The sequence below is a fragment of the Brevundimonas sp. genome (assembly GCF_035935935.1).
GTDB lineage: Bacteria > Pseudomonadota > Alphaproteobacteria > Caulobacterales > Caulobacteraceae > Brevundimonas.
Genome location: NZ_DASYWO010000004.1, coordinates 54,654 through 109,210 on the forward strand (window position 1 = coordinate 54,654; position 54,557 = coordinate 109,210).

The 54,557-nt window shown below is 72.0% G+C and carries 56 protein-coding genes and 1 riboswitch (2 of these 57 cut by a window edge); of the genes, 28 read left to right on the forward strand and 28 right to left on the reverse strand.

Annotation, left to right across the window (positions count from 1 at the left end; all coding sequences use genetic code 11):
* The 4 genes from VGR32_RS03560 to glnD form a co-directional block, all read right to left on the reverse strand.
* Positions 1–64: the 5' portion of a GNAT family N-acetyltransferase gene (locus VGR32_RS03560; RefSeq protein ID WP_327448116.1), read on the reverse strand. The gene continues 647 nt to the left of window position 1, outside the view; 64 of the gene's 711 nt are visible here — the first part of the coding sequence; its start codon is at positions 62–64; the stop codon falls past the left edge of the window.
* Positions 65–133: 69 nt separating this feature from the next.
* Entirely contained in the window at positions 134–1,180 is a 1,047-nt protein-coding gene (gene trpS, locus VGR32_RS03565) for a tryptophan--tRNA ligase (RefSeq protein ID WP_327448118.1), read from the reverse strand.
* A 38-nt stretch (positions 1,181–1,218) separates the two neighbouring features.
* Positions 1,219–2,796 carry a murein biosynthesis integral membrane protein MurJ gene (gene murJ, locus VGR32_RS03570; RefSeq protein WP_327448579.1) on the reverse strand — a complete coding sequence of 526 codons (1,578 nt, stop codon included), beginning with the start codon at positions 2,794–2,796 and terminating at the stop codon, positions 1,219–1,221.
* Between the two features lie 125 nt (positions 2,797–2,921).
* A complete protein-coding gene (gene glnD, locus VGR32_RS03575; RefSeq protein WP_327448120.1) occupies positions 2,922–5,633 on the reverse strand; it encodes a [protein-PII] uridylyltransferase in 2,712 nt (903 codons plus the stop codon).
* Between the two features lie 57 nt (positions 5,634–5,690).
* Between glnD and VGR32_RS03580 the strand changes: the two genes are divergently transcribed.
* Complete coding sequence (locus tag VGR32_RS03580) at positions 5,691–6,356, forward strand: CAP domain-containing protein (RefSeq protein ID WP_327448122.1); 666 nt, start codon at positions 5,691–5,693, stop codon at positions 6,354–6,356.
* Here VGR32_RS03580 and mutS read toward each other — a convergent pair.
* Positions 6,353–9,037, reverse strand: a complete 2,685-nt coding sequence (gene mutS, locus VGR32_RS03585; RefSeq protein ID WP_327448124.1) for a DNA mismatch repair protein MutS — start codon at positions 9,035–9,037, stop codon at positions 6,353–6,355. The genes VGR32_RS03580 and mutS overlap by 4 nt on opposite strands.
* 100 nt (positions 9,038–9,137) lie before the next feature.
* Positions 9,138–9,277: riboswitch (cobalamin riboswitch) on the forward strand.
* A 163-nt stretch (positions 9,278–9,440) separates the two neighbouring features.
* On the opposite strand from mutS, the gene VGR32_RS03590 reads away from it, so the two are divergent.
* Positions 9,441–11,246, forward strand: a complete 1,806-nt coding sequence (locus VGR32_RS03590; protein WP_327448126.1) for a TonB-dependent receptor plug domain-containing protein — start codon at positions 9,441–9,443, stop codon at positions 11,244–11,246.
* On the opposite strand, the gene VGR32_RS03595 is transcribed toward VGR32_RS03590, so the two are convergent.
* Genes VGR32_RS03595 through VGR32_RS03605 form a run of 3 tightly spaced genes read right to left on the reverse strand, consistent with a single transcriptional unit; the run spans position 11,230 to position 13,480 of the window.
* Positions 11,230–12,129 carry an aldo/keto reductase gene (locus tag VGR32_RS03595; RefSeq protein ID WP_327448128.1) on the reverse strand — a complete coding sequence of 300 codons (900 nt, stop codon included), beginning with the start codon at positions 12,127–12,129 and terminating at the stop codon, positions 11,230–11,232. The genes VGR32_RS03590 and VGR32_RS03595 overlap by 17 nt on opposite strands.
* 56 nt (positions 12,130–12,185) lie before the next feature.
* Entirely contained in the window at positions 12,186–12,833 is a 648-nt protein-coding gene (gene maiA, locus VGR32_RS03600) for a maleylacetoacetate isomerase (protein WP_327448130.1), read from the reverse strand.
* Positions 12,830–13,480, reverse strand: coding sequence for a fumarylacetoacetate hydrolase family protein (locus tag VGR32_RS03605; RefSeq protein WP_327448132.1), 651 nt, complete (start codon positions 13,478–13,480; stop codon positions 12,830–12,832). Before VGR32_RS03605 ends, maiA begins: the two co-directional genes overlap by 4 nt.
* Before the next feature lie 125 nt (positions 13,481–13,605).
* Here VGR32_RS03605 and VGR32_RS03610 point away from each other — a divergent pair, with 125 nt between their 5' ends.
* A complete protein-coding gene (locus tag VGR32_RS03610) occupies positions 13,606–13,983 on the forward strand; it encodes a DUF883 family protein (RefSeq protein WP_327448134.1) in 378 nt (125 codons plus the stop codon).
* Positions 13,983–14,381 (forward strand): hypothetical protein, encoded by a 399-nt coding sequence (locus VGR32_RS03615; protein WP_327448136.1) that lies wholly within the window; start codon positions 13,983–13,985, stop codon positions 14,379–14,381. The genes VGR32_RS03610 and VGR32_RS03615 overlap by 1 nt, the downstream gene beginning before the upstream one ends.
* Before the next feature lie 6 nt (positions 14,382–14,387).
* On the opposite strand, the gene hisN is transcribed toward VGR32_RS03615, so the two are convergent.
* A complete protein-coding gene (gene hisN / locus VGR32_RS03620) occupies positions 14,388–15,173 on the reverse strand; it encodes a histidinol-phosphatase (RefSeq protein WP_327448138.1) in 786 nt (261 codons plus the stop codon).
* Positions 15,174–15,218: 45 nt separating this feature from the next.
* Positions 15,219–15,602: a helix-turn-helix transcriptional regulator gene (locus tag VGR32_RS03625; protein ID WP_327462107.1), complete on the reverse strand. Its 384-nt coding sequence runs from the start codon at positions 15,600–15,602 to the stop codon at positions 15,219–15,221.
* Between the two features lie 202 nt (positions 15,603–15,804).
* Between VGR32_RS03625 and VGR32_RS03630 the strand changes: the two genes are divergently transcribed.
* Positions 15,805–16,047 carry a GlsB/YeaQ/YmgE family stress response membrane protein gene (locus VGR32_RS03630; protein WP_327448140.1) on the forward strand — a complete coding sequence of 81 codons (243 nt, stop codon included), beginning with the start codon at positions 15,805–15,807 and terminating at the stop codon, positions 16,045–16,047.
* A 112-nt stretch (positions 16,048–16,159) separates the two neighbouring features.
* Here the strand turns inward: VGR32_RS03630 and VGR32_RS03635 are convergent, their stop codons facing one another.
* Together VGR32_RS03635 and typA are read right to left on the reverse strand one after the other, a co-directional pair.
* Positions 16,160–16,687 carry a hypothetical protein gene (locus VGR32_RS03635; protein WP_327448143.1) on the reverse strand — a complete coding sequence of 176 codons (528 nt, stop codon included), beginning with the start codon at positions 16,685–16,687 and terminating at the stop codon, positions 16,160–16,162.
* Positions 16,688–16,777: 90 nt separating this feature from the next.
* Positions 16,778–18,610, reverse strand: coding sequence for a translational GTPase TypA (gene typA, locus VGR32_RS03640; RefSeq protein WP_327448145.1), 1,833 nt, complete (start codon positions 18,608–18,610; stop codon positions 16,778–16,780).
* Positions 18,611–18,751: 141 nt separating this feature from the next.
* Between typA and VGR32_RS03645 the strand changes: the two genes are divergently transcribed.
* Complete coding sequence (locus VGR32_RS03645) at positions 18,752–19,333, forward strand: nucleotidyltransferase family protein (protein WP_327448147.1); 582 nt, start codon at positions 18,752–18,754, stop codon at positions 19,331–19,333.
* Entirely contained in the window at positions 19,333–20,142 is an 810-nt protein-coding gene (locus tag VGR32_RS03650; protein ID WP_327448583.1) for a PhzF family phenazine biosynthesis protein, read from the forward strand. The genes VGR32_RS03645 and VGR32_RS03650 overlap by 1 nt, the downstream gene beginning before the upstream one ends.
* Positions 20,143–20,221: 79 nt before the next feature.
* Here VGR32_RS03650 and VGR32_RS03655 read toward each other — a convergent pair whose 3' ends face one another.
* Positions 20,222–20,629 carry a hypothetical protein gene (locus tag VGR32_RS03655; protein WP_327448149.1) on the reverse strand — a complete coding sequence of 136 codons (408 nt, stop codon included), beginning with the start codon at positions 20,627–20,629 and terminating at the stop codon, positions 20,222–20,224.
* Positions 20,630–20,868: 239 nt separating this feature from the next.
* Between VGR32_RS03655 and VGR32_RS03660 the strand changes: the two genes are divergently transcribed.
* The 16 genes from VGR32_RS03660 to VGR32_RS03735 all read left to right on the forward strand — a co-directional run bounded on the left by VGR32_RS03660 (position 20,869) and on the right by VGR32_RS03735 (position 37,319).
* Positions 20,869–21,138, forward strand: coding sequence for a hypothetical protein (locus tag VGR32_RS03660; RefSeq protein ID WP_327448151.1), 270 nt, complete (start codon positions 20,869–20,871; stop codon positions 21,136–21,138).
* Positions 21,138–21,818: a response regulator transcription factor gene (locus tag VGR32_RS03665; protein ID WP_327448153.1), complete on the forward strand. Its 681-nt coding sequence runs from the start codon at positions 21,138–21,140 to the stop codon at positions 21,816–21,818. The genes VGR32_RS03660 and VGR32_RS03665 overlap by 1 nt, the downstream gene beginning before the upstream one ends.
* Positions 21,815–23,230 (forward strand): sensor histidine kinase, encoded by a 1,416-nt coding sequence (locus VGR32_RS03670; protein ID WP_327448155.1) that lies wholly within the window; start codon positions 21,815–21,817, stop codon positions 23,228–23,230. The genes VGR32_RS03665 and VGR32_RS03670 overlap by 4 nt, the downstream gene beginning before the upstream one ends.
* A gap of 74 nt (positions 23,231–23,304) precedes the next feature.
* Entirely contained in the window at positions 23,305–24,651 is a 1,347-nt protein-coding gene (locus VGR32_RS03675; RefSeq protein ID WP_327448157.1) for a hypothetical protein, read from the forward strand.
* Between the two features lie 61 nt (positions 24,652–24,712).
* On the forward strand, positions 24,713–25,534 hold the full coding sequence (gene ccmI, locus VGR32_RS03680; protein ID WP_327448159.1) for a c-type cytochrome biogenesis protein CcmI: 822 nt from the start codon (positions 24,713–24,715) through the stop codon (positions 25,532–25,534).
* The gene (gene ccmE / locus VGR32_RS03685; RefSeq protein WP_327448161.1) at positions 25,531–26,001 is read left to right on the forward strand and encodes a cytochrome c maturation protein CcmE; all 471 of its coding nucleotides are present in this window, start codon (positions 25,531–25,533) and stop codon (positions 25,999–26,001) included. The genes ccmI and ccmE overlap by 4 nt, the downstream gene beginning before the upstream one ends.
* The gene (locus tag VGR32_RS03690; protein WP_327448163.1) at positions 25,998–27,977 is read left to right on the forward strand and encodes a heme lyase CcmF/NrfE family subunit; all 1,980 of its coding nucleotides are present in this window, start codon (positions 25,998–26,000) and stop codon (positions 27,975–27,977) included. The genes ccmE and VGR32_RS03690 overlap by 4 nt, the downstream gene beginning before the upstream one ends.
* Positions 27,974–28,465 (forward strand): cytochrome c-type biogenesis protein, encoded by a 492-nt coding sequence (locus tag VGR32_RS03695; protein WP_327448165.1) that lies wholly within the window; start codon positions 27,974–27,976, stop codon positions 28,463–28,465. The genes VGR32_RS03690 and VGR32_RS03695 overlap by 4 nt, the downstream gene beginning before the upstream one ends.
* Positions 28,466–28,523: 58 nt before the next feature.
* Complete coding sequence (locus VGR32_RS03700) at positions 28,524–30,071, forward strand: trypsin-like peptidase domain-containing protein (RefSeq protein WP_327448167.1); 1,548 nt, start codon at positions 28,524–28,526, stop codon at positions 30,069–30,071.
* Between the two features lie 57 nt (positions 30,072–30,128).
* A complete protein-coding gene (locus VGR32_RS03705; protein ID WP_327448169.1) occupies positions 30,129–30,800 on the forward strand; it encodes a response regulator transcription factor in 672 nt (223 codons plus the stop codon).
* A gap of 9 nt (positions 30,801–30,809) precedes the next feature.
* A complete protein-coding gene (locus VGR32_RS03710) occupies positions 30,810–32,225 on the forward strand; it encodes a HAMP domain-containing sensor histidine kinase (RefSeq protein WP_327448171.1) in 1,416 nt (471 codons plus the stop codon).
* Positions 32,222–35,101 (forward strand): bifunctional [glutamine synthetase] adenylyltransferase/[glutamine synthetase]-adenylyl-L-tyrosine phosphorylase, encoded by a 2,880-nt coding sequence (locus tag VGR32_RS03715; RefSeq protein ID WP_327448173.1) that lies wholly within the window; start codon positions 32,222–32,224, stop codon positions 35,099–35,101. Before VGR32_RS03710 ends, VGR32_RS03715 begins: the two co-directional genes overlap by 4 nt.
* A 58-nt stretch (positions 35,102–35,159) precedes the next feature.
* A complete protein-coding gene (locus tag VGR32_RS03720) occupies positions 35,160–35,735 on the forward strand; it encodes an EF-hand domain-containing protein (protein WP_327448175.1) in 576 nt (191 codons plus the stop codon).
* A gap of 5 nt (positions 35,736–35,740) precedes the next feature.
* Positions 35,741–36,364, forward strand: coding sequence for an RNA polymerase sigma factor (locus tag VGR32_RS03725; protein ID WP_327448177.1), 624 nt, complete (start codon positions 35,741–35,743; stop codon positions 36,362–36,364).
* A 2-nt stretch (positions 36,365–36,366) separates the two neighbouring features.
* Positions 36,367–36,819 (forward strand): hypothetical protein, encoded by a 453-nt coding sequence (locus tag VGR32_RS03730; RefSeq protein ID WP_327448179.1) that lies wholly within the window; start codon positions 36,367–36,369, stop codon positions 36,817–36,819.
* 2 nt (positions 36,820–36,821) lie between these two features.
* Positions 36,822–37,319 (forward strand): periplasmic heavy metal sensor, encoded by a 498-nt coding sequence (locus tag VGR32_RS03735; protein WP_327448585.1) that lies wholly within the window; start codon positions 36,822–36,824, stop codon positions 37,317–37,319.
* Here VGR32_RS03735 and VGR32_RS03740 read toward each other — a convergent pair.
* Genes VGR32_RS03740 through VGR32_RS03750 form a run of 3 tightly spaced genes read right to left on the reverse strand, consistent with a single transcriptional unit; the run spans position 37,316 to position 39,099 of the window.
* Positions 37,316–37,825 carry a demethoxyubiquinone hydroxylase family protein gene (locus VGR32_RS03740; RefSeq protein ID WP_327448587.1) on the reverse strand — a complete coding sequence of 170 codons (510 nt, stop codon included), beginning with the start codon at positions 37,823–37,825 and terminating at the stop codon, positions 37,316–37,318. The genes VGR32_RS03735 and VGR32_RS03740 overlap by 4 nt on opposite strands.
* Positions 37,826–37,877: 52 nt before the next feature.
* The gene (locus VGR32_RS03745) at positions 37,878–38,414 is read right to left on the reverse strand and encodes a disulfide bond formation protein B (RefSeq protein WP_327448181.1); all 537 of its coding nucleotides are present in this window, start codon (positions 38,412–38,414) and stop codon (positions 37,878–37,880) included.
* 40 nt (positions 38,415–38,454) lie between these two features.
* The gene (locus VGR32_RS03750) at positions 38,455–39,099 is read right to left on the reverse strand and encodes an exopolysaccharide biosynthesis protein (RefSeq protein WP_327448183.1); all 645 of its coding nucleotides are present in this window, start codon (positions 39,097–39,099) and stop codon (positions 38,455–38,457) included.
* Between the two features lie 159 nt (positions 39,100–39,258).
* On the opposite strand from VGR32_RS03750, the gene hppD reads away from it, so the two are divergent.
* The 3 genes from hppD to VGR32_RS03765 all read left to right on the forward strand — a co-directional run bounded on the left by hppD (position 39,259) and on the right by VGR32_RS03765 (position 42,672).
* The gene (hppD, locus tag VGR32_RS03755; protein WP_327448185.1) at positions 39,259–40,359 is read left to right on the forward strand and encodes a 4-hydroxyphenylpyruvate dioxygenase; all 1,101 of its coding nucleotides are present in this window, start codon (positions 39,259–39,261) and stop codon (positions 40,357–40,359) included.
* 76 nt (positions 40,360–40,435) lie between these two features.
* Complete coding sequence (locus tag VGR32_RS03760) at positions 40,436–41,491, forward strand: isoaspartyl peptidase/L-asparaginase (RefSeq protein ID WP_327448187.1); 1,056 nt, start codon at positions 40,436–40,438, stop codon at positions 41,489–41,491.
* Positions 41,492–41,607: 116 nt separating this feature from the next.
* Entirely contained in the window at positions 41,608–42,672 is a 1,065-nt protein-coding gene (locus VGR32_RS03765) for a DegT/DnrJ/EryC1/StrS family aminotransferase (protein WP_327448189.1), read from the forward strand.
* Here the strand turns inward: VGR32_RS03765 and VGR32_RS03770 are convergent.
* Both VGR32_RS03770 and VGR32_RS03775 read right to left on the reverse strand, forming a co-directional pair.
* Positions 42,650–42,844: a hypothetical protein gene (locus VGR32_RS03770; protein WP_327448191.1), complete on the reverse strand. Its 195-nt coding sequence runs from the start codon at positions 42,842–42,844 to the stop codon at positions 42,650–42,652. The two genes, VGR32_RS03765 and VGR32_RS03770, sit on opposite strands and share 23 nt — an antisense overlap.
* A complete protein-coding gene (locus VGR32_RS03775) occupies positions 42,841–43,419 on the reverse strand; it encodes a DUF4142 domain-containing protein (RefSeq protein WP_327448193.1) in 579 nt (192 codons plus the stop codon). Before VGR32_RS03775 ends, VGR32_RS03770 begins: the two co-directional genes overlap by 4 nt.
* Positions 43,420–43,532: 113 nt before the next feature.
* On the opposite strand from VGR32_RS03775, the gene VGR32_RS03780 reads away from it, so the two are divergent.
* Together VGR32_RS03780 and VGR32_RS03785 are read left to right on the forward strand one after the other, a co-directional pair.
* Positions 43,533–43,799: a hypothetical protein gene (locus VGR32_RS03780; RefSeq protein WP_327448195.1), complete on the forward strand. Its 267-nt coding sequence runs from the start codon at positions 43,533–43,535 to the stop codon at positions 43,797–43,799.
* A 39-nt stretch (positions 43,800–43,838) separates the two neighbouring features.
* A complete protein-coding gene (locus VGR32_RS03785; protein ID WP_327448197.1) occupies positions 43,839–45,500 on the forward strand; it encodes an amidohydrolase in 1,662 nt (553 codons plus the stop codon).
* Here the strand turns inward: VGR32_RS03785 and gspM are convergent.
* The 10 genes in view from gspM to gspD are tightly spaced (at most 8 nt apart) and all read right to left on the reverse strand, a layout consistent with a single transcriptional unit that may run on beyond the window.
* Positions 45,482–45,958 carry a type II secretion system protein GspM gene (gene gspM, locus VGR32_RS03790; RefSeq protein WP_327448199.1) on the reverse strand — a complete coding sequence of 159 codons (477 nt, stop codon included), beginning with the start codon at positions 45,956–45,958 and terminating at the stop codon, positions 45,482–45,484. The genes VGR32_RS03785 and gspM overlap by 19 nt on opposite strands.
* Positions 45,955–47,049: a type II secretion system protein GspL gene (gspL, locus tag VGR32_RS03795; RefSeq protein WP_327448201.1), complete on the reverse strand. Its 1,095-nt coding sequence runs from the start codon at positions 47,047–47,049 to the stop codon at positions 45,955–45,957. The genes gspM and gspL overlap by 4 nt, the downstream gene beginning before the upstream one ends.
* Positions 47,046–48,026 carry a type II secretion system minor pseudopilin GspK gene (gene gspK / locus VGR32_RS03800; protein ID WP_327448203.1) on the reverse strand — a complete coding sequence of 327 codons (981 nt, stop codon included), beginning with the start codon at positions 48,024–48,026 and terminating at the stop codon, positions 47,046–47,048. Before gspK ends, gspL begins: the two co-directional genes overlap by 4 nt.
* Positions 48,023–48,589: a type II secretion system minor pseudopilin GspJ gene (gene gspJ, locus VGR32_RS03805; RefSeq protein WP_327448205.1), complete on the reverse strand. Its 567-nt coding sequence runs from the start codon at positions 48,587–48,589 to the stop codon at positions 48,023–48,025. Before gspJ ends, gspK begins: the two co-directional genes overlap by 4 nt.
* Positions 48,586–48,948 carry a type II secretion system minor pseudopilin GspI gene (gspI, locus tag VGR32_RS03810; protein ID WP_327448207.1) on the reverse strand — a complete coding sequence of 121 codons (363 nt, stop codon included), beginning with the start codon at positions 48,946–48,948 and terminating at the stop codon, positions 48,586–48,588. Before gspI ends, gspJ begins: the two co-directional genes overlap by 4 nt.
* Positions 48,945–49,412 carry a GspH/FimT family pseudopilin gene (locus VGR32_RS03815; RefSeq protein ID WP_327448209.1) on the reverse strand — a complete coding sequence of 156 codons (468 nt, stop codon included), beginning with the start codon at positions 49,410–49,412 and terminating at the stop codon, positions 48,945–48,947. The genes gspI and VGR32_RS03815 overlap by 4 nt, the downstream gene beginning before the upstream one ends.
* Positions 49,384–49,896, reverse strand: coding sequence for a type II secretion system major pseudopilin GspG (gene gspG / locus VGR32_RS03820; RefSeq protein WP_327448210.1), 513 nt, complete (start codon positions 49,894–49,896; stop codon positions 49,384–49,386). The genes VGR32_RS03815 and gspG overlap by 29 nt, the downstream gene beginning before the upstream one ends.
* 8 nt (positions 49,897–49,904) lie before the next feature.
* On the reverse strand, positions 49,905–51,119 hold the full coding sequence (gene gspF / locus VGR32_RS03825; protein ID WP_327448212.1) for a type II secretion system inner membrane protein GspF: 1,215 nt from the start codon (positions 51,117–51,119) through the stop codon (positions 49,905–49,907).
* The gene (gspE, locus tag VGR32_RS03830) at positions 51,119–52,612 is read right to left on the reverse strand and encodes a type II secretion system ATPase GspE (RefSeq protein ID WP_327448214.1); all 1,494 of its coding nucleotides are present in this window, start codon (positions 52,610–52,612) and stop codon (positions 51,119–51,121) included. Before gspE ends, gspF begins: the two co-directional genes overlap by 1 nt.
* Positions 52,609–54,557: the 3' portion of a type II secretion system secretin GspD gene (gene gspD / locus VGR32_RS03835; RefSeq protein ID WP_327448216.1), read on the reverse strand. It continues 121 nt past the right edge of the window; only the last 1,949 of its 2,070 coding nucleotides appear in the window; the start codon falls outside the window, past its right edge; it ends in the stop codon at positions 52,609–52,611. The genes gspE and gspD overlap by 4 nt, the downstream gene beginning before the upstream one ends.

Sequence of the window (54,557 nt, forward strand, 5' to 3'; positions counted from 1 at the left end):
CGGCAAGATGCGCCTGACGCGTCGTCAGCGCGCTCCAGATCGGGCGGTCAAGCGGGTGAGGCATGGCGGGGGTATAGCGGCGCCCGCCCGCGGCGTCAGCGTCGCCACGGAAGGCGACGTCCGAACAGCGCCGTCAGGATCCCCAGAAGCCCACGACGGCCTTGACCTCGGCCACCGTGGCGTCGGCCACCGCCGCGGCTCGTTCCGCGCCGTCCTTCAGCACCCGGTCGATCTCGGTCGGATCCGCCATCAGGCGCCGCATCTCGGCGGTGACGGGGGCGAGGCTTTCCACCGCCAGATCGGCCAGCTTCGGCTTGAATGCGCCGAAGCCCTGACCCGCGAACTCGGCGATCACGTCCTCGCGCGACCGATCCGACAGCGCCGCGTAGATCGTCAGCAGGTTCCGAACCTCGGGGCGGTCGTCGAGGCTCTCGCCGGGCTCGGGCATGACGCCCATGTCGGTCTTGGACTTGCGGATCTTGCCGGCGATGGCGTCCGCGTCGTCCGTCAGGTTGATGCGGCTGGCGTCGGACGGATCGGACTTGGACATCTTCGCCGTGCCGTCCCGCAGGCTCATGACCCGCGGGGCCGGGCCCTGAGTCAGCGGCTCGGGCAGGGGAAAGAAGCCCGGCACCTCGAAGTCGCCGTTGAATTTGGCGGCGATGTCGCGCGTCAACTCCAGATGCTGCTTCTGGTCCTCGCCGGTCGGCACCTCGGTGGCCCGGTACAGCAGGATGTCCGCCGCCTGCAGCACCGGATAGGTGTAGAGGCCGACCGACGAGCGCTCCTTGTGCTTGCCGGACTTCTCCTTGAACTGGGTCATGCGGTCCAGCCAGCCGAGGCGGGCGACGCAGTTGAAGATCCAGGCAAGTTCGGAATGGGCGCGGACCGCCGACTGCGGGAAGATCACCGACCGCGCCGGATCCAGCCCGCTGGCCAGATAGGCCGCCGCGATCTCGCGCGTCTGGGCGGTCAGCAGCTTCGGGTCCTGCCACACCGTGATGGCGTGCAGGTCGGCCACGAACAGGAAGCAGGGCGCGCCCTGGTCCTGAAGCTGGGTGAACCGTTTGAGCGCGCCCAGATAGTTGCCCAGATGCAGGGCGCCGGAGGCCTGGATGCCCGACAGGATGCGGCGGGGGCCGGCGTAGGCGGAAACGGGAGCGGACGCGGTCTCGGACATGGCTGCGGCTTTGCCTCAGCCTCGCAGGCGCCGCAACCCTATCGCCCGCGACGGACCAGCTTGCGGACCTCGGCGACCGTCACGGCGCGTGTGGCGAACGCCAGGGCGACGTAGGCCACGCCCCCGGCTGCCGTGGTCAGGACCAAGGCCAGTTCCTTGCCGCCGTGACCATGCGTCAGACCGCCGAAGACCGCGTCGACGAAGCCCTCGATGGCGGGTCGGCCCAGCTGGGCCAGCCACACCGCGCCGGCCAGACCGACCGCCGCGAGCGCGATGCGCGCCACGCGGCTGACCACCGCCGGCCCGGGCCGCCAATGGCCGGTGCGCCACAGGGCGACGCCGAGCAGCAGGGCGTTGCTCCACGCCGCGCCCGACACGGCCGCGGCTATGCCCGGCACGCCCATGCCGCTATAGAACAGGGCGAAGGCGAGGGCGGCGTTCACGGCGACCGAGACCAGGGCGAAGGTCATGGGCGTGCGGGTGTCGCCGCGCGCGAAGAAGCCCGGCGACAGGATGCGGATCAGCACGAAGGCCGGCACGCCCCAGCCGAACTGGAACAGGGCGGCCGCGGTCGCGCGGGCGTCGACCTGCAGAAACTCGCCGCGTGTGAACAGACCGTCGATCAGGAAGTAGGGCATGGCCATCAGCGCCGCCGCCGCGGGCAGGGTCAGCGCCATGGAAAGGACGACCGCCTCGTCCATCGCCGACTGCTCCTGCGCGCGATCCTTCGTGGCCACGGCCGCGGACAGCCGCGGCAGCAGGGCTATGCCGATCGCCACGCCGACCAGCCCCAGCGGCAGTTGGTACAGACGGTCGGCGGTGGCCAGCCACGTCCGCCCGCCGTCCACGAAGCTGGCCAGGTTGCCGGAGATGAAGACGTTGATCTGGGTCGCCGAATTGCCGATGGCGGCGGGGATGGCCGTGATGATGATCGCCTTCACCGGCGGCGTCAGGCGCGGCAGGGCCAGACGCACGTCGGCCCCCGCCTTCCTCGCGCCCCACCAGCACAGGCCCGCCTGGCTGACGCCGGCGACCAGAACGGCCCAGCTGGCGGCGTAGGCGGCGCCGATCTGTCCGCCCTGCGCCGGAATGACGGCGACCAGCATGATCAGGTTCAGCAGGATCGGATAGGCGCCCGAGACGATGAACCGTCCCCGCGCGTTCAGAACGCCGCTGAGAAGCGCCGCGATGGCCATGCACGGCAGGTACGGCATGGTGATCTGGGTCAGGATCACGGCCAGCTTGAAACGCGCGGGATCGTCGAGGAAGCCGACGTTCACGACGGTCATGATCCACGGCATGGCCAGCTGGGCGATCACGGTCAGCAGCACCGTGGCGAAGGCCACGGCGGCCAGCGCCTGGGTGGCGACACGGTCGGCCTCGGCCTCGCCCTCGGTCTTGAGCGTCCGGGTGTAGGCCGGCACGAAGGCGGCCGCGAAGGCGCCTTCGGCGAAGATGCGGCGGAACAGGTTCGGAAAGCTCAGCGCGGTGTTGTAGGCGTCCGCCGCCGGACCGGCCGAGGCGCCCAGCGCCGCGGTGATCACCACGTCGCGGGCGAAGCCGACCAGGCGGCTGACCAGCGTCAGGCCGGAGAAGATGGCCGAGGACCGCAGCATGCCGCCGCCCTTTTTCGGGGGCTGGGGGTCGGGCGTGGTAGGAGCCTCGGCGGCGGTGGGGCCGGACGGAGGAACGGGCGTGAAGGTCAAGATCCGGGCGTCCCGTCGAAGAGGTTCACTTCCGCTTATCCCGCTTTGCCCGACCGCGAAACGGCGCCGGCCGACAGGTCGGACACGTCGCGGATCGAGGCGCGGACCGGCGTGATCCGTCGACCTTCCGCGAGCGACGCGGGCGCCGCCTCCAGGACGGCGTGCAGGGCGTCCCGCAGCGCGTCCAGACGTCTGCCGGGCCGGGGCTTCGCGCCGTCGCGGTCGGTCAGGTAGAAGGCGTCGACCACGCGTTCCCCGAAGCCCGCGACGTGCGCCGAGCGCACCTGCCAGCCGCCGTCCGCAAGCGCGCCGGCCAGCGCGGCCAGAAGCCCGGGACGGTCGGGGCCCGACACCTCGACCACGGCCGCGTCCTCGACCGTGTCGAGATCGACGGCCACCACCGGCCGCACCTCGAAGGCCGCCCGGCGGGCGTTGGGCGCGGCGGGTGGAAGGGGCGCCATGGCGGTCGAGGCGGGTCCGGCCGCCTCGGTCAGTCTGGCCAGCAGGCGGGAAAGGCGGCGCGGCTCGTCCAGTCCATAGGGTCGCGCGGCGCCGTCCTGAACCTCGAAGACATCCAGCGTCACGCCGTTCCCGGCCGAGCCGATGCGGGCGCCGACGACGTCCGCGCCCTCGGCCGCCAGCACGGCCGCGAGGTCGGCGAACAGGCGCGGGCGATCGGGGGCCGCGACCGCGACGCGGGTGGTCGCGCGCCCGCCGTGCCGGTCGGCCTCACGGTCGACCACGGCATCTGCGGCCGCGCCCGAGGCGCGCGCGCGGTCCAGCAGGTCCTCGAAGCCCTCGGCCGGATCGACCGCACCGGAATCCTCGCCACGAAACAGGGCGTCCACCCGAAGGAAGAGATCGCGCATCAGCCCCCCCTTCCAGCTGTTGAACACGCCCGGGCCGACCGCGCGGACGTCGGCGGCCGTCAGGACAAGAAGCATGCGCAGCCGCTCCGGGTCCCCGACCGTCTCGGCGAAGGCGCGGACGGTGGCGGGATCCGACACGTCGCGCTTCTGGGCCGTATCCGACAGGGCCAGATGGTTGGCGACCAGCCAGCAAACCAGTTCGATGCGCCGCGCCTCCACGCCCAGCCGCTGGCAGGCCCGCCGCGCGGCGATCGCGCCGTCCTCCAGCTGGCCCCGGTCGCCGCCCTTGCCCACGTCGTGCAGCAGCATGCCCAGCATCAGCGCTTCGGGATCGGCGATGCGGTGCACGATCTCGCTGGCCAGCGGGTGCTCGTCCTTCAGCTTGCCGCGCTGGATGTCGTTTATGATGCCCACGGCCTGCAGCGTGTGCTCGTCGACCGTGTAGGCGTGGTACATGTTGAACTGCGTCTGCCCCACGATCCGTCCCCACTCGGGCAGGAACCGCCCCAGAAGCCCCACCGCGTTCATGACGCTGAGCACGCGATACGGCCGCTGTCCCCGCGCCAGCACGTCGAGGAAGGCTCGCGCCGCCTCGGGGTTCCGGCGCAGCTGGGGCGTGACCAGGTTCAGCGATCGCGACACGGCGGCGAAGGCGTCGGGATGCAGGTCCAGATCCTCTGCGTCCATGACGCGGAACAGATCAAGCAGCTTCACCGGATCCGCCGCGAACACCTGGGGGCCGGTGACCGACAGACGGCCTCCGACGATCAGAAAGCCGTCGGCCGAAAGCTTCTTCGGACGCGGCGCGAACAGGCGCGACAGGGTCATGGTCGCCTTCTGACCGCGCGCTTCCAGTTGCGCGGAAAAGGCGCGCGTCAGGGACCCCACGTCGCCCGCGACGATGAAATAGCGGCGCATGAAACGCTCCACGGCCGGCTCGTCGCCGCGGCCGCGCCAGCCCATGCGCCGCGCGACCTCCGGCTGCAGGTCGAAGGTCAGGGACTCGACCGCCCGGCCCGCGATCAGATGCATGTGGTGGCGCACCCGCCAGAGGAAGTCGAAGGCTTCGGCGAACAGCCGCCGCTCCCGCGCCGTCAGGATGTCGGCCAGCGTCGCCTCCCCGTCCGGGCTGTCCGGAGACAGGCCACGGGCGATCCAGAACAGGGCGTTGAGGTCGCGCAGACCGCCCTTGCCGTCCTTCACGTTGGGCTCGACCCGGTTGCGGACCGCGCCCGCCTTCGCGTGACGCGCGTCGCGCTCGGCCAGCTTGGCGGCGATGAAGGGGCGGGGATCCGCCTTGCGCACCTGCATCCGGAAGCGGTCTATCAACTGATCGGCCAAGCCGGCGTCTCCGGCCAGCGGGCGCGCCTCCAGCAGCGCCGTCCGCACGGTCATGTCCGATTTCGCCAGCTTCAGACATTCGTCGAGCGACCTGGCCGCCGAACCGACCTTGAGGCCCAGGTCCCACAGCACATAGAGCACGAACTCTGTGACCTGCTCCGCGCGCGGCGTGGTCTTCCATGGCCGCAGAAACAGCAGGTCGAGGTCCGAGTGCGGGGCCAGCACGCCCCGGCCATAACCGCCGACCGCCAGCAGCGACAGGCGTTCCGCCTGGGTGGGATTGGCCGCGGGGTAAAGGCGGAGGGCGGCGAAATCCCACAGCGCGACCACGGCGTCGTCCGCGGCCTGGGAAAAGAGGCGGGCGACCTCGACCCCATTGCCGCCGGCCTCCAGCCTTCGGGTGGCCCGATCCCGGCCGACGTCCAGCAACGCCCGCACCAGCGGCGCGACGGCGACGCGGGGATCGACCGCCCCGGCCGCGGCGGCCCAGGCGTCGGGACGGGTCGCGTCGTTCGGGCCGCGGCGGCGATCGCTCATGACGACGATATAGACCGCCCGCTGGCGTGCCGCACCAGAGGCTGGCAGGGTCGGCGCATGACCCTCACCCGCCGTCTGGCCCTGACGCCGCTGGCCGCCCTGCTCATCGGCTCGGCCTGCGCCCCCGCGGCGGTTACGTCCCGAGCGGACGTGCCTTCAGTCGCTGACCCTTGGGACGCGGTGGGGCTGATCGCCGAGCTGAACGACGCGCGTCGCGATCCCCGCGCCTACGCCCGGCGGGTCCGCGATTTTCGCGCGCTCTTCACGGGCGACCGTTTTCAGAGGCCGGGCGAAATCCCTGTCGTGACGCAAGAGGGCGTCGCGGCCGTCGACGAGGCGATCCGTTTCCTTGAATCGCAGCCGTCCCTGCCGCCTTTGGCCCGCTCGGCCGCGCTGGATCGCGCCGCGGCCGATCACGCAGCCGACCAAGGGCGCACGGGTCAGGTGGGCCATGCCGGCGCCGACGGCTCGGCCCCGCATCAGCGGATGCGACGGCACGGCAGCTGGCGCGCCACCGGCGAAACCATCGCCTATGGCCCAGTGCCGGCGCATGCCGTCATGCAGCTGATCGTCGACGACGGCGTGCCCGATCGCGGGCACCGCGACATCATCTTCAGCCCCGCCTACGAGATGGTCGGCGCGGCGTGCGGGCCGCACCCGCGGTGGCGCACCGTCTGCGTGGTGACGTTCGCGACGCCGATGGCCCCGCCGCCCGCCGGCTAGGTTTTAAGGGCCTTCAGCCGGTAGAGCGCCTCCAGCGCCTCTCGGGGCGACAGGTCGTCCGGCTCGACCTCGGCCAGCGCGCGCTCCAGCGCCGTCGGGCCGGGGGGCGCGACCTGCGGCTCGGCCACCGCCGCGAACAGAGGCAGCTCGGCCAGCCGGCCTGCCGACTGCCCGCGGCCTTCCAGCGTCTCCAGCACGGACTGGGCGCGGGCGACGACCTGCGGCGGCACCCCGGCCAGTCGCGCGACCTGAACGCCGTAGCTGCGGTCCGCGGCGCCGGCGGCGGCCTCGTGCAGGAACACCAGTTCGCCCTCCCACTCGCGCACGCGCATCGACAGGTTGGCCAGCCCCGACAGCCGGCCTTCCAGCGCCGCGAGCTCGTGATAATGGGTTGCGAACAGGGTCCGGCTCCGGGCCCTGTCGTGCAGGGCCTCGGTCACGGCCCAGGCGATCGCCAGACCGTCGTAGGTCGCCGTTCCGCGGCCGATCTCGTCCAGCACCACGAAGCTGCGGGGGCCCGCCTGGCTGAGGATGGCGGCCGTCTCGACCATTTCGGTCATGAAGGTCGACCGTCCGCGCGCCAGATCGTCGCCCGATCCGACGCGGCTGAACAGCCGATCGACGGTCCCCAGCCGCATCGCGCGCGCCGGCACGCACGAGCCGGCTTGGGCGAGGACGACCAGAAGCGCGTTCTGGCGCAGGAAGGTCGACTTGCCGGCCATGTTCGGGCCGGTGACGAGGGCCAGTCGCGGCCCGACCGCGGCCTCACCGTCCAGCAGACAGTCGTTCGGCGTGTAGGGATCGCCGGCGCGCCGCACCGCCGCCTCGACCACCGGATGCCGACCGGCCTCGACGCAGAAGCAGGCGGTGTCGTCCACGACCGGACGCACCGCGCCCACCTCCTCCGCCCACTCGGCCAGCGCGGCCACGACGTCCAGCGCGGCCAGCGCCTGGGCCACCGCCTGCAGGGCGCCGGCGGCGGCGGCGCAGGCGGCGCGCCAACCCTCGAACGTCTCGATTTCGATGGCCAGCGCCCGGTGACCGGCCTGGGCGATTCGGGCGTCCAGATCCGACAGCTCCACCGTCGTGAAGCGGACCTGACTGGCGAGGGTCTGCCGATGGATGAAAGGACTGTCGGGACCCTTCCGCAGCAGGGGCTCGGCCTTCTGCGCCGTGGTCTCCAGGAAGTAGCCCAGCACGGCGTTGTGTCGGACCTTGAAGGGGATGCCGGCCTCTGCCGACGCGCGCGCCTCGAGATCGGCGATCACGCGCCGGGCGTCGTCGCGCAGGGCGCGGGCCTGGTCCAGTTCGGGCCGGAACCCCGGGATGACCAGCCCCCCGTCGCGCGCCAGATGCGGCGGCTCGGGAGCGAGGCCCGCGTCCAGTTCGGCCAGCAGGGCCCCGAGCTCCGGCGACGGCGAAAGATCCGCGAGCGCCGCCTCGAGTTCGCGGGGCCGGGGCCGCAGACCGTCGCCCCCGGTCAGGAAGCATGCCGACAGGCTCTCGGCGCAGTGCAGGCCGCTGCGGATCGCCGCCAGATCGCGCGGTCCGCCCCGCCCCAGCGTCAGGCGCGAAAGCGCCCGGGCCACGTCGGCGGAGCCCCTCAGCCCTTCGCGCAGGGTCCGTCGCAGGCCTCGCCGCTCCATCAGCCAGTCGACCGCGTCGAGCCGGTGGTTGATCTCCAGAGGGTCGGACAGCGGCCGCGCGATGCGGTCGGCCAGCGCACGGGCCCCGCCCGGCGTCACGGTGCGGTCCATGCAGCCCAGCAGCGATCCCTCGCGGTCGCCGGCCTGGGTGCGGTCGATCTCCAGACTGCGGCGGGTGGCGGCGTCGATGGCCAGCCGGCCCGTCTCTCCCAGCCGCCGCGGCGCCTGCAGCGCGGGCGCCCTGCCCGCCTGCGTCAGCTCGACGTAGGCGGCGATGAGGCCGAGGGCCGCCACTTCGGCGTCGTCGAAGGCGCCGAAGCCGTCCAGCGAGGCCACGCCGTACAGGCGTTCCACCCGCGACCGCGCGGCCTCGGGCTCTGCCTGCGCCTGGGGCACGGCCTGAACGACGCCCCCCGATCCGTCCAGCGCGACCTTGAGATCGGGATCGGAGAACAGCCGATCGGGCGCCAGAACCTCGCTGGGCCGAACCGAGGCGAGCACGGCGCCGAGATCGTCGGGCGCGCACGCCGTCACCTCGACCAGTCCAGCCGACAACTCCAGCGTGGCCACCGCGGCCCGGCCCCGCCGCAGGGCCACCGCGGCCAGGCGGTTGGCGGCGCGGGCGTCCAGCAGGCCGTCCTCGGTCAGGGTGCCGGCGGTGACGATGCGCACGACGCCGCGCCGGACCACGGCCTTGGACCCCCGCTTCTTCGCCTCGGCGGGATCCTCCAGCTGGTCGCAGACGGCGACGCGGAAGCCCTGCCGGATCAGACGGGCCAGATAGCCTTCCATGGCGTGGGCCGGCACGCCCGCCATGGGGATGTACTCGCCGAGATGCTTGCCGCGCTTCGTCAGCGCCAGGCCCAGTGCGGCGGCGGCCCGCTCGGCGTCCTCGAAGAACAGTTCGTAGAAGTCGCCCATGCGGAAGAACAGCAAGGCGTCCGGATGCTGCGCCTTGGCCTCCAGGAACTGGGCCATGACGGGAGTCGAGCCCTCGGGGGCCGTGAACTGCTCTGGCGGGACTCGGGCGTTCATGCGTGGCGGGAGGGTGACGGATCGCCCGTTCCCGCTCAAGGGCGGGCGCGTGCGGCTTGCACGCCGCGTCGCATCGGTCCACAGGCGCGTCAGGCGGTTAAGGGAACGCGGTCGAACACCGCGGCTGTGCCCGCAACTGTAGGCGGCGAGGCCGTCGTTCGACCCGGGTCTTCGACCCGGCGCCACTGGGAAACCGGGAAGGCGAGAACGGCAGCCGGCGACCCGCAAGCCAGGAGACCTGGCCGCCGACGTCGCTCGCCCGCCATCCGGGACCAGATGGAGGCGCGGGGACAGGCTTGTCTCTTCGAAGCGACCCGATCCGTGCGTCGCCCGCATGCCGGGTGGATCGGTCGCCAATCATCCGTCGGGGCGCGCGCCCGTTCCGGCCGGGGAGACCGTCGCCATGAAGCGACTTCTGCTGACCACCGCGGCCTTTCTGGCCGCGCCCACCTGCGTGCTCGCGCAGGAGACGACCCGCGTCGACGACGTCGTCGTCACCGCCACGCGCCTGCCTGCCGTGGTTCAGGACACGCCCGGCGCGCGCGTGATCGACGAAGCGACGATCCGATTGCGCGGCGCCGTCTTCGCCCAGGACGTTCTGGCCGACGTGCCGGGCCTTTCTGTGTATCGCGCCGGTCCCGGAGGCGTGACGGCCGTTCGCATGCGCGGCGCCTCGCAGGACAAATCTCTGGTGCTCGTCGACGGCGTGCCGGTGAACGACCCCAGCCAGCCCGCGGGCGGCTTCGACTTTCTCGGCTTCGACCTCGGCGCGACGCAGCGCGTCGAGGTGCTGTCGGGCCCCCAATCCTCGCTGTGGGGCTCCGACGCGATCGGCGGCGTGATCGCGTTCGTCAGCCGGGAGGTCGAGGGAGTTGAGGTGGACGCCGAGGCGGGCTCCTTAGACACCCGCCGCGGCCGCCTGGCCGCAGGCGTCTCCGCCGACCGGCGCGCCTTCGGGGCGTCGTACTCGCGGTACGAGACCGACGGCATCTCCGCCGCCGCCTCGGGCGTGGAAGAGGACGGGATCGAGGCTGAAACCCTGTCCCTGAACGGGCGCGTCGCCCTGACGGACCACGTGTCGATCGAAGCGCGCGCACGCCAGTCCGACGTCTTCGCCGAAATCGACGACTTCGGCCCGGTCGACAGTCTGGACACCACCGACACCCGCAGCCGCTCGGGATTCGTGCGCCTGAACGCCCGCGGGGTTCTGGGTCTGGATCATCAGTTCACGGCCGCGGCCTCGGGCGTCGAGCGCGTCACCGTCAGCGCCTTCCCCTCGACCTATGAGGGCGAACGCAGGCTGCTGCGCTGGCAGGCCGACGGCCGCGCCGGCGCGGCCGTCTCCTACGCCTTCGGTCTGGAGCGCGAGGAGACCGAGGCCTTCCTGAATGGATACTCCGCCGATCTGGGCGTGGACTCGGCCTTCGGGACGCTGCGCTGGGACGCGACGGATCGCCTGACGCTGAACCTCGGCCTGCGCCACGACGCGACCGACGACTTCGACGGCGAAACCACCGGGCGCGTGTCCGTGGCGTATGATCTCGGCGGCGGCTTCACCCTGTCGGGGGCTTATGGCACGGGGTTCAAGACGCCCAGCGTCAGTCAGGCGGTGTGCGACTTCTGCTTCGTCCTGCCGGGCACGGCGACGGCGCCCCTGACGCCGGAAACCGCCAGGGGCGGCGAGATCGCGCTGGGGTGGGGCTCGGCCGACGGACGATTCGACGGTCGCGTCACAGCCTATCGGCTTGAGGTCGAAGACCAGATCGACGGGTTCTTCGACCCCGGCACCTTTGAGTTCTACTACGTCAACGTCGACCGGACCCGGACCGACGGCGTCGAAGTGGAAGGCCGGGCGACGCTGGGCGGGGGCTTCGACCTGACCGTCGCCTACGCATGGACCGACGCGCGGGACCTCGGCGCCGGAACGGCGATCCTGCGCGTGCCCGAACATGCGGGCTCGGCGACGCTGATCTGGACCAGAGATCGCCTCACGGCCGCCCTGACGGTGCGCGCAGAGGGCGACATGCCCGACTCGGGCGGCGAGCGCGAGGGCTTCGTCACGGCGAACCTGAACGCCGCCTGGCGCCTGACCGACGACGTCGAGCTGACCGGACGGATCGAAAATCTGGCGGACGAGGAGTACCAGCAGCTGCTGGGATACGGCGAGCCGGGCCGCGCGGGCTACGTCGGCGTCAGGCTGCGCTACTGACCCTGCGGGCGCCGGGAGCCCCGGCTCCCGGCGCGCTTCGGCCGAGGTCCAGCTCGGCCCAGTCGATGGCCGGCGCCGGCGCGTGCACGGCGGCCAGCACGGCGCGCATCTCCGCGGCGGACGCGACCGAGACGACCAGTTTCGGATCGCCGGGCAGGGACAGGCCGTAGGCCAGGGCGGCCTGCATGGGGTCGACGCGGGCCTCGGCCAGACGGCGCCGGGCGCGCGACAGATCGAGCTCACGCCCGTGCCACGCTTCGGGCGTGGCCGAGCCGCCGAACAGGGCCCCCTTGGCGAAGACGGACGACACCTGCAGTTCGACGCCCAGGGCGCCCAGCGCCTCAAGCTCTCCGGACCGACAGGCGGTCTGGTCCAGCAGGTTGCACGACAGGCGGACGACGTCGGGCGTCAGGCGCCGCGCCAGCAGGGACGGGCCGTCGTCCACCTCGGCCACGAAGCCGACCTTCTTAAAGAGGCCGCGATCCTTCAGGCCCTGCACGCGATCCCACAGGGCCCGCCCCTCGGAGCCGGCCAGGTCGGCGGCGCTGGAGACCAGCAGAACGCCGGCGCGCGGCAGGCCCATCCGCTCCAGAGAGCGGCGGGCGCGGGCCTCGACCCGATCGAGACCTTCGGTCGAGGCGACGGTCAGGACGGTGACCTCGAACGGCGAGGGAAAGGGCCAGGCGTGGCCCAGCAGGCGTTCCTGATCGCCGTCCGGACGGCTGACCACGGCGCGCACGCCGCCGTCGGAGGCGGTCTGCAGCAAGGCGCGGAGATTTTCCTCGCGGGCGCCCGGCGCGGCCGGCGCGGCGCGCAGGGGCTCGGTCACCACGGCGAGGGCCAGGGCGGACGCGGGCGCGGAACGGGCCGGAGGGATCGTCACCGCACGACCCTGACGCTGAAAGCTTAAGGCCGGTTTTCCAACACCTTGACGGCCGATTAACCCTGCGGCGGTCCGTCGGAGTCCGGCTGTCGATCCGGATGCGCGTCGGCGAAGGCAGGTAGGGCCAAGGCGGCGGCCTCAACCGCCGACAGGCGCGGCCAGCGCGTCGGATCGACGTTGAAGCGCCGGGCCGAATACATCTGCGGGATCAGGTTGACGTCGGCGAAGGTGGGCGAGGGGCCGAAGCAGAAGCCCTCGCCGTGGCGCTCGACCAGCCGCTCCAGCGCGTCGAACCCGGCCGAGATCCAGCGGTCGGCCCAGGCGTCGATCCGGGTCTGGTCGGCGCCGAAGTCGCCGCGCAGGGCGGTCAGGACGCGGAGGTTGTTCAGGGGGTGGACGTCGCAGGCGATCAGCGCCGCCATGGCGCGAACCTGGGCGCGCTCGTCGGCGCCGCGCGGCAGCAGCGCCGGCTCCGGCCGCGTCTCCTCCAGCCATTCCAGAATGGCGGGGCTTTGGGTCAGGATCAGGCCGTCCGCCTCAAGCGCCGGCACCAGCCCCTGTGGGTTGCGTGCGAGGAAGGCGGGGTCGCGCTGGGCGCCGGTGCGCAGATCGACGCCGTGCTGGGCGTAGGCGACGCCCTTCAGGTTCAGCGCGATGCGGACGCGATAGGCCGCGCCCGATCGCCAGTAGCCGTGCAGGATCATCGCGCCCTCATGGTGAAGCCGAGCGGCGTCAGGCCGTCGATGGTCGCTTCCACCCGCTGCCCGGGCAGGACGGGGCCGACGCCTTCGGGCGTGCCGGTGAAGATCAGGTCGCCGGGCCGCACGTCCCACAGCGCCCGGGCCTTGGCCAGAACCTCCTCCGGCGACCAGACCATGTCGCCGAGTCGGCCGGACTGACGCCGGTCTCCGTCGATCGACAGGGTGATCGTCGCCCCCGTGCCCGGTCCGGCGCCGAGGGTGAGGGCGCCGCAGGGGGCGGACATGTCGAAGCCCTTGGCCGCATCCCACGGCCGTCCCGCCTTCTTGGCCGCGGCCTGCAGGTCGCGCCGGGTCAGGTCGCAGCCGACCGCCCAGCCGACGATCCCGTCCGGCCCGACGGCGCAGACCAGCTCAACCTCGTGGTGCAGATCGGCGGTTTCCGTCGGATAGGTCGGATCGGCGCCGTCGGTCACCAGGGCGTCGGCCGGCTTGGAGAAGAAGAAGGGCTCCGCCCGCTCGGCGCCCATCTCGCGCGCGTGAGCGGCGTAGTTCTGGCCGACGCAGAGGATGCGACGGACGGGAAAACGGGCCGTCGATCCGGCGATCGGCAGCGACGGCGTCGGGGCGGGCGGGAAGATCCAGTCGCTCATGGGCGTTGAATAGCAGGATCGACGCGCCTGCCCATGCTGCATTGCGGGAACCTGCCCCCCGGCATGGCGTTGACAGGCGGGGTTCCCTATCTAAACCGTCAAGCTTGAACAGCGGAGCGCATCACATGGCCACGACCAAGGCTCGGGAAGACGTCAAGAACGACCTCAAGACCCTCAAGGAGGACGTGAAGGTCGCCGGCCGCGAGGAGGCCGCGCGTCTGCGCGCCAAGGCGTCCGAAACCGAGGCGCGCATTCGCGCCAAGGCCGCCGAGGCGGACGCGGTGGTCCGCGCCCGGGCCGAGCAGGCCCGCGTTCAGGCGCAGGCCTATTACGAGCAGGCGCGCGTTCGTGGCCGTGAGGTCTATGACGACGCCGCCGAGCGCTTCGACGAGGCCCAGCGCTACGTCATCGAGCGGGTGCAGGAGCGTCCGGTCCAGTCGACGGCGATCGCGCTCGGCGTCGGCGTCCTGATCGGCATGCTGCTGGCCGGCCGCCGCCGCTGATGCTGGGCCGGGGGCTGATCAAGAAGGCGGTCGCAGGCGCCGCGGCCGCTGCGGCGGCCTTCGTCGCCGTCGTGGCGCTGGGCGCGACGATCTATTTCGCCCTGTGTCTGGTGGTCGTGCCTCTGGCCGCGGCCGCCATCACCCTGCTGCTGTTCGCGATCTCGGCCGCCGCCGTCGCGGCGGTCTTCCTCGGCGGATCGGAGCCGGACGAGGAGGAGTACGACGAGCCCGAGGGACTGGGCGCGCGCGCCTTTTCCCTGTTCCGGCAGCGGCCCATCCTGGGCACGGTCGCGGCCCTCGCCGGCGGCTGGATCTTCCTGCGCAATCCGGCCCTGGCCACCATGGTGGCGGCGGCGTTCACCGAAAAGCCGCACGGTCCCGCACGACGTCGCCGCTAGGCGGCTTCAGACCACGGCACGCCTGAGCGCCACTAGGGCCTGATCCGTCAGCGCCGCGTCACCGACGGCGAGAATTCGGCCATCGTCATGCGGCGCGGCGCCCAGCCAGTCCGTGATCCGGCCGCCCGCGGCTTCGACCAGCGGAACCAGCGCGGTCCAGTCCCAGACCTTCAGCCCCGTCTCGGCCACCAGATCGACGTGGCCCGCCGCCAGCATGGCGTAGGCGTAGGCGTCACAGCCCAGCCGGGCCAGTTTCGACGCGGCGCGCACCTGACGCCAGGCGCCCAGCTCGGCCCCGGTGAAGATGTCCGGATCCGTGGTGGCGATCACCGCGTCGTTCAGGTCGGGGCAGGCGCGCGTACGCAGCGCCGTTTCTTGCGAACCGCGCAGCAGGCGGGCTCCGGACGGCCCTCCCACGAAGATTTCGTCGAGATAGGGCTGGGCCACGACGCCCACCGTGGGCACGCCGGCCGTCCGCAGGCCGATCAGGCTGGTCCACAGCGGCAGGCCCGCCACGAAGGCGCGCGTGCCGTCGACGGGATCGAGGACCCAGACGTGTTCAGCGTCCGGGCGGTCCTCGCCATACTCCTCGCCGACCACACCGTGGTGGGGGTACCGGTCGGCGATCAGCCGCCGCATCGCGGCCTCGGCGTCGCGGTCGGCGCGGGTGACGGGATCGCAGACCCCGCCTTCGTTCTTGTCGTCGAACGCCACGCCCGTGCGGAACAGGGGCAGGCTGGCGGCGCCGGCGGCGCGGGCCAGTTCGACGGCGAAGGCTTCGAACTCGGTCATGGGCGGGGGCATACAGACGCCGCCCCCGGCCGTCACGACCTCAAATCAGGCGGCGTCGCCCTCGACGTGCAGCGATTTGGCCAGGTCCAGCAGACGCCGGCGCGGCTTTTCGTCCAGCTGGTAGTAGGCCTGGATCAGGTCCAGCGTCTCCTTGCGGGAGTACATTTCGCCTCCGTGGTTGGTCTGGGCCGCCTCGCGACGCTCCAGCGCCTCGGTCAGGCCGTCGTAGAAATAGCTGACGGGCGCCTCCAGCGCCTCCGACAGCTGCCACAGGCGGGCGGCCGAGATGCGGTTGGCGCCGCACTCGTACTTCTGGATCTGCTGGAAGCGGATGCCGACCTGGGCGGCCAGTTGCTGCTGCGTCAGACCCAGCAGGCGGCGGCGGCGGCGCAGACGGCGGCCGAGGTGAAGATCGATGTCGGTGGCCATGGCCCCAATGTCCCCTTTCGCGGACCGTCCCGAAACGGCACGGCTCGCCCTCCACGCGGCAAGGGGCATGCCGCAATCGCGCGACGGGGGAGTGACGGCGTTCGCCCGATCGCCGTCGAACGCGGTTGTTTATGGTCAAGGCAACCCGGAGGTCCGCCGTGCATTGTTACGTCAGCTTGGCACGAAGGGAGCACTGAGCGACATGAACATCATCTTCTGGATCATCGTCGGCATCATCGCCGGCTGGCTGGCCGAACAGATCATGGGCCGCAACCACGGTCTTCTGACCAATCTGATCGTCGGCATCGTCGGCGCCGTGATCGGCGGTTTCCTGGCCAACGCCCTCGGCTTCGACTGGGGCGGCTGGATCGGCTCGACCATCGTCGCCACCATCGGCGCGATCATCCTGCTGTTCCTGCTGGGCCTAGTGAAGCGCCGGGCCTGATCTCTGGATCAGCGACATGTGAAAAGGGCGGCTTCCGAGAGGAGGCCGCCCTTCTTGCGTTCAGCCGTCGGAGTGCGAGGGCGGGACCCGCGGATCCCGCCCCCTCAGGCCGTCAGTCCTCGCGATTCACCGGACGCTGGCGTTCAACCCTGCGCCGATCCCACCGGCTGACCACGACGGATCCGGAAGCGTCGGCCTGGACGTCCGCCGAGGCGGCCGGCACTGACCGGACCACGCCGTCGGACGTCCGCACCAGAACCGTCTGGACGTAGCCGCGCGCGTTGCGGGTCGTCCCGACCACAGAGCCGATCACGTCGCCGTCGCGGGCCCGCACCTGGGTGCCGACGGCCACGTCGGTCTGGGTCGAGACGCGGCTGGGCCGGGCCGAGACCGCCGTGCCGCCGCGGGCGTCCACGCCGACGTCGGCCCCGGGCAGGGCGTCGCGGGTGGAGCGGATGGTGTCGCGGCCGAGCTGACGGCCCTCGCGGACCGTCTCGCTCACGCCCAGATCGGGGCGCGAGACGCCGACGCCGACGTTGCCGGTCACGTTGCCGCCGAGACCGCCGCCCAGAACCTGGGCCGCCGCCGGGGCCGCCGACACCGCCAGAGCCGCGCCGGTCAGAAGCAGAAGTTTACGCATGGGAGATCTCCCCACTTACGCCGGCCAGGGAGACGACCGGCGCAGCGTAAACGTCGGGGGAGCCCCGCCGTTTCAGCTTGGCCGGAACGCTCAGTCCTCGCGGACGCGCTTCTTGCGGAACGAGGGGTTCAGCACCTGCTTGCGCAGGCGGATCGATTTGGGCGTCACCTCGACCAGCTCGTCGCTTTCGATGTAGGCGATGGCCTGTTCCAGCGAGGGGCGGCGCGGGGGCGTCAGGCGCACGGCCTCATCCTTGCCCGAGGCGCGCACGTTGGTCAGTTGCTTGCCCTTGATCGGGTTGACGTCCAGGTCGTCCGACCGGCTGTTCTCGCCGATGATCATGCCCTGATAGGTCTTCTCGCCGGCGCCCACGAACATGACGCCGCGCTCCTCGAGGTTCCACAGGGCGTAGGCCGCCGTCTCGCCGTCGGAGTTGGAGACCAGCACGCCCTTCTGGCGGCCCTCGATGGCGCCCTTGTGCGGCTCATAGTGCGAGAAGACGCGGTTCAGCACGCCGGAGCCGCGCGTGTCGGTCAGGAATTCGCCCTGATAGCCGATCAGCGCGCGCGACGGGCACATCAGCTGGATGCGCGTCTTGCCGGCGCCCGACGGACCCATGTCCTTCAGCTCGGCCTTGCGCTGGCTCAGCTTCTCGATGACGACGCCGGTGAACTCGTCGTCGACGTCGATCATGACGTCCTCGATCGGCTCCAGCCGCTCGCCGTTCTCGCCGGTCTGATAGACCACGCGCGGACGGCTGATGGAGACCTCGAAGCCCTCGCGGCGCATGTTCTCGATCAACACGCCCAGCTGCAGCTCGCCGCGCCCGGCCACGTCATAGGCGTCGGCGCCCGGGGTTTCGGTCACGCGGATGGCGACGTTGGCCTCGGCCTCCTTCAGCAGGCGGTCCCGGATCACGCGCGACTGGACCTTGTCGCCCTCCCGCCCCGCCAGCGGACTGTCGTTGACGGCCACGGTCATGGAGATGGTCGGCGGGTCGATCGGCTGGGCGTCCAGCGGCTCGGTCACCTCCAGCGCGCACAGGGTGTCGGCCACGGTGGCTTTCGACATGCCGGCGATGGCGACGATGTCGCCCGCCTCGGATCCCGCGTCCAGCGGCTGGCGCTTCAGACCGCGGAAGGCCAGCACCTTGGTGATGCGGCCCTGCTCGATGGTCTTGCCGTCGCGGTCCAGCGCCTTGATCGGCATGCCCGGCACGGCCTTGCCGCTCTCGATGCGGCCGGTGAGGATGCGGCCCAGGAAAGGATCGCTCTCGATCAGGACGTTCAGCATGCGGAACGGCTTGTCGACGTTTTGCGCCACGGCCGGCGGCGGCACGTGGTCGACGATCAGGTCGAACAGCGGCGCCAACGTCTCGGAGGGCTGGTTCAGGTCCAGCGTGGCCCAGCCGTTGCGGCCCGAGGCGTAGATGTGGGGGAAGTCCAGCTGCTCCGGCGAGGCGCCGATGGCCTCGAACAGCTCGATGGTCTCCAGGTGCACCCGGTCCGGATCGGCGTGGGCGCGGTCGACCTTGTTGATGCACAGGATCGGGCGCAGGCCCATCTTGAGCGCCTTGGTCAGCACGAACTTGGTCTGGGGCATGACGCCCTCTTCTGCGTCCACCAGGATGACGCAGCCGTCGACCATGCCCAGGATCCGCTCGACCTCGCCGCCGAAGTCGGCGTGGCCGGGGGTGTCGATGATGTTGATGCGCGTCTCGCCCGCCTTGCCGTTCCACAGCACCGAGGTGGCCTTGGCCAGGATGGTGATGCCGCGCTCGCGCTCCTGGTCGTTGGAGTCCATGGCGCGCTCGGTGGTCGCCTCATTGGCGCGGAACACGCCCGACTGGGCCAGCAGCTGGTCCACCAGCGTGGTCTTGCCGTGGTCGACGTGGGCGATGATGGCGACGTTGCGCAGGTTCATTCAGGTAACGGGGAGGGGCGGCCGGAAACGGTCGGGCCGCGAGGTTTCGTGCGACGGTGCGGGGAGGCGCGCGCCTCATACAGAACAAGCGGGCGAAACGCCAGCGTGACGCCGCCGGGGGAATCGGCTTGAACGGCGGCCATGGACGCGGACCGGAACCTGGAAGAGCGGCTGATCGCGGCGGTGCGGAACGATCCCGACCTGATGCGGGTGCTGGAGACGACCGCGACGCTGGGCCTGAACGACTGGCTGATCTTCTCGGGCAGCGTCTACCAGTGCGTCTGGAATGCGGTGACCGGGCGTCCGCCGGGCCACGGGGTGAAGGATTTCGATCTCGGCTATTTCGACGAGGACGTCAGCTGGGAGGCCGAGGACGCGGTGATCGGGCGTGTGGCCGAGGCCTTCGACGAGCCTCTGCGGAGCCGGGTGGAAGTCAGGAACCAGCGGCGGGTGTCGGAGTGGTTTCCGGCGAAGTTCGGCGAGCCCTATCCGCCCGTGGCCAACACCGCCGCGGCGCTGGACCGGTTCGTGGCGCCCGCCTTCGCTGTCGGCGTGCGAATGGAGGCGGCCGGCCGGATGTCCGTGGTCGCGCCGTTCGGGCTGGACGACACGTTCGCGATGGTGGTGCGGCCCAATCCGAACCGGCCGCTGGCGAAGGATTGGGATCGCGTCGTCGCCGGGCTGCGCGCGCGGTGGCCGGAAGTCAGGGTGGAGGACGCATGATGCGACAGTGGACCGTGGACGCCTTCGCCGCCGGACCGTTTCTCGGCAATCCGGCCTGCGTGGTCGAACCGTTCGACGCCTGGCCCGACGACCGCTGGATGCAGGCGCTGGCGCGCGAGAACAATCAGGCCGAGACGGCCTTCCTGCGCCGCACCGCCGATGCGGCCCGGTTCGACCTGCGCTGGTTCACGCCGGGACAGGAGGTCGACCTGTGCGGCCACGCGACGCTGGGGGCCGCCCATGCGCTGTGGGCGGAGATGGGGTCCGGGGCCACCGACCTCGCGTTCGACACCCGCTCGGGACCGCTGTTCGTGCGGCGAGTCGCCGAGCTCTATGAAATGGACTTTCCGGCTGACGCGCCGCGGCCCTGCGCCGTTCCGCCGGGGCTGGCCGAGGCTCTGGGCGCGGAGCCGGTCGAGGTGCTGGCGGGCAGATACCTGCTGGTCGTCCTGCCCGACGCGGCGGCCGTCCAGGCGGTCTCGCCGGACTTGAAGGCGCTGGTCACGATCCGCGGAGCCGCGGGCGAGGCGGGGCACGTGATCGTCTGCGCCGCCGCCGACGCCGGCGACGACGTCGACGTGGTCGACCGCTTCTTCGCGCCGGGCTGCGGCGTCGACGAGGATCCGGCGACGGGATCGGCCCACTGTGTTCTGGCCCCCTTCTGGGCGGCCCGGCTCGGGCGCCCGACGGTGCGGTTCCGTCAGATCTTCCCCACCCGGGGCGGTGAAATCGAAACCGAGGTCCGGGGCGACCGGGTCCTGCTGCGCGGGCAGGCCGTCACGACCGTCGAGAGCCTGCTCCGGGTGTGACCGAAACGAAGAAGGGCGCGGACCCTTTCGGATCCGCGCCCCGTACCTCCGGATTGGGGTCGGAGGTCTTCGCGATCGCTTACCAGCGGCCGCGGTTGCGGTCACGGTCACGGTCGCGGCGCTCGATGCGGACGCGTTGCGACAGACGGTCGAAGCGGTAGTCCAGATCGCGGACTTCCTGACGCGACAGGCCGTTGTACGAGTAGCGACGCTCCAGCTGGACCAGCGCGTTCAGCTCGGCCCGGAGGCTGGAAGCCTCGCGGCGGCTCAGCGCGCCGTTGCGCAGGCCCTGGTCGATGCGCCGGTCGAGGTTGGCGACGCGACGGTGGATCGGCTGCCAGTTGCGGTCGTAGCCGTAGCCGTCGTCGTAGCCGTAACCCTGGCCGTAGGCGGGGGCGGTGCCGATCGACACGCGGACCTGGGCGGCGGCCGGAACCGCGACCGAAGCCGCGGCCAGGGCGAGGGCGGGGATCAGGAACTTCTTCATGGTGCGGTCTCCTTTCGACTGCCGCCGGACCGTTCGGATCCGACGTTGACCGCAGAAAAGCGCATCGCGCCTGAGCCGGGTCTGAACGACGCGGTTAAGAGACGGTTCATCTGCATGAATTGTTCGACACGCCCCTCTCGCCCCTCGCGCGCGGGCGAGAGGCGGGTTGGGAAAACGATGAAATGACTCTAGACCCCCCGTTCAGACGCCGTTCAGAGGCGTCGGGCCAGAAAGCCGACATGATCCGTATGTTCGCCCTGATCGCCGCCGCCGTCCTGACCGCCGCCCCGGGCGTGGTGCAGGCGCGCGTCGCCTTGCCCGAGGCCGCTCACGCCCAGGCGCAGGATCCGCAGGCCGCCATCCGCACCGTCGAGCGCGGGCGTCCCGGCCGGCGGGTGGGCGCCCGCGTCGAAGGTCAGAACGTCGTGGTCATCTGGGAATATCCCGGCGGCCGCATCGTCGAGATCGTCGTCGACGGCCGCACCGGCCGCATCCTTGGAGAGCGCTGATGCGGGTTCTGCTGGTCGAGGACGACGTCGATCTGTCGCGCCAGCTGAAAGGCGCACTCTCGGACGCCGGATATGCCGTGGACCACGCCTCCGACGGCGAGGAAGCCCATTTTCTCGGCGACACCGAACCCTATGACGTCATCGTGCTCGATCTCGGCCTGCCCAAGATCGACGGCGTGTCGGTGCTGGAGCGCTGGCGCCGCGAAGGCCGGACGACGCCGGTGCTTATCCTGACCGCCCGGGGCGCCTGGTCGGACAAGGTTTCGGGCTTCGACGCCGGCGCCGACGACTATCTGACCAAGCCGTTCCATACGGAGGAGCTGCTGGCGCGACTGCGCGCCCTTCTGCGGCGGTCGGCCGGAATCGCCTCGGCGACCCTGACGTGCGGCGCCCTGCGTCTGGATCCGCGCGCGGCGCGCGCCAGCGTGGACGGCGAACCGCTGCGCCTCACCAGCCTCGAATACCGGCTGCTGCATTATCTGATGATGCATCAGGGCAGGGTCATCAGCCGCACCGAGCTGGTCGAGCACCTGTACGATCAGGATTTCGATCGGGATTCCAACACCATCGAGGTGTTCGTCGGCCGGCTGCGCAAGAAGATCGGGCCCGACCGGATCGAGACCGTGCGCGGCCTCGGCTATCGGCTGACGCCCCTGCCCGGCGAGGCGGACGCCGCGTGACGTCGGCCCGGGGGGGCGTGCTGAAGGACTGGGGGCGCTGGTTCGGACGCCCCGGACGGTCGCTGACCCGACGCCTGATCTGGCTGGCGTCGGCCTGGATCCTCGCCGCCCTGCTGGCGACGGGTCTGGTGTTGACCTCGACGTTCAAGGAATCGGCCCTTCGGCGGCTCAGCGCCGACCTGTCGGACATGCTGGACCAGGTACTGCTGGCGACGGAAGCGTCGCCCGCCGGCGTGACCTCGCGCCAGCTCAGCGACCAGGCGACGCTGAATCTGTTCGGCGGCGCCTACTGGCAGGTGACCGAGCCGGTCGGCGAGGGAAGGCTGCGTCTGCTGACGAAGTCCGCCTCACTGTGGGACCAGAACCTGATCGTGCCGCCCGAGCTGCCGGGCATGCTGGCCGACGCGGCCGGTGAAACCATCAGCTTCAACGCCACCGGCCCGGACGGCGCGCCCCTGCGCGTGGCCGCCACGCAGAAGCGGCTGTCGGGCCGCGACCTGGTCTTCATGACCGCCGTCGACAGGGCGGCCGTGGACGCCGACGTGCGCCAGTTCTCGACGGTGACCTGGACGTCGCTTCTCCTGCTCGGTCTCGGTCTGGTCGTCGCGGTCTTCCTGCAGGTGCAGATCGGCCTGCGGCCCCTGTTCGCCCTGCGCAACGAGATTTCCGAGGTGCGCAAGGGTAAGGCGGCCCGGATCGCCGGCGACTACCCGGTGGAGATCGCGCCGCTTGCGCAGCAGGTGAACCGGCTTCTGGACCACAACCAGGACGTGGTGGAGCGGCAGCGGACCCACGTGGGAAATCTGGCCCACGCGCTGAAGACGCCGCTGTCGGTCATGCTGGCCGAGGCGGAAGGGCGCGGCGATCAGCTGGCCGAGGTCGTGCGTCGGCAGAGCGAGGCCATGCGCGGGCAGGTCGAGCACCATCTGCGGCGCGCCCGCGCCGCGGCCCGCGCCCAGGGGCTGGGCGAGCGCACTCCGGTGGCCGAGGTGATCGACGAAATGGCCGTGATGCTGGAGCGCGTCTTCCAATCAAAGGGCGTGGAGATCGACTGGCGGGCCCCCGACGACCTCGATTTCCTGGGCGAGCGTCAGGACCTGCAGGAAATTCTCGGCAACCTGATCGAAAACGCCTGCAAGTGGAGCGACCGCCGGGTCCGCGTCTCGGCGGGCGGGACCGGACTGGGCTGGATGGTGGCGGTGATCGAGGACGACGGCCCCGGCGTGCCGGCCGATCAGCTGGCGACCATGCTGAAGCGCGGCGAGCGCATGGATGAGACGGCGCCGGGATCCGGCCTGGGTCTGGCCATCGTCGACGATCTGGCCCGGGCCTACGGCGGCCGTCTGGTGCTGGGGGCCAGCGATCTGGGCGGGCTGAAGGCGACCCTCGATCTGCCCGCGGCGGAAGCCTGACCGTTTCACTTCCTTAACCCTGTCGGGTTCACCCTGCGAGCAGCCGGACCCGCGTTCGGCCGGTGGAGTGAGGAATGGCGGCGCTTTCGACCGCGCACAGGGCGGCCCTGACGGCCCTCGTCGACCAGTGTCCGGACGCGGTCCTGACGCGGCTGGTCCGCGTCGTGCCGCAAATGGGCGGCGGTGGCCGTGCCTCCGAACTCATGGCCATCCTCGAGGAGGCGATGCGCAACCGGCGTCGCCGCGCCGTCGCCTTCGCGCCCTTTCTGCCGCTGTTCCAGCCGCGCGAAGACGGAGTGGAAGGCCTGACCTTCCCCCGTGTCCTCCTCGGCAGGCTGTGGAGCGCCGCGGTGCAAGGGCAGGAGGCTCATCTGCCCCTGCTGGATGAGCGCGACGGGTCCGCCGACCGCGTCGCCGACCGCCTTTGCCGCGCCGCCGCCGGCGCCTTGCGGGACCGTCCCGACGAGATCTGGCCCCCGGGACTGACGCCCGACACGCGTGAGCGCGATCTGGCCGAGCTGTCGGGATGCCTCGACCTAGCCCCTCTGGCCCGGCAGGGCGCGCGCCAGCTGCCGGACTGGCTCAAGGCCGGCGGCGGCGACCGCACGGGTCTGCGCCTTCTGCTGAAGGACGCCGCGTCGATCGCGCCGGACGGCGCCACGCGTCTGGTCGAGATCCTTTTCGCCCATCTGGCCGAGGCGCCCGCCATCCTGCGCATCGTCACCCGCACGGCGTCGGCGGCGGCACGGGAAGAATTTCTCGAAGGCTCCGAGCTGGCCGACTTCGTGGCCCGCATCGTTCGCGCCGTGCGCGTGCGCACCGAGGGCGCCGAGTTCGATCCCGACGGCGGGGCGGAGGCCGTGGCCGCGACGGTCGCGGGCCTGCGCTGGGCGGCCGACGCCCTGACCCAGATCGACATCAGCCTGGAAACGGATCCGGCCGGGGACTGGAGCCGGGAAATCGGCGTGGTCCGCCGCGGTCTCACCGCACGGCTGGGAACCTGGATGCGCGACGCCGACAGGGCCGTGCGCGGCGCCGCGCCCCGCGCCCGCGTGCGGCTGGGCGGTCGCAACAGCCGGCAGGGCCCCGATCTGGACACGCCGCTGGAGCCGGCGACCGCACGGCGTGCGGTCGCTCACGCCGCCTTCCTCGCCTCGCTGCGGGGGCCGGCCGCCACCTTCGGCTGCGAAGGCGACCGCAAGGCCAGCGTCGAAGCCGCGACCAAAGAACTGGCCGACTGGGCCGACGAGGCGATCCATGCCGTCAACGCGGGCGAAACGGCGGACGAGGACGCCGCCTTGGCCCGGATCGCGCACGTCGCCGAGGTGCTGAACGCGCTGGAGGCCGTCGACGCGGCGCGCACCGTCAAGCGCCGCCTCGCCGTGGCCGGCGCGCATCAGGGCGAGGCCCGGTCCGCCTGAGGCGGCGGGTGCGACGCCGGGCCGTTTCCGTCGCGCGCGCGATTGGTCTAGAGCGTCGGCCATGTTCGCCTTCTGGGGCCTGACCGGCCTGGCGGCCGCCGGGGCCGTCCTTCTGATCCTGAGTTTCGCCCGCCGCGCCGAACTGGCGCGCGGCTCCGCCGTGGCCGACGACGGTCCGGTGCGTGAGCTGGAAGAACTGGAGCGGCTGAAGGCGCGCGGTCTTCTCGACGACGCCGGTTTCGACCTGGCCCGCGCGGAGGTGGCCCGCCGCGCCCTCGCGGCCGAGCCCGAGGCGGGTCTCACGGAAGTGACGGCCCGGGCGCGGCGGTGGGTTCCGCTGGGCGCGGCCGCGGCGGTGCTGGCGGCCGGCGGCCTGTATTTCGGGCTTGGCCGTCCGGGCATGGCCGACCAGCCCATGGCCGGACGCGTCGCGCAGTGGGCGGCGTCGCCGCAGACGCTGGACGCGCCCCGCGCGGCGGCGGTGATGGCCGAAGTCGTGCGGCGAAATCCGGACGATCCGCAGGCGCTGGCGCTGCTGGGGGCCGCGCGGTTTGAGGCGGGTGATCCGGTGGGGGCCGCGTCCGCGTTCCGGCGCCTGCTGGCCCTGCACCCCGAAGACGCGCAGGCGTGGGCCCGGCTGGGCGAAAGTCTGGTGCGCGCGGCCGAGGGCCGCGTCGACGGCGACGCCGAGGCGGCATTCCGCGAGGCTCTGCGGCTGGATCCGGATCAGTTAGGCGCGCGCTACTTCCTCGGCGAGGCCGCTCTGGAGCGTGGGGACGCGCAGGGCGTGCGCGAAATGTGGGGCCCGCTGATCGCGGCGCTTGATCCGGCGGATCCGCGACGCGCCGATCTGGTCGCCCGTCTGCCGGGGGGCGGCGCGTGAGCTGGCTGCCGAAGTCGCCCAAGGCGCGTCGCCGCCTTTGGGTCGTGATGGCGGTAGGGCCGCTTCTGGCGGCGGCGGTCGGCCTGACGCTGTGGGCCCTGCGCGACGGCGTGACGTTTTTCGTGACGCCGTCCGAGGCGACGGCGGAGGCCGCTCCGGCCGGGCGTCACGTGCGGCTGGGCGGTCTGGTCGAGGCCGGCAGCGTGACCCGCGATGCCGACGGCACAGTGCGTTTCCGCGTCGGAGACGGCGCGGCCACCACGACGGTCACGTTCAGGGGCGATCTGCCCGACCTGTTCCGCGAGGGGCAGGGGATCGTGGCGGAGGGCGCCTTCCGGGCCGACCGCAGCTTCGAGGCCACCCAGGTGCTGGCCAAGCACGACGAGACCTACATGCCGCGCGAGGTGGCCGAAAAGCTCAAGGCGCGGGGCGAGTGGCGACCCGAGACCGGGAGCCCCGAGCTGTGATCGCGGAATTCGGCGCCTTCTGCCTGATGCTGAGCCTGACGCTGTCGCTGGCGTGGACCGGCTTCGCCGTCGCCGGCCGGCTGCGCTCCGGCGCGTTGATGGCCGGCGCGGGCCAGGGCGCCGCCATCGCCTGCTTCGGCGCCCTCGCGCTCGCCTTTCTGGCCCTGATCTTCGCCTTCTGGACCTCGGACTTCTCGCTGACGGTGGTCGCGAGCAACAGCCACGTCGACAAGCCGGCCCTGTACAAGGTCGCAGGCGCCTGGGGGAACCATGAGGGTTCGCTGCTGCTCTGGTGCCTGGTCATGGCCGGCTTCGGCGCCCTGCTGGCCGGCGCGCGCGGGCTCGGCTTCCGGCTGAAGACCTCGGCGGTCGCCGTGCAGGGCGCGCTGACGTCCCTGTTCGTGGGCTTCGCCGTCTTCACCTCGAGCCCTTTCGCCCGGCTGGACGACCCGCCGGTGGTCGGGCTTGGGCTGAATCCGCTGCTGCAGGACCCTGCCTTGGCCCTGCATCCGCCGCTGCTCTACGGCGGCTACGTCGGCCTGTCGGTCTGCTTTTCCCTGGCCGTGGCGGCGCTGATCGAAGGCCGGAGCGGATCGGCCATGTGGCCGGCTTGGGGGCGCTGGGTGCGGCCGTGGGCGCTGGCGTCGTGGGCGCTGCTGACGGTGGGCATCGCCCTGGGCAGCTTCTGGGCCTACTACGAGCTGGGCTGGGGCGGCTGGTGGTTCTGGGACCCGGTGGAGAACGCCAGCTTCATGCCGTGGCTGGCGGCGGCGGCCCTGCTGCATTCGGCCGTGGTCACCGAGCGTCGCGGCGCGCTGGCGGGCTGGACCACCTTTCTCGCCCTTCTGGCCTTCACGTTTTCCATGCTGGGGGCCTTCCTCGTCCGGTCGGGGGTGCTGACCAGCGTCCATGCCTTCGCCGTCGACCCGGAGCGGGGACTGGCCCTGCTGGGCATCCTCGGCCTCGCGGCCGGCGCCGCCTTCGCCCTGTTCGCGTGGCGCGCTCCGAAGCTGACGCCCGGCGGGGCCTTCGCCCCCATCAGCCGCGAGGCCGCGCTGGTGCTGAACAACCTGTTCCTGACCGTGGCCGCCGCGACCGTCCTGCTGGGAACCCTCTATCCGCTGATCCTCGAGGCGGCGACGGGCGAGACCATCTCGGTCGGGCCGCCCTATTTCGCCCTGACCTTCGTCCCGCTCATGACCGCCATGGCCCTGATCCTGCCCGCCGGGCCCCTGCTGGCGTGGAAGCGCGGCGACCTCAAAGGCGTTGGGCAGCGCCTGACGCTTGCCGCGGCCTTGTCTCTGGCCGCAGGACTGCTGGCGCTGGCGCTGTGGAGCCCGGCACGCGCGGCGACGGCGATGGGCGCGGCGGTCGCGGCCTGGCTGGTGCTGGGATCGATCAGCGAGGTGGCCGACCGGGTGCGCCTGTTCCGCGCCCCCGCGGCGGAGACCGCGCGCCGGGCCCGGGCCCTGCCGTCGTCGGCTTGGGGCACGACGCTGGCCCACCTGGGTCTTGGCCTGTTCATACTCGGGGCGGCCGTCGAGACCGGCCTGAAGACGGAACGGCAGGCCGTTCTCCCGATCGGCGGAGAGGTCGCGGCGGGCCCGTACGTCGCCCGCGTCGAGCAGGTCGGCGTGGTCGAAGGACCGAACTTTCTGGCGGAGCGCGCGACCTTCACGGTGCGGACCGCCGACGGTCGGGCGGCGCGGACGATCACGGCCGAGCGTCGCTTCTTCCCCGCGGGCGGACAGACGACGACCGAGGTCGGACTGGATTTCCGCGGGCTGGACGACGTCTATCTGACGGTCGGAGAGCGGGCCGCGACCGCCGACGGCCGGCGGGCATGGAGCGTGCGGATGGCGCACAATCCGATGGCGCGGCTGATCTTCCTCGGGCCGGCGATCATGGCGCTGGGCGGACTGCTGTCGCTGATGGACCGCCGGCTGCGACGCGCGCCGACGCGGAGGCTCGGATGAGGATCGTCGCCGCCGTCGCCGCCCTGTTCCTGATCGCGGCCGAGCCCCTGCCCGCGCCCGACGCTCCGCTGCCAGATCCCGCCCAGGAGGCGCGTGCGCAGGCTCTGTTCGAAGAGATCCGCTGCGTCGTTTGCCAGCATGAATCGGTCGCCGATTCACCGGCGGGCCTCGCCGCCGACGTCCGGGCCGAGGTCCGCGGCCGCATCGCGGCCGGCGCCACGGACGACCAGATCCGGGCCGGTCTGGTGGAGCGCTGGGGAGACTTCGTCCTGTTTCGGCCGCCCTTCGATCCCGGCACGCTGCTGCTGTGGCTTGGACCTCTGGCGCTGCTGCTGGCGGGCGCCGGGCTGGCCGTGGCGCGCGCGCGCAAGCCGGCGCCGGAGCCGACGCCCCTGAGCCCGGCGGAAGAGGCCGCGCTGGCCAAGGCTCTCAAACAGGACAGGCTTCGCCATGAAGCCGCCGCCGACGCGCCCGACGGCCGCCGATGAAAGCGGTCATCACGGGAGTCAGGTTGGGCGCGCGCACGGCAACGGCTATATCCACGCCATGCCGGGCCTCCGACCCGGGACAGGGGACGTCCGCCAGACGATGATGAAGCGCAAGGAATTCATTCTGGGGGCCGCCGCGGGCCTGCTGGTGGCCGCGGCCGCGACCGCAGGCGGCTTGATGCGCTGGCCAGGCGACGGCCTGCGGATCACGCCGAATTCCGGCGTCGCCGGCGCGCCTTTCGCCCAGCCGCCGGGAGCGCCCGCAAGCTTCGCCGCCATCTTCGACCAGGTCGCTCCGGCCGTGGTTCAGATCGACGTGCGCACCCGCATCCCCGGGACCGCGCGCCGCATCCCGGGTCTTCCGTTCGAGTTCCGCACGCCGGAAGGCCAGGGCGGCGAGGAGGAAGGGCAGCTGGCCGCCGGCGCCGGCTCGGGCTTCTTCATTTCTTCGGACGGCTACATCGTCACCAACAACCATGTCGTCGAGAACGCGGAGGAAATCGTCGTCCGCCTCGCCGACAACCGCGAACTGCGCGCGCGGCTGGTGGGACGCGACGAGAGCACCGACCTGGCCGTCATCAAGGTCGAGGGCGACCGCTTCGCCTATGTCAGCTTCGAGGATTCGGCGGAGCCGCGCGTCGGCGACTGGGTCATCGCCGTGGGCAATCCGTTCGGGCTGGGCGGCACGGCGACGGCCGGCATCGTCTCGGCCAAGTCGCGGGATCTCAGCCAGCAGCGCGAGTCCAGCGCCTACGTCGACTACATCCAGATCGACGCGGCCATCAACACGGGCAACTCCGGCGGACCGACCTTCGACGTGCATGGGCGCGTCATCGGCGTGAACACGGCGATCTTCTCGCCCAACGGCGGCTCGATCGGTATCGGCTTCGCCATCCCCGCCGACGTCGCCAAGACGATCACCGAGCGGTTGATGCGCGGCGAACAGATCGAGCGGGGCTACGTCGGCGTCGAGATCGGCGACCTCGAACCCTATCGCGAGGCGCTGGGGCTCCCGCAGACCGCCCGAGGCGCCCTGGTCGCCGGCGTCACCGCTGGCGGGCCGGCCCAGCGCGCGGGCCTGCAGCCGGGCGACATCGTCCTGTCCGTCGACGGAAACGCGGTTGACGGTTCGACCGACATGACCCGGCGGGTCGGTGCGGCCCGCGTCGGCCAGTCACTGAGGCTGGAGGTGCTGCGCGCCTCGGGCCGGACGACGGTGACCGTCCGCGCCGCCCGTCGCCCTCCTGAATCCGAGTTGAACGCCGGTCAGCCCGGTCAGGGGGCGGGTCGTGAGGCGCCGGCCTCGCCGGGCACGGAGGTCGCCGGCATCTCGCTGGCGCCGATGAGCGCGCAGCAACGCGCGCGCTACTCCATCCCCGCCAGCGTCAACGGGGTGGTGGTGACCGGCGTCGCCCGCGGCAACTCCAGCGGCTTCTGGCCGGGCATCGTGATCCTGCGCGTCGGCATGGCCGAGGCGCGTTCGGTGGAGCAGATCCAGGCCGAGGTGAACAGAGCGCGCGCCGCGGGCCGCGACTCGATCTTCCTGCTGGTCTGGACGGGTGAGGGCAACGCCGCCGTGGCGCTGGACCTGCCACGCGAACGGTAGAACGATCACGGATGAACTGCGGTCCCGCGAATCGGGCCCGGACGGAGGGGTGAGGCGATGCGGATTCTGGTTGTCGAGGACGATGCGGACGCCGCCACCGCCATGGTGCGGGGGCTGTCCGAAGCCGGGCACGAGGCGGTGCACGCCGTCGACGGCGCGTTCGGCCTGCTGGAGGCGCAGAAGGGCGGCTACGACGTCTACGTCGTGGACCGGATGATGCCGCGTCTGGACGGCATCGGCATGGTCGAGACCCTCCGCAAGGAGGGCGACCAGACGCCGGTCCTGTTCCTGTCCGCGCTGGGCGAGGTCGAGGACCGGGTGACGGGCCTGAAGGCCGGCGCCGACGACTATCTGGTGAAGCCCTATGCCTTCTCCGAGCTGATCGCCCGGGTCGAGGCCCTGTCGCGCCGTCGGGAGACGGGCTCGGTGGCCACGGTTCTGAAGGTCGGCGATCTGGAGATGAACCTGATCAGCCGCGAGGTGCATCGCGGCGGCCAGGAGATCGATCTGCAGCCGCGCGAGTTCCAGCTGCTGGAATTCCTGATGCGCCACGCCGGCCAGTCAGTGACCCGCACCATGCTGCTGGAGAAGGTGTGGGAGTATCATTTCGACCCCCAGACCAACGTCATCGACGTCCACATCAGCCGTCTGCGCGCCAAGATCGACAAGGGCTTCGACAAGGCCATGCTGCAGACCGTGCGCGGGGCGGGATACCGTCTGGAGGCCTAGGGCCTTCCGATGAAGCTGCCCTCCCTCTTCCGCCGCACGCCGTTCCGGCTGACGCTGCTGTTCCTCGCCCTGTTCGCGGCGGTGGCGGCGGCGGTGCTGGCCTACGTCTACGTGGCCTCGGCGCAGGAGGCGCGCACGCGGGCCGAACGCAGCGTGCGCGGCGAGATGGAGATTCTGACGGGCATTCATCGCGAGCGGGGCATCGACGCCCTGAACCGCGCGCTGATCGACCGGACACTGTCGAACGGCTCCTATCTCTACATCCTGATGACGGCGGACGGGCAGAAGATCACCGGCAATCTGACGACCTCGCCGATCACCGACTTCGAGGGTTCCCGCCAGTGGGAGACGTTCCGCTTCACCGACGTCGACCCGGACGGGCGCGTCGTCCGTACCCAGTCGATGGGCGTGCAGGTCCGGCTCTCGACCGGCGAGATGCTGTTCGTCGGCGAGGACATCGGCGACATGGAGCGTTACCTCGCCCGGCTGACGCAGGCCCTGTGGGGCGCCATGGCGCTGGTGCTGCTTCTGGGGGTGGGCGGCGGCCTGCTGGTCAGCCGTAACGTCGAAAAGGCCATGGCCCGCCTGAACACCGTCGTCGGCGCGGTGCAGGACGGCGACCTGAAGGCGCGCGTGGCCGTGCGCGGATCGGGCGACGAGCTGGACGAGCTGGGTCAGGGGCTGAACCTGATGCTGGATCGCATGGAGGCCTCGATGGCGTCCATCCGCCATGCCGGCGACGCGATCGCGCACGATCTGCGCAGCCCCCTGACGCGGATGCGGGCCAGGCTCGAGGTCGCCCTGATCGACGCGGAGGCCGGGAAGGTCGACGGGGTGGAGGCGCTGGAGACGGCCCTGGCCGAGGCCGACAATCTGTTGAAGACCTTCAACGCCGTGCTGGCCATCGCCCGGCTGCAGGCCGCGGCGGGCGCGGGACGCACCCCCGATCCCAGCCGCTTCGACGCCGCCGATCTGGCCGCCGACATGGCCGAGCTCTACGAGCCGGCCAGCGAGGACAAGGGGATGGAGTTCTCCGCCGAGATCGAGCGGGGACTGATGGTCGACGCGAACCGCGCCTTCCTGTCGCAGGCGCTGGCCAATGTGCTGGACAACGCCATCAAATACACGCCGGCGGGCGGCGCGGTGGTGCTGCGGGCCCGCCGGCGCAGTTCCGGCGACGTGGAGTTCTCCGTCACCGACACCGGTCCCGGCGTGCCCGAGGCGGATCGCGAGCGCGTGCTTCAGCGCTTCGTCCGGCTGGACAACAGCCGCACCGAGCCGGGCTCCGGCCTCGGCCTGTCGCTGGTGGGCGCCGTCATGGAGGCGCACGGAGGGCGCATCCAGCTGGATGAGGGACCCGGGGAATACGGCGGACAGGGACCGGGCCTGCGCGTGGCCCTGATCCTGCCGGCGGCGGAGGCGTGACCCGTCTTCGACCCTGCGGTCCCGTGGTCGACGCCGCCGCGGCGGACCGGGCGCATGAGCGGCTGTCGCAGGCGGCGGCGGAGCAGGGATGGACCGGTCTTCTGGACGCCGCCTGGGCGGCGCTTGCGCCGGCGTTCGCCGCGTCCCCTTATCTGTTCGGCCTCGCACGGCGCTGGCCGGACATGCTGCGCGGGGTCCTGGAACACGGGCCCGACGCGCGTCGCGACGCCGTGCTGACGGCCACGGCGGCACTGACCGGCGGCGCGGACGACATACGGGCGCCGCTTCGGCGGCTGAAGGCGGAGCTGCACCTTCTGACCGCATTGGCGGACCTCGGAGGGCTGTGGGATCTCGACGCCGTCACCCACGCCCTGAGCCGTTTCGCCGACGCCTCGGCGGCCGCCGCCCTCGCCGCGGTCGCCCATGACCAGCGCGAGCGCGGCAAGCTGATCTCCGCGCCCGACGACGCCCGCGGCCCCATGCCCGGGCTTTTCGGCCTCGCCATGGGCAAGCACGGCGCGGACGAGCTGAACTATTCGTCGGACATCGACGTCAGCCTGTTCTGGGATCCCGATCGCGTCACCGACGCCCTGGCGGACGGGGTGGAGCCGCAACGGTTTCTGGATCGCCTGACCCACGCCTTCTCCCAGCTGATGCAGGACCGCACCGGCGACGGCTATGTGTTCCGCGTCGACCTGCGGCTGCGGCCCGACCCGTCGTCCACCCCGCCCTGCGTCGCGGCGCCGTTCGCGCTCGGCTACTACGAGAGCGTCGGCCAGAACTGGGAGCGGGCGGCCTTCATCAAGGCGCGGCCGGTGATCGGCGATGCGGAGGCCGCGCGGGCGTTTCTGAAGGCGCTGACGCCTTTCGTCTGGCGCCGCAGCCTGGACTATCAGGCCATCCTCGACGTGCATTCGATCAAGCGCCAGATCCATGTGCACAAGACCGGCGAGGGGCTCGAGGCGGCGGGCGCCAACCTCAAGCTGGGGCGCGGCGGCATCCGCGAGATCGAGTTCTTCGCCCAGACGCAGCAGCTCATCCTCGGCGGTCGCGACCCGGCGCTGCGCGCGCCCCGCACGCTGGACGCGCTGGCGGCGCTGGAGGCGGCCGGACACGTGTCGCCGGAGGTGCGGCTGGAACTGTCCGAAGCCTACGTCGAACTGCGCGCGCTGGAGCACCGGGCGCAGATGCTGGATGACGAGCAGACCCACCTGCTGCCGGTCGATCCCGACCGTCGGCGGGCCGTGGCGGCGCTGGCGGGCGAGGGCGATCTGGCGCTGTTCGACGCGTCGGTCGAGGGTCTGCTGGCGGGCGTGAACCACCGTTACGGCCAGTTGTTCGAAGGGGAGGAAGACCTGTCGTCGTCCTACGGCAGTCTGGTCTTCACGGGGGTCGAGAACGATCCGGGCACGCTGGACACGCTCAGCCGCATGGGCTTCTCGGAGCCCGCGGCGGTCGCCGACACGATCCGCTCGTGGCACCACGGCCGCATTCCGGCGACCCGCACGGCGCGCGGACGCGAACTGTTCACCCGCCTGGCTCCCAAGCTTCTGACCGCCATGGCGGAGACGGGCGCGCCGGACGCGGCGTTCCGCCGGTTCGGGTCTTTCTTCAGCGGCTTGATCGCCGGGGTCCAGGTGCAGGCCCTGTTCCTGAACCAGCCGGCGCTGTTCCGGACGATCGTCGGCGTCATGGCCCATGCGCCGCGGCTGGCGCGCATGCTGGGTCGCCGTCCCGCCATTCTCGACAGCGTGCTGGACGCGCGGCTGTATCTGGACCTCGACGAGGATTCCGGCGTCGTCGGTCAGATGCTGGCCGAGGCCGCGGCGGCCGACTTCGAGGAGGCGATGAACGTGGTGCGCCGCGTCCATCGTGAACAGGTGTTTCGCATCGGCCTGCAGGTCCTGACGGGGCGCGCCGGGGCGGATGCGGCGGGCCGCGGCTACACCGCCCTGGCCGACGCCGCGCTGCATGCCCTTGCCGACGCGGCCCTGCGTGAGGTGTTGCGACAGGGCGGCGCGATCGAGGGCGCAGTCGCAGTCGTCGCGCTGGGCAAGGCGGGATCGCGCGAGATGACGGCGGGATCCGATCTGGATCTGATGACCCTTTATCAGGCGTCGCCGGACGCCGTCTCGACGCTGAAGGGCTGGTCGCCGGAGGTCTTCTACGTGCGCTTCACCCAGCGCCTGATTGCGGCCCTGTCGGCCCATACGGCGGAAGGCGAGCTGTATGAAGTGGACATGCGCCTGCGGCCGACGGGGTCCAAGGGGCCGGTGTCGCTCAGCCTCGGCGCGTTCCGCGCGCATCATCTGGACCAGGCCGACACATGGGAACGGATGGCGCTGACCCGGGCCCGCGTCGTCTGGGCCAGCGATCCCGCTTTCGCCCGCGCCGTCGAGAGCGAGATCGAAAGCGTCCTGCGGGCGCCGAGGCCCGGCGTCGATCTGGCCGGCGACGTCCGCGCCATGCGCGATCTTATGGACCGTGAGCGCGCGCCTTCGGGCTTCTGGGACCTGAAACTGACTCCCGGAGGGCAGGTGGACGCCGAGTTCATCGCCCAGTTTCGTCAGCTTGAGGCGGCCCGCGAGGGCGCCACCCTCACCCCCTCCACCGTCGAGGCCTTGCGGGAGGACCCGGCGCCGGCGCGGTCGTGGACGCTCCACCAGGCTGTCGGGCAGGTGCTGGCGTGCGCCTTCGAGGATCGCCCCGTGCCGGAGGACGAGCCGCAGGGTCTGCGCGACCTGCTGGCCCGTGCAGGCGACGCTCCGGACTTCGAGAGCCTCAGGGCGGAGCTCGCGTCCGTGCGCGCCGCCACGCGGGCGGAACTGGAGCGTCTGCTGCCCCGGCGCGACGGAACCGCCGAAGGGTCGCGTTGAAGTCTGCGACGGGGCAGACATCGGGCCGCTTCACGGGGCCCATCGGAGACACAGCGACATGAAGCGCACCCTAATCATCGGCGGCCTGGCCGCCCTCACGCTGACCGCCGGCGGCGTCGCGGTGGCCCAGCAGGTCCCGCAGGATCCGCCGCGTCATGCGCGCGGCGACAAGGACGGCGACGGCCGGGTTTCGAAGGCGGAGTTCGTCGACGGCCGCCTGGCCCGTCTCACGGCGCTCGACGCCGACCGCGACGGCACGGTTTCGGCCGCGGAGATGCAGGCCGGCCGTGAGGCGCGCCGCGCCGCCGGCGCCGACCGCGCCTTCGGCCGGATGGACGCGAACGGCGACGGCGCCGTCACCCGCGCGGAGTTCGACGCCTCGCGCGCCGGGCGGGGCGAGCGCAGGGCCGAACGCGGCGAGCGCCGCGGCGGACGCGGCATGCACCGTGGCGGCGGTCGTCGGGGCGGAATGGAGCGCGGCCCCGTCGTGATCGCCGACGCCCGGACGCGCGCCGAGCAAGGCTTCGCCCGTCTGGACGCCAATGGCGACGGCTACGTGAGCGCCGAGGAGCGTCAGGCGCAGCGCGCCGAGCGCCGCGAACGCCGGTCGCGTCCGGCGCCCGCTTCGGAATAAGGTTCATGTCGGGATCGACGATCGCGATCGGCGGTTCTTTCCTCAGACGCGAGGCGGAGCGGCCGCGAGACGTGATCGTCGATCCCGATCTGGACCTTGTGCGGCGCGTGGGCCGCGGCGATCCCGCGGCGGTGCAGGCGCTGGTGGCGCGCAAGCTGCCGCGGCTTCTGGCCTTGGCGCAGCGCATGCTGAACGACCCGGTCGAGGCGGAGGACGTGGCGCAGGAGGCGATGCTGCGGGCCTGGAAGCAGGCCCCCAGGTGGACCCCGGGCAGGGCGCGGTTCGACACGTGGCTGCACCGCGTGGCGCTGAACCTGTGCTACGACCGCCTGCGTCGGCGGAGGGAGCGCCCCGTCGAGGCGCCTCCTGAGCAGATCTATGAGGGTCCCGCGCCGGATCGGGGTCTGATGGCCCTGGACGTCGGCCGGCGGGTGGACGCGGCCCTGGCCGCCCTGCCCGACCGCCAGCGCGAGGCGGTGGTCCTGTGCCACCACCAGGGGTTGGGAAACATCGAGGCCGCGGCCGCGATGGACATCAGCGTCGAGGCGCTGGAGAGCCTGCTGTCGCGCGGGCGCCGCGCCCTGAGGACCGCCTTGGCCGACCTGCGGCCCGGCGCGGAAGGAGCATGATCATGAAGCGCGAGCGCTTCGAAAACCTGGCGGGGACCTACGGCGGCGACCTGCGCCGGTGGCCCGGGTCCGATCGCGCGGCGGCGGAGCGGCTGCTGGCCGACGCCCCCGAATTGCGCGCGGTGCTGGACGAGGCGGCGACGCTGGACGTCCTGCTGCACGCCTCGCCGACGCCTTCGCCCTCTCCCGCGCTGCGGGATCGCGTGATCGCGGCCGCGCCGAAGCCGGCGCGCCTGCCGGCGCTGGCCGGGCTTGCGGGATGGGCCGGCGTGCTGTCGCCCGCGGGGTGGAGCCGGACCGGGGTCGCGTTCGGCGCCGGATGGGCGGCCGCGACCTGCGCCGGCGTGGTCGCCGGTCTGATGCTGACCCAGACCCTGACCGCCGACGCCCAGGCCGACGCCGTGCTGTATCAGGCGTCGCTCAGCGCCGTGGACGACGTGGACCTGCTGGGATGAGCATGCGCGGCTTGAAGATCGCCCTTGTGGTTCTGGTGCTGGTGAATGTGTTCGCGCTGGCGGCGCTGGGCACGACCCTGGTCCAGTTGAAGCGCGTCGAGACGCGGCTGGAGACCGAGCATCGTCCCGGCGGCGAGCGGCGCTCGCCCCGGCAGATGCTTCGCGACATGGAGCCCGTCACGCGCGACCGGGTCGAGCAGGCCCTGCGCGCCTCGGCTCTGGCGGCCAAGCCCGATTTCGAGGAGGCCCGGCGGCTGCGGCGTGAGGCGGTCGCGGCGGTCTCGGCGCCGGAGTTCGACGCCGCCGCGGTAACGACGCTGCTGGAGGGGTCGCGCGCCGCCGAACTGCGCGGGCGGCAGCGGCTGGAGCGGGACGCGCTGGCGCTGATGGAGACGCTGGAACCGCAGGACCGCGCCCGCCTCGCCCCGCTGCTGGCCCGGTCGGGCAGGAGCCGGGGCGGCGGGCGCGGCGAGCGCCCGCCCGAAGCGAAGGCGGACTAGACCCGCTCGCTCAACTTGATGGCCGTGCGGCAGCCGGCCTTGATGACCTCGGACAACAGGCGATGCGCGGGCGCCTCGCGGCTGCCGCTGGCGACGGCGTGATCGTGGTGAGCCAGCTCGTCGTCCCGGAAGGTCTGCAGCTCGGCCGCCAGCGCCGGGTCGCGATCCCCAAGCTCGGCGATCTGGGCGGCGTAGTGCTTCTCGATCACGCTCTCGACCGCCTCGGTGCAGGCGTGCGCGGCCTTCTCGCCCAGCAGGGCGGTGCCCGCGCCCAGCGCCCCGGCCGCCAGCCGCCAGAGGGGCAGGAGCGCGGTCGGCGCGACGCGGTGCTGCGTCAGAAGAGCCTCGAACCGCGAGAGATGCACCTGCTCGTGCGCCTCCATCTCCGTCAGGTCGGCGGCGACGCCGGCGCGGCCGCGGCGCGCCTCGAAGACGGCGCGCTGGGCGCGATAGATGTGGACGGCGGCGTATTCGCCGGCGTGGTCGACGCGCAGGATTTCGGCCATGCGGCGGCGCGGCTGGCCCGGACCGGGCCGGGGCAGGGGCGGCGGGGCGTGGTCAGCCTCTGGGGGCACGGGCGTCCTTCGGACGTTTGGCGGCCAGCAGGCTGAAGATCGCCAGACCGGCCGAAATCAGGGTGTTCCATCCTGCCATGGACAGGCCCGCGAAGCGCCACGTCACGGCGTCGCAGAAGACCGGCTTCGGCGGCTCGCCGGTGCCCATGGCCAGCGCGGCGAGCGATTCCAGAGACGGCACGCCGGCCCCGCCGGAGCAGGTGGCCGGCAGCTCCCACCACTTCATCTCGCCGCCGGCATGATAGGCGGCGGTGATCGCGCCGGTGGTGAAGACGGCGAACAGCAGGAAGGACGCCACGCGCGGAGTGCCGCGGCTGGCGCGGCTGATCACGGCCCACAGGGTGGCGACCAGGGCGATCGCGACCGCGCCCCAGTACACCTCGCGCTGCTTGAGGCAGAGGTTGCACGGCGCCAGCCCGCCGAACCGCTCGAACGCGTGAGCGGCGCCCAGCAAGGCCAGCGAGGCCGCCAGGGCGAAGGCGGTCCACCAGCGGGTCAGGAGGCGATAGAGGCCGATCATCCGCCGTTCTTAGCGCCGCCGTGGGCGCGCGTCGATGCGATCAGGCGCCGACGCCGAAGCGCGCGGCCAGACCGACCGCCCATCCCGCGCCGAGCCAGAAGCCGGCGGCCACGGTGAGCAGCGCCGCCGCCCACCCGGTCGCGACCGCCGCGCCCCCGAGCACGAACAGGCCGTCGCGCTGGATCAATCCGACCGACAGCAGCGTCAGCGCCACCGACGGCACGGTGTTGGTCATCGGCAGAACGATGGTCAGCGTCGCCAGGATCATGAAGACGGCGGCGGCCCGTTCCGCCCAGCCTTCGGCGAACAGACGCAGCCGCGGACGCGACAGGCGTTCGGTCCAGCCCATGCTCTTCGTGGCGAAGTCGGCCATGCGGTCGAGCCATGGCTTAGAGACCGACCGCTTCAGTATCGTCTCCGGCAGCCAGGGCTCCGTTCGGCCGACCAGCATCTGGCCCGCCAGCAGGAGGATGGGGATGCCGACGATCTGCGGCACGCCGTACAGCGCCGGCACCAGGCAGGGCACGGCGAGGATCAGGATCATCAGGCCGAACGCGCGCTCGTCCAGTCGGTCCCGGATTTCACGCAGCGTCATGCCGTCGGGCCCGGCGTTCTCCGACAGGCTGCGGATCAGGGCGATGAACCCCTGGCCGGGATCGTCTCGGTGGCGGTCGGGGTCGGTCATCGGCGCTCCGGAGAGGGTGGAAGGCGCTTAGCCGATGCGGCGCCGGCCTGCCACCCGCCGATCACATGGGCGTGGCGCGGCTTGGCTTGACGGTCCCGGATCACTAGGTTCCGCCGCGAAACCGGCCTTCAGAGCCGCCCGCATGTCAGGAGACGCCCCATGGACGACGCCGCGCACCCCACCGCCGAGGCCATCGACCGCGAGAACCCGCTGGGCGTGGACGGTTTCGAATTCGTGGAGTTCACCGGGCCCGAGCCCGAAGCCATGGTCGCGCGACTGGAGCTGATGGGCTTCACGCAGACCCACGTTAACCCGACGACGGGCGCCGTCCGGCTGAAGCAGGGCGACATCACGCTGCTGGTCAACCGCGCGCCCAAGGGCCAGGCCGAAGAGTTCGCACGCGAGCACGGTCCGTCGGCGAACGGCATGGCCTTCCGGACCAGCGACGCCAAGGCGGCGTATGAGGGCGCGGTGGCGCGCGGCGCGAAACCGGCGGAAGGGCATCACGGCGGCGCCCTCGGCGACGGCTACCCCTACGTCCTGCAGGGCATCGGCGGCTCGCTGCTCTACGTCGTCGACAAGTACGGCGAGAAAGGCTCGCTGTACGACGGTTGGGACGAGATCGAGGGCTGGGAGGAGGCCGAGCGCAAGAACTCCGTCGGCCTGTTCTGCCTCGACCACCTGACGCACAACGTTCGTCGCGGCCAGATGCGCAACTGGTCGGGCTTCTACGGTCAGGTGTTCGGCTTCGAGGAGCAGAAGTATTTCGACATCAAGGGCAAGGCCACCGGCCTGTTCTCGCAGGCCATGATCGCGCCCGACCGGGCCATCCGCATCCCGCTGAACGAGAGCCAGGACGAAAACTCCCAGATCGAGGAATTCCTGCGCCGCTACAACGGCGAGGGGATCCAGCACATCGCCCTGGCCACGGACGACATCTTCGAGACCGTCGAGGAGATGAAGCGCCGCGGCATTCCCTTCCAGGACACGATCGAGACCTATTTCGAACTGATCGACAAACGCCTGCCGGGCCACGGCGAGGACGTGGAGCGGATGCGGAAGAACCGCATCCTCATCGACGGTTCGGACGAAGACGGCCTGCTGCTGCAGATCTTCACCCAGGACACCTTCGGCCCGATCTTCTTCGAGATCATCCAGCGCAAGGGCAACCAGGCGTTCGGCGAGGGCAATTTCCAGGCCCTGTTCGACTCGATCGAGCTGGATCAGATCCGACGCGGCGTCATCAAGGTCGACGCCTGACGCTTTGGCCGGGGCGCAGGAACGCGCTATCGATGCCCGCGCGCTCACGTGTGCGCGTCGCGTCCGGGGATCCGCAATGAAGTCCGTCGTCTTCGCCGTCGCGCTGGCCCTGGCGGCCGCCCTGCCGGCCGCCGCGCAGGACCGGCCGGACTGGTCGCTGGCCATCCACGGCGGGGCGGGCGTCATCGAGCGCGGACAGCTGACGCCGGAACAGGACGCCGCCTATCGCGCCGCTCTCGACCACGCGCTGAACGTCGGCGCCGAAGTGCTGGCGAACGGCGGCAGCTCGCTAGACGCGGTTGAGGCGGTGATCCACGTGCTGGAGGACGACCCGCTGTTCAACGCGGGGCGCGGTGCGGTCTTCACCGCCGACGGGCGCATCGAGCACGACGCCGCCATCATGGACGGGACCACCCTTGCCGCCGGCGCGGTCGCCGGTCTGACCCGCACGCGTCATCCGATCAGCGCGGCACGGGCCGTGATGGAGAAGTCGCCCCACGTCTTCCTGATCGGCGCCGGCGCCGAGGCCTTCGCCCGCGATCAGGGTCTGGAGGAGGTCGACCCGTCTTTCTTCTTCACCGAGCGCCGCTGGCAGGGACTGGTTCGCCAGCTTGAGCGCGAGGGCCGGCCCATGCCGCCCCGGCCCGAAGGCGCACCGCCGCCGCCCGACGCCTCGGCGGCGTTGGTCGCCCCGCCGCTGGACGAGCGCAAGTTCGGCACCGTCGGCGTGGTGGCGCTGGACCGCGAGGGGCGACTGGCGGCCGGCACCTCCACCGGCGGCATGTCGGGCAAGCGCTGGGGCCGCGTCGGCGACGTGCCGGTGATCGGCGCGGGCACCTACGCCTCCAACGCAGACGGCTGCGCCGTCTCGGCGACGGGGTCCGGCGAGTATTTCATCCGGGCGACCGTGGCGCGGGACATATGCCACCGCACGGCGGCGGGCGCCGGCGTGCAGGCCGCCGCTGATGCCGAGATCGTCGACGTCGGCTCGATCGGCGGCGACGGCGGCGTCATCGTCATGGGGATCGACGGCACGGCCGCCTTCGCCATGAACACGTCGGGAATGTATCGCGGCCGGGTGTCGGCCACCGCGCCCGCCCGGGTCGCGATCTACGCCGACGAGCGCGAGTGACCCCCGGCATGCGCGCACTCCACCCGCGCGGAACCTGACGTCTGGGCCGCCGCCTGCCCCTCCTGATGCGGCCCCGGCTGAGGCCGGACCTAAGCTGGGCCGACCTCGCCTCGGTCTTGGCGCCTCCACCGGAAACGGAGGGCCTGAACGCCCGCATCGCCCGGCTTGCGCCGCCCGGCGTGCACGTCGTCGTGGGTCTGTCCGTCCGGACGCTGTTCGACGCGCTGCTCAGCGAAATTAATCAGGACGCTCCGGTGGCCTTTTCGGGCATGACCATCGCCCACATGCCCGAGATCGCCCGCGCGCATGGGCGCCGCGTCGAGGCGTGGGACCTGAACCTGACCGACCTGTCCGTCCGACCGGGAGCGGCCGACGGCCGCGTGGTCGTGATCGCCCAGCTTTACGGCCGTCGACCGGCCCTGCCGCCACTGCCGGGCGCGGCGCTGGTGATCGAGGACTGCGCCCAGGCCTTCGCCGGATCGCTGGATGTTGGCGAAGGCGCCGACGTCACCCTGTGGAGCTTCGGACCCATCAAGACGGCCACGGCTCTGGGCGGAGCGGTGGCCGTGTTGCGCGACGCGGATCTGGCGGCGCGCCTGAGAGCGCGGCTCGCGGCGTACCCTCCTCTGCCGGAAGCGTGGCTTCGAAAGCGCGCGTTGCGGACGGCCGCCCTCAAGATGTGGGCCACACCCTTGGGCACGGGCCTGACGCTCAACCTGCTCGATCTGGCCGGGCGCGACGCGGACGCCGTGCTCGGCGGCGCCGCCCGGGGGTTTCCCGGCGCGGAGGTGCCGCAGGCCTTCCGACGCGCGCCGCCCGCCGTTCTCGTCGCCCTGCTGGCCCGGCGGCTGGAGGGGTGGGCGCCGCCCTCTTCGGACGCCCAGGTCGACGCGGCCGCCCGGGCCTTGGGCTCGCCCGGGGCGGAGGCGCCGGGACGGTGGTGGCTGCTGCCCGTCCTGACGGCCCGTCCGGACGCCCTCGTTTCCGCGCTGCGCTCGCGCGGGCAGGACGCCACGCGCGGGGCCACCTCGATGCGGCCCGTCGCCGACGAGGGCGGGAGGACGCCGCCGAATGCCGCTCGGCTGGCCGCCGAGGTGGTCTATCTGCCCAAGCCAGGGACCGCCGCCCAGGCCGGGCGCCTGATCGCCGACGTGCGCCTCAGCCGCGCTCGCCCGGACTGAGGTCGCCCAGCCCATCCTCGGGCGCGCCGACGCCGTGCTCGATGCGCCCCAGCTCGACTTCGGCGCGGGAGAAGACCTCCTCCTGCCCGTCGATCAGCAGCTCATCCTCGTCCACGTCGGCCTGACCCCCGGCCGCGGCGCGAGGGTCAGGCTTGTCCGGCGTGTTCGTCACATCGCACCCCGCAGGCGTTCGGCCTGCTGGAGGTGGGCCTCGATCTTGGGCACGACGTTGCGGGCGTGGCCGGCCAGACCCGGCGCGTCCGTGTTGTCGGAGAAGCCGCGATGCAGGGTCAGCGCCTCATTGTGGGCGGCCACCTGCTGGTCCAGCCAGACGCGGTCGAAGTCGCCCGGCGCGGCCGAGCGCAGGTTGTCGATCAGGCCCTGACGGCGTTCGTCCAGCGCGGTCGGAATGGCGGTGTCGGCCGCTTCGCGCTGCGCGATCGGCTTGAACATCTCAGAGGCGGCCGTGTGGTCGGTGCGGATCATGGTCGCCAATTCGCGAACGCCCGCGTTCTGGCTTTTCTCCAGCGCGATTTCGGCGGCCTGGATCTCGTACATGTCGCCCATCGCGGCGTTGGGCACGTAGCCCATGACGGTGTTGGCGCCCATGGTGGCCGCCGAGGTCTGGCCGACGACGGCGGCGGCCTTGTCCTGGGCCGCGTCGACGGCGGGCGGCGACTGCTCCTGCTGGCAGGCGGCCAGAGTCAGGGCGGCGAGTGAAACGGCGGCGAAGGCGAGTCGGGTCATGGAATCCTCCTGGAGATGTGGATCAAACCCGCGTGATCTCCCGACTGTTCCTGTGTCGGAAAGCCGACGGAGGCGCGGCTGGCGCGGGCCGGCAGGAGGGCCTAGGGGAGGGCATGACCCCGCCCGAAGACGAACTGTCCGCCATGGCCATGGAGGAGCTGGATGCGGCTCTCGACCTGTCGTTTGACGAGATGAAGCGCATCACCCCGTGGGGTGACAGCTTTCCGGGCTTCGCGCCGTCGGGGCGTGAGGTGGAAGTCGAGCGCCGCTATCTGTGGGCTCATGAGCCTGCGGGCGGCATCCTGATCGAGGTTGAGGTGCGCGATCCCGCTCTCAAGGTCGGCGCCGAAGCGAGAGCCGTGCTGGCGCCGGAGGGCTGACGGGCGCTAGAACGGGACCTCACTGTGAAGGTCGTCCTCATGCGCTTCCGCCTCGCCTTGACCGCCGCTGCCGTGTCGGCGCTGTCGTCCGCCGCCGCGGCGCAGGACATGTTCATCCACGGCGGGACGATCCATACGGGGGTCGACGGCGCCCCGCCGGCGGAGGTGGTGGTCGTCCACGCCGGCCGCATCGCCTGGGTCGGCTCCGAGCGGGACGCGCCGGCCGTGATTTCCACCATGCCGCGCCTCGACCTGAAGGGCGCGACCCTGTTCCCGGGCTTCACCGACGGCCACGCCCATCTGAACGGCATCGGCCAGCGCGAGCTGACGCTGAATCTGGAAGGCTCGGCCTCCGTCGCCGAGGCCATGCAGCGGTTGTCGGACTGGGCGGAGGCCAATCCCGACGGGCCGATCATCGGCCGCGGCTGGATCGAGACCCACTGGCCGGAAGGCCGCTTCCTGACGCGTCAGGATCTGGACGTCGCCGCACCGGGGCGGATCGTCCTGCTGGGGCGTGCCGACGGTCACGCGGTGGTGGCCTCGTCCGCCGCGCTTCAGGCCGCGGGCATCGACGCCGACACGGTCGCGCCCGACGGCGGCGAGATCCTGAAGGACGCCGAGGGCCGGCCGACCGGCCTGCTGGTCGACGCGGCCGAGCAGCTGGTCGCCGGCCTGATGCCGCGTGAGGACGAGGCGACCAGGCGCCGCGCCTACGACGCCGGCTTCCGCGTCTACGCCCGCTACGGCTGGACCGGCATCCACTACATGAGCGCGCCCTGGGCCGACGTGCCCCTGCTCGAGCGGATGGCCGAGGAGGGCGCGGCCCCGATCCGGGTCTACAACAGCGTCACGCCCGACGGCGCTCAGGCCCTGTTCGCCTCCGGACCCCGCTCGGTCGCGGACGGCCGGGTCATCACCCGGGCGGTCAAGTTCTACGCGGACGGGGCCTTGGGTTCGCGCGGCGCGGCACTGTTCGAGCCCTACGCCGACCGGCCCGACACGACGGGCCTGATGCAGATGGGCGACGGGATCGTGCCGGTTTACGAGGCCGCGCTGCGCAGCGGCATCCAGGCCGCGACCCATGCGATCGGAGATCGCGGCAACGCGTCGGTGGCGGGCTGGTACGCGCAGGCGATGGAGGCTGTGCCGGCGTCACAGCGTCCGAATGGCGCCGACGTCCGCTGGCGCATCGAACATGCGCAGATTTTGAGACCGTCCGACTACGGATATTTTGAGAACCTGCCCATCGTGGCGTCGATGCAGCCCAGCCACGCCATCGGCGACCTGCACTTCGCGCCCGCCCGTCTGGGCGACTCCCGGTTGGGCGGCGCCTACGCCTGGCACAGCCTGACGGACCGCGGCGTCGTCGTGGTCGGCGGCTCGGACGCGCCGGTGGAGCGCGGCGACCCGGCCATCGAATTCTACGCCGCCGTCGGCCGCCGGGATCTGTCCGGCTTTCAGGGACCGGACTGGCGACCGAACGAGGCGGTGGACCGCGCCACGGCACTGAAGATGTTCACCCTCTGGCCGGCCTGGGCCAGCTTCCGCGAGGACGAGCTCGGCACCGTCGAGGTCGGCAAGCGGGCCGACTTCACCGTCTTCGACGTCGACCTGATGACCGTGCCGATCCCCGACATCCCGAAGGCGAAGGCGGTCTACACGATCGTCGACGGCGTCGTGGTCTATCGCGCCGAGGACTGAACCAGCGTCCCCTGTGCGGTCAGTGTGCCCTCGGCCGTCTCGGTGACCGTCAGGGCCAGCGGCTCGAGTCCGTGCGTTGCGCGCAGAGCGGCGATCCAGCCGAACAGCGCAGGCGTGGCGGCCGAGGCGACCGTGAAGTCCAGCCCGCGTTCGCCGGGCGCGAAGCCCACCTGCAGCCCCATCGCCGCGGCCGCCGGTTCGGCCCGCGCCTGAAGCGCGGCGGGATCGGACGCGGCCGGCGGCGTCATGCGCGCGGCCGCCGCCTCGAACAGGGCAAGCCGCACCTCGGCCTGCGACCGGCGCTCCGCCGCCGCCGCGCGCCAGTCCAGCGATGGCGCGACCGCGCCGTACCACACGGCCAGCACAGCGATCAGGCCGCCCATCACCGACAGCAAGGCGCGTTCGCGCGGGCTGCGCCCGGCCCACCACGCCGCCATCCGCTCCATGCGGGCCCTCATCTTGCAGCTCCCACGATGACGTCCGAGGCTACGCGGCCGCCGTCGTCCACGGTGGAGACGTCCACCAGCGTAAGGCCCTGCGCCTCCATGGCCGTGCGGATCGCCTCCAGATCCTGATAGGCGGCGTACCGCAGCGAGGCCCGCACGCCGCCCTCGGGATCGACAGTCAGACTGTCCATCTCCGCCTGCGGCACGGCCTCGAGCGCGGCGAACAGGGCTGCGGCGGCAGAGGCGACGCCGCCGGGCGGCGGCAGCACGGCCAGCCGCGTCTCCGCCTCCGCCACGGGATCGGCTGCCGAGGCCAGATCGGAGATGCGGCGCGCCGTCGCTGCGGCCCGGGAGTCGGCGTCGCGGGCGGCCGCGTCGTCGCGGATGGCCTCGGCCAGAATGAGGGCGAGCGGCGACAAGGCCAGGACGCCCGCCAGCGCAATGGCCCGCCGCCACCGCTTCAGACCGCCGGCCTCCGATCGGGCCGACACGGCCAGATCCAGCGCGGGGTGCATCGCCGCACGCACCAGCATGCCCTCGACCCGCCCGGGATCCTCGACGGCCAGCAGGGGGCGGTCGCCGGCGACGACGTCGGCCAGGTCAGGCTGCACCGTGACGGCCAGGTCCTCGGCGCGCAGGGCCAGGTCGTCGCCGAACCGGACGGCCGTCGCCGCGCCGTCCAGCCCCGCCTCCAGCGCAAGGGCGTCGGGCAGGAGCACCGCCCCCGTCACGCCCGACAGGCGAAGCCAGTCGCTCCACGACGCCGCGGCGGCCTCGTCCACCACCGCGACCCAGCGCCGACCTTCGGCGTCCGCGGCGCCCACGGCCGCGCGCAACGTCTCGCCGGGCGCCGCCAGGTCGTCCCTCAGCGACCACAGGGCGGCCGCCCGCGTCTGCGCCGGAGTGCCGGCCGGCAGCGCGAGCCGCCGCATCAGGACCCGCGCGCCGGGCACGATCACGACGGTTCGAGGCGCCGATGCAGTCGCCGGCGCGTCCGGCGACAGGCGGCCGCGTTCCAGCACGGCGCCCGAGGCGTCCAGCGTCATAAAGGGCGCGGCCTCGTCGGCCCGTCCGGGCAGAAGGATCAGTCGGGTCGGGATCATTCTTCGGGCGTCCAGCGGTGAACGACGGTGCGAACCGTCGCGTCGGGCATGACCTGCAGCAGGGCCGTCCGGACCGCGACCGCGTCGCCGTGCCGGACCTCGATCGCGAGATCGAAAAAGCGGGTGACCAGCGTCAGCTGGTCGTAGACGTCGGACGGCGCCTGCGCGGTCGCCAGCGCCGGCTGACTCCAGAAGGCGTTCAGATCGGTCCAGCCGTCGGCGGGCCGCGCGGCGACGGCGGCCCGGGCCTGCGCGGGCGTGATGCGGCCCTCGACCAGCATGACGAGCAGCGGCGCGTCGTCCGGCTGCAGCCCGTTCGGATTGATCGGGCTCAGGACGGCCTCGGGCAAGGCGCAGAGGTGCGGCCTCAGCCGGGCGTAGACCTCGGCGTCCACGCCTTTCACGGCGCGCAGCTCGCTGACCTCGGTCAGCAGCGTGCCGGATGTGCGGTAGGGGCGGGGCAGGGCGGCGTAGGCGGCGTCTTCGGCCCCTCGCGGAAGGGCGGAGGCGTCGCTGTCGATCCAGTCGGTCAGGGCCTCGGCCACGCCGCGCATGCGGCCTTCGTCCAGCCCCACGGCGCGGCCCAGCGCCACCAGCTGGGCCGCCCCGCGCGGGCGCGCGGCCCAGGCGCCCGGTCCGCCCTGCACCACGCCGTTCAGGTTGAAGCAGGCCTGACCGTCCCGCATCACCGCCGACACCGCCCCGCCCTCGTCGGTCGGGAAGCTCAGGGGGCGACCGTTCCAATCGGGCTGGAAGGGCGTGCGCGTCGGGTTCGCGCGCGTCAGTCGGGCGAGTCGTTTGCGTGCCAGCGCCTCGGCGCCGATGGCGTACCACTGGGCCTGGCCCATCTGGTCGGCGTTGACGGCGCGTCGCAGCGAGAACCGCACGTCGTCCAGCACCGCCGCGGCGATCGCCGCCATGACGGCCACCATCAGAAGGACGGTCAGCAGGGCCATGCCTTCGCGCACGCGGGTCATCGGTCCCATCCCACCAGCAGCAGCAGTTCGACGGGCCCCACGTCCTTCAGCGTCATCCGCACGCGGACCGCGTCCGGCGCCATCTGCATCGGCGGACGCGGCGTGAAGACGGGCGTCTCGACTTCCAGCGAGACGAAGCTGACCCGCACGTCCGAAACCTCACGCGCGACGACCTGCGCCGGACCCAGGGCCGCGCCCGTCACCTGATCGGCCACCCGGCGCTCGAGCCTCCCCTCGACGACCCGCCATTCGACGCGCTGCAACGACGGTCGCGCACGCCCGGCAGGGTTGGCCCAGCCGGTGCGGATCAGCCCCAGCATCACGCCGTCGCCCGTCTGGATCGGACTGACGGTCGGGTCGGACCGACTCACGGTCTGCCCCACGTCGGCCTTCAGCAGGGCCCGCAGCCGCTGCAGCTCGGCCGTGCGCGCGTCCGCCGCCTTCACCGCGAACCGGCCGTCCACCGCCGCCGCCATGACCGCCGTGCCCGCGGCGGCCAGCAGGGCGAAGATCACCAGGGCGATCAGCACCTCGGCCAGGGTGAAGCCGGACCGCGTCCTCACTGCGCCCGCCCCCGGAACAGGATGGCCTCGCCGGCCGTCCAGACGCCGTCTTCCGACACCTTCACCTCGATGCGGATCATGTCGGGTTCGGGCGTGGCGGTGACGATGCGGCGCCAGCGCCACTCGCGCCCGGCCATGGACGCCGTGCCCGCCGTCTCGCCCTCGGCCGGCGGATCGACGCTGGTCAGGGCCTGAACCGCCAGATTGTCGGCGACGATCGCCGCCACCGTCCGCGTCTCCACGTCCGCCGCCGCCCGCGCGTTCTCGCCCGACAGTTTCAGCAGCGCCAGCGCCGCCAGGCTGAACACGGCCAGGGCGACGAGCAGCTCGATCAGGGTGAACCCGTCCCGGCGGGTCATCGCACGACCACCTCGCCGGCCGCGTCGACGACGACGGTCGCCCGGACCCCGTCGCGGGTCAGGGCGATCTCGGCGCCTTCCGTCACGCCCGTCGGATCGAAGGTTACGCGGGCGTCGGCCGGGACGACCGTCGCGACCGTCCCCTCTTCCCAGCGCTCGGGTCCGAAAGGGCCGTCGGTCAGCGGCGCCCACGCCGCGCCGTCCAGTCGCGCGAAGCCATAGCCGTCGCGCTGGAACTCGACCGTCGTCGCGCGTCCCGCCAGCAGCGCCTCCTCTCGCGCCGCCACCAGCCGTGCGCCCAGGCGCTCGGCCTCCTCGTTCACTCCCGGGCGTGGATCGGGCGCGACCAGAACCACCGCCGTGGCGGCCACGCCGACCACGGCAATCGTCACCAGCAGCTCGACCAGGGTGAAGCCGGGCCGAGGCAGCCGGCCGTCAGCCTTGCCAGTTGCCCAGGTCCGCATCCTCGCCCTCGCCCCCCTCCCGACCGTCCGCGCCCAGAGACCAGACGTCGAACGCCTGCCCGTGCGCGCTGGGGCGGCGGTACTGGTACGCGTTGCCCCACGGATCTTCCGGCAGGCGGCGGACATAGCCGCCCTGGCGATATCGCTCCGGCCGCGTCAGCCCGACGGGCGCCGCGGCCAGCGCCTGCAGACCCTGTTCCGTGGTCGGAAAAACCAGATTGTCGAGCCGGTACTGCTCCAGCGCGGTCTCCAGGGTGGCGACGTCTGCGCGCGCCTTGCCGATCATGGCCCTGTCCTGGCTGGGCAGGACGTTGATCGCCACCACGGTGGCCAGAAGGCCGATGATGACGATCACGACCATCAGCTCCACGAGCGTGAATCCCTGTCGGGCCGTGCGGGCCCTGACGCGCGGCCGGCGCGGCTCTCCGGGACGGGGGCGCCGTGCGATGATGCGGGGCAGGGCTTTGATCAAGGTGTCTCGCATGGCGTCTCTCAACCGGCGGCCAGGGTGTTGATCTGGAGGATGGGCAGCAGGATCGACAGCACGATCACGGCCACGACGCCGCCCATGACCACGATGACGATGGGTTCCAGCAGGCTGAGCATGACCGCCGTGAACGTGGTGAACTCCCGCTCCAGATAGTCGGCGGCGCGGTCCATAATCGGCTCCAGCCGGCCGGAGTTCTCGCCCGACGCCGTCATGTGGACCAGGATCGGGGGGAAGACGCCGGCGCGCCGCATCGCGGCCGCCAGACCCCCACCCTCACGCACCGCCTCGGCCATCGACTCGGTGGCCTGTCGCAGACGCATGTTGGCGACCGTCCGCGCCGTGATCGTCAGACCCTCCAGCACCGGAAGGCCGGATGCGATCATCGCCGCCAGCGTCCGGGCCATGGCCGCCCCGTGCAGGTCGCGCATCAGCCGCCCGATCACCGGCAGGGTCAGGATCCACGTGTCGGCCTTCAGCCGCAGCGCCGGCCGCCGCAGGGCCACTCCGACTCCGGCGGCCCCGCAGACGACGGCAAGGGCGGCGATCCAGCCGCCCGTCCGCATGGCGTCGGAGACGGCGATGACGATCCGCGTCAACAGGGGGAGGGTCTGGTTCATGCTGTCGAACTGCTCGACCACCTTGGGCACGACCAGCGTCATGAGGGCGATCACCACGCCCAGCGCCACCACGGCCAGAACGGCCGGGTAGACCAGCGCCGTGATCACCTTGCCGCGCACCTGCTGGTCGCGCTCGAGACCCTCGGCCAGACGCTCGAGGATCGGGCCGAGACCGCCGGAGCTTTCGCCCGCCGCCACCATGGCGCGGTAAAGCGGCGGAAAGGCCTGTCCCTGGCGCGCCATGGCGTCCGACAGGCGGCGGCCCTCCAGAACCCCGGCGTGAACGCCTTCCAGCACGCGGCGGGCAGCCGGACGATCAGCCTGCAGCGCCAGCGTGCGTACGGCCTCCTCGACCGGAGCGACGGCGATCAGGGTCGCCAGCTGACGCGTGATCAGCGCCAGCGACCGGGCCGGCAGACGCGCACCCTTCGACTTCGCGGTAGCGGCGGTCGTCGTGAGGCCGACGGCCGCTTTCACCTCCAGCGGCATCAGCCGCCGCTTCTGCAGGGCGCCTCGGGCGCGGACCTCGTCGGTCGCCTCGACGGCGCCCGTCACGCGACGCCCGCCGGCGTCCAGCGCCACATAGTCGAACGCCGCCATCAGGCCGCGGCCTCGTCCGGCGCGGCGCCCGCGTCCCGGCGGATCACACGCACGGCTTCTTCCAGCGAGGTCGTGCCGGCCAGCACCAGATCGCGCGCCCGCGTCGGCAGGTCCGCCCCGGTCTCGAAGGCCGCTTCGGCGATGGAGTCCTCGCCCGCCTCAGCCGCGATCAGGCGGCGCACGCGTTCGTCGACGCGGATCATCTCATAGACGCCGACGCGACCCTGATGTCCGGTGTGGTTGCAGACGGCACAGCCGACGGCGCGCCAGACGCGCGTACCGGCCTCTATTCCGATCAGCTTCGCGCTCGCCGCGTCGGTCGCCTCCTCACGGCGACAGACGGTGCACAGCCGCCGCACCAGCCGCTGGGCCACGATCAGGCGCAGGGTGGACGCCAGCAGGAACGGCTCCACCCCCATGTCGCGCAGACGCGTGACCGCCCCCGCCGCGTCGTTGGTGTGCACCGTCGACAGCACCAGGTGACCGGTCAGGGAGGCCTGCACGGCGATCTGCGCCGTCTCCACGTCGCGGATTTCGCCCACCATCACCACGTCGGGGTCCTGGCGCAGGATGGCCCGCAGACCGGCGGCGAAGGTCATGCCGACCTTGGTGTTCACCTGGGTCTGACCGATGCCCTGGACGGCGTACTCGACCGGATCCTCGACGGTCAGGATGTTGCGCGTCGCGTCGTTCAGCAGCGACAGTCCCGCGTACAGGCTGGTGGTCTTGCCGGACCCGGTCGGCCCGGTGACCAGGATGATGCCGTTCGGCTCGCGCAGCGCCGCCTCGAAGGTTTCCAGCGACGCCGGATCCATGCCGAGGTCGGCCAGACCGAGGTCGCCCTGATCCTTGTCGAGGATGCGCAGCACCACGCGCTCGCCCGCCCGCGACGGCAGGGTCGAGACCCGGACGTCCAGCGTCTTGCCGCCCAGTGCAAGCGGGATGCGCCCGTCCTGCGGGACGCGCTTCTCGGCGATGTCGAGCCGCGCCATCACCTTCACCCGCGACGCCAGAAGCGGCGTGATCCGCGGGTTCAGGCTCAGCGCCTCTCGCAGCACGCCGTCGACCCGGAAACGGACCACGAGCGCCGTCTCGTACGGCTCCAGGTGCACGTCCGAAGCGCCCGCGCGCACCGCCTCGGCGATGATGCCGTTGATCATGCGGATGACCGGCGCGTCGTCCGACCCGTCGAGCAGATCGGCGGCGGCGGGCAGGTCGTCGATCATGCCGTCCAGCCCGTCGGGCAGGGCCATATCCGCCTCGTCACCGACACGGTCCCCGGCGTAGACGTCGGCCAGGCGCCGGTCGAACTCGGCGCGGCCCAGGCGTTCGACGGACAGCCCCATTCCCAGCACGCGCCGGACCTCGGTCAGCGCCAGCGGATCGGCGCCCTCGCGCAGCCCGACGCGTGCCGTGTCGCCCACGTCCAGCAGCACGACGCCGGCCTTGCGGGCGAAGCCATAGGGCAGCCGGGGCGCGGCGAAGGCGGTCATGTCAGGGGCTGGCCCTCGACCGGGGCCACCGGCGCGGCGGGCGCGGTTTCCAGATACTGCGGCGGGACGGGAGGCTGGGTGCGGATGTAGTCGCGGAGCAGTTCGTCGAGGCTCGGCTCCTGATCCGGCGCCACGCGCAGCTGCTGGTCGCGCATGTAGCCCCAGCGGTCCGCGGACAGGCGCCGGGCGTCTTCCGGCGTCCGGACGATGGTCGGGCGGATGAAGACCATCAGATTGGTGCGGCCGCGCTGGCGGCTCTCAGACCGGAACAGGCCGCCCACCACCGGCAGGTCGCGCAAGCCGGGAATGCCGTCTACGGAGACGCGCTCGTTCTGGTCCAGCAGGCCGCCGGCCACGGCGATGTCGCCGTCGTCGACGACCAGCGTCGTCTCGATTTCCCGCGTGTCGAACACCAGATCGCCGGCGCTGTTCGAGAGGATGCCGTTCACGCTGGACACCTCCTGCCGGATGTAAAGAGTCACGCTGTCGCCCGCATTGATCTGGGGGCGGACGGTCAGGCGGACGCCGATCTCCATGCGCTCGGTCGTGCGGAACGGGTTGGTCTGGCCGTCCAGCAGGACGTCGCCGGTGGTCACCGGCACCTCCTGCCCGACGAGGATGTTGGCTTCGACGTTGTCCAGCGTGATCACCGACGGCGTCTGCAGCAGGTTGGAACCCGCGTCCGTCTTCGCCGCGTTGATGATGAAGCCGAACAGGCCGTCGCCGATGCGCCCGGCGCCGCCGCCGATGAAGCCGTTGGCGCCCAGCAGGCTGTTCAGAGCGAGGTCGCGCGCCTGTTCCAGCAGGGGATCGTCCTCGTCCAGCTCTTCATTGGCCGCGACGCCGCCGAGGATCGGCAGCAGCGGTGCGCTGCGGTCGCTGTAGTTGGTGAAGCCCACCGGGTTGCCGTCCTCGCCCGCCAGCACCCACTGCACGCCCAGCTCCTTCACGGCGTCGTCCGAAAGCTCGACCACGATGGCTTCGATCAGCACCTGCGGGCGGCGACGATCCAGCTGGGCGATGACGTCCGCCAGCATCCGCTGCGTCTCCGGCGGGGCGGAAATGATCAGGGCGTTGGCGCCGGAATAGCGGGCGATGGTGGCGCGCTGGCCGGTGGCGGTGGTCGCCGTCACCGCCTGCGGCGCGGTCTCTCCGTCGTCGGAGGAAGCGGCGGTCGAAGTCGCGACCGGCGCCGCGCCCGCGACCGGCTGACCGACCACCTGCTGCAGCACGGGCAGCAGCTGTTCGGCGTCGGCGTGCTCAAGAAAGATCACGCGCACGTCGTCGTTCTGAAGAGCCCGCCGGTCCAGATCCGCGATGAGGCCCTGCACGCGCGCCAGCGCCGCCGGCTCGCCCCGCAGGATGATGGAGTTGGAGCTCTCCACGGCCGTCACCGACACCAGACCCGTCCCGGGCTGCCCCCCCGGCGGCGCCAGCACGTCGTCCAGAACGCCGGCGATCTCGCGGGCGTTGGAGTTCTCCAGCGAGACGACGACGATCTCGCTCGAATCCACGTCGATGCGCTCGACCAGCTGGCGTACGCGGCGCAGATTGTCGGCGAAGTCGGCGACCACGATGGTGTTGCTGTTGGGATTGGCCAGAACCTGGCCTTGCGCGCCGATCAGGGGACGGATGGTCTCGGCGGCCGAGGCGGCGTCGATGTCCTTCAGCACGAAGACTTCGGTGCCGAAGCGTTCGGCCCCGACCGTCGCCGGGCCCTGCGCGGCGCCCTGCGCCGGCGCGATGCGGTAGGCGCCCGAACTGGTCGGGATGACCACCAGGCCGTTTGCGCGCAAGGTCGAGAGGAAGACGTCGTACACCTCCGCGCGCGTCAGCGGCCGGTCGCTGGTCACGGTGACGGTGCCCGTGACGGCCGGGTCCACGATGAACGTCCGGCCGGTGGTGCGGGCGATGTCCTGGATGAAGGCGCGGATGTCCGCGCCCT

Excerpts from the sequence above, each read along its gene's own strand:
- VGR32_RS03635 (WP_327448143.1), bottom strand. The coding sequence starts at position 16,687 with ATGCGTAAACTTCTGCTTCTGACCGGCGCGGCTCTGGCGGTGTCGGCG.
- typA (WP_327448145.1), bottom strand. The coding sequence starts at position 18,610 with ATGAACCTGCGCAACGTCGCCATCATCGCCCACGTCGACCACGGCAAG.
- VGR32_RS03615 (WP_327448136.1), top strand. The coding sequence starts at position 13,983 with ATGCTGGGCCGGGGGCTGATCAAGAAGGCGGTCGCAGGCGCCGCGGCC.
- VGR32_RS03780 (WP_327448195.1), top strand. The coding sequence starts at position 43,533 with ATGACCCCGCCCGAAGACGAACTGTCCGCCATGGCCATGGAGGAGCTG.
- murJ (WP_327448579.1), bottom strand. The coding sequence starts at position 2,796 with ATGCTGCGGTCCTCGGCCATCTTCTCCGGCCTGACGCTGGTCAGCCGC.
- VGR32_RS03655 (WP_327448149.1), bottom strand. The coding sequence starts at position 20,629 with ATGAAGAAGTTCCTGATCCCCGCCCTCGCCCTGGCCGCGGCTTCGGTC.
- maiA (WP_327448130.1), bottom strand. The coding sequence starts at position 12,833 with ATGATCCTGCACGGCTACTGGCGATCGGGCGCGGCCTATCGCGTCCGC.
- VGR32_RS03725 (WP_327448177.1), top strand. The coding sequence starts at position 35,741 with ATGTCGGGATCGACGATCGCGATCGGCGGTTCTTTCCTCAGACGCGAG.
- gspG (WP_327448210.1), bottom strand. The coding sequence starts at position 49,896 with ATGCGAGACACCTTGATCAAAGCCCTGCCCCGCATCATCGCACGGCGC.
- gspF (WP_327448212.1), bottom strand. The coding sequence starts at position 51,119 with ATGGCGGCGTTCGACTATGTGGCGCTGGACGCCGGCGGGCGTCGCGTG.
- VGR32_RS03675 (WP_327448157.1), top strand. The coding sequence starts at position 23,305 with ATGGCGGCGCTTTCGACCGCGCACAGGGCGGCCCTGACGGCCCTCGTC.
- VGR32_RS03815 (WP_327448209.1), bottom strand. The coding sequence starts at position 49,412 with ATGCGGACCTGGGCAACTGGCAAGGCTGACGGCCGGCTGCCTCGGCCC.
- gspI (WP_327448207.1), bottom strand. The coding sequence starts at position 48,948 with ATGACCCGCCGGGACGGGTTCACCCTGATCGAGCTGCTCGTCGCCCTG.
- VGR32_RS03605 (WP_327448132.1), bottom strand. The coding sequence starts at position 13,480 with ATGAGCGACTGGATCTTCCCGCCCGCCCCGACGCCGTCGCTGCCGATC.
- gspL (WP_327448201.1), bottom strand. The coding sequence starts at position 47,049 with ATGATCCCGACCCGACTGATCCTTCTGCCCGGACGGGCCGACGAGGCC.
- hppD (WP_327448185.1), top strand. The coding sequence starts at position 39,259 with ATGGACGACGCCGCGCACCCCACCGCCGAGGCCATCGACCGCGAGAAC.
- VGR32_RS03730 (WP_327448179.1), top strand. The coding sequence starts at position 36,367 with ATGAAGCGCGAGCGCTTCGAAAACCTGGCGGGGACCTACGGCGGCGAC.
- VGR32_RS03720 (WP_327448175.1), top strand. The coding sequence starts at position 35,160 with ATGAAGCGCACCCTAATCATCGGCGGCCTGGCCGCCCTCACGCTGACC.
- VGR32_RS03740 (WP_327448587.1), bottom strand. The coding sequence starts at position 37,825 with ATGGCCGAAATCCTGCGCGTCGACCACGCCGGCGAATACGCCGCCGTC.
- VGR32_RS03625 (WP_327462107.1), bottom strand. The coding sequence starts at position 15,602 with ATGGCCACCGACATCGATCTTCACCTCGGCCGCCGTCTGCGCCGCCGC.
- VGR32_RS03700 (WP_327448167.1), top strand. The coding sequence starts at position 28,524 with ATGCCGGGCCTCCGACCCGGGACAGGGGACGTCCGCCAGACGATGATG.
- trpS (WP_327448118.1), bottom strand. The coding sequence starts at position 1,180 with ATGTCCGAGACCGCGTCCGCTCCCGTTTCCGCCTACGCCGGCCCCCGC.
- VGR32_RS03760 (WP_327448187.1), top strand. The coding sequence starts at position 40,436 with ATGAAGTCCGTCGTCTTCGCCGTCGCGCTGGCCCTGGCGGCCGCCCTG.
- VGR32_RS03660 (WP_327448151.1), top strand. The coding sequence starts at position 20,869 with ATGATCCGTATGTTCGCCCTGATCGCCGCCGCCGTCCTGACCGCCGCC.
- VGR32_RS03785 (WP_327448197.1), top strand. The coding sequence starts at position 43,839 with ATGCGCTTCCGCCTCGCCTTGACCGCCGCTGCCGTGTCGGCGCTGTCG.
- mutS (WP_327448124.1), bottom strand. The coding sequence starts at position 9,037 with ATGAACGCCCGAGTCCCGCCAGAGCAGTTCACGGCCCCCGAGGGCTCG.
- VGR32_RS03750 (WP_327448183.1), bottom strand. The coding sequence starts at position 39,099 with ATGACCGACCCCGACCGCCACCGAGACGATCCCGGCCAGGGGTTCATC.
- VGR32_RS03695 (WP_327448165.1), top strand. The coding sequence starts at position 27,974 with ATGAGGATCGTCGCCGCCGTCGCCGCCCTGTTCCTGATCGCGGCCGAG.
- VGR32_RS03705 (WP_327448169.1), top strand. The coding sequence starts at position 30,129 with ATGCGGATTCTGGTTGTCGAGGACGATGCGGACGCCGCCACCGCCATG.
- VGR32_RS03775 (WP_327448193.1), bottom strand. The coding sequence starts at position 43,419 with ATGACCCGACTCGCCTTCGCCGCCGTTTCACTCGCCGCCCTGACTCTG.
- VGR32_RS03650 (WP_327448583.1), top strand. The coding sequence starts at position 19,333 with ATGCGACAGTGGACCGTGGACGCCTTCGCCGCCGGACCGTTTCTCGGC.
- VGR32_RS03610 (WP_327448134.1), top strand. The coding sequence starts at position 13,606 with ATGGCCACGACCAAGGCTCGGGAAGACGTCAAGAACGACCTCAAGACC.
- VGR32_RS03710 (WP_327448171.1), top strand. The coding sequence starts at position 30,810 with ATGAAGCTGCCCTCCCTCTTCCGCCGCACGCCGTTCCGGCTGACGCTG.
- VGR32_RS03745 (WP_327448181.1), bottom strand. The coding sequence starts at position 38,414 with ATGATCGGCCTCTATCGCCTCCTGACCCGCTGGTGGACCGCCTTCGCC.
- ccmI (WP_327448159.1), top strand. The coding sequence starts at position 24,713 with ATGTTCGCCTTCTGGGGCCTGACCGGCCTGGCGGCCGCCGGGGCCGTC.
- VGR32_RS03645 (WP_327448147.1), top strand. The coding sequence starts at position 18,752 with ATGGACGCGGACCGGAACCTGGAAGAGCGGCTGATCGCGGCGGTGCGG.
- gspK (WP_327448203.1), bottom strand. The coding sequence starts at position 48,026 with ATGACCCGCGTGCGCGAAGGCATGGCCCTGCTGACCGTCCTTCTGATG.
- gspM (WP_327448199.1), bottom strand. The coding sequence starts at position 45,958 with ATGAGGGCCCGCATGGAGCGGATGGCGGCGTGGTGGGCCGGGCGCAGC.
- VGR32_RS03590 (WP_327448126.1), top strand. The coding sequence starts at position 9,441 with ATGAAGCGACTTCTGCTGACCACCGCGGCCTTTCTGGCCGCGCCCACC.
- glnD (WP_327448120.1), bottom strand. The coding sequence starts at position 5,633 with ATGAGCGATCGCCGCCGCGGCCCGAACGACGCGACCCGTCCCGACGCC.
- VGR32_RS03665 (WP_327448153.1), top strand. The coding sequence starts at position 21,138 with ATGCGGGTTCTGCTGGTCGAGGACGACGTCGATCTGTCGCGCCAGCTG.
- VGR32_RS03735 (WP_327448585.1), top strand. The coding sequence starts at position 36,822 with ATGCGCGGCTTGAAGATCGCCCTTGTGGTTCTGGTGCTGGTGAATGTG.
- VGR32_RS03580 (WP_327448122.1), top strand. The coding sequence starts at position 5,691 with ATGACCCTCACCCGCCGTCTGGCCCTGACGCCGCTGGCCGCCCTGCTC.
- VGR32_RS03630 (WP_327448140.1), top strand. The coding sequence starts at position 15,805 with ATGAACATCATCTTCTGGATCATCGTCGGCATCATCGCCGGCTGGCTG.
- hisN (WP_327448138.1), bottom strand. The coding sequence starts at position 15,173 with ATGACCGAGTTCGAAGCCTTCGCCGTCGAACTGGCCCGCGCCGCCGGC.
- gspE (WP_327448214.1), bottom strand. The coding sequence starts at position 52,612 with ATGACCGCCTTCGCCGCGCCCCGGCTGCCCTATGGCTTCGCCCGCAAG.